Source organism: Ketobacter alkanivorans, assembly GCF_002863865.1.
GTDB lineage: Bacteria > Pseudomonadota > Gammaproteobacteria > Pseudomonadales > Ketobacteraceae > Ketobacter > Ketobacter alkanivorans.
On the sequence record NZ_CP022684.1, the window covers coordinates 1,921,200 to 1,978,870 of the forward strand.

The 57,671-nt window shown below is 51.8% G+C and carries 54 protein-coding genes (2 of these 54 cut by a window edge); 24 read left to right on the forward strand and 30 right to left on the reverse strand.

What is annotated here, in order from left to right; translation table 11 throughout:
• Positions 1 to 253, reverse strand: partial view of an OmpP1/FadL family transporter gene (locus Kalk_RS08265; protein ID WP_158643379.1) — the 5' end (the start) only. The gene continues 1,322 nt to the left of window position 1, outside the view; 253 of the gene's 1,575 nt are visible here — the first part of the coding sequence; its start codon is at positions 251 to 253; its stop codon lies off the left edge, out of view.
• Positions 254 to 871: 618 nt separating this feature from the next.
• Between Kalk_RS08265 and Kalk_RS08270 the strand changes: the two genes are divergently transcribed.
• Positions 872 to 1,546 (forward strand): class I SAM-dependent methyltransferase, encoded by a 675-nt coding sequence (locus Kalk_RS08270; RefSeq protein ID WP_101893777.1) that lies wholly within the window; start codon positions 872 to 874, stop codon positions 1,544 to 1,546.
• Positions 1,547 to 1,661: 115 nt separating this feature from the next.
• Here the strand turns inward: Kalk_RS08270 and typA are convergent, their stop codons facing one another.
• Positions 1,662 to 3,467: a translational GTPase TypA gene (gene typA, locus Kalk_RS08275; RefSeq protein WP_101893778.1), complete on the reverse strand. Its 1,806-nt coding sequence runs from the start codon at positions 3,465 to 3,467 to the stop codon at positions 1,662 to 1,664.
• Between the two features lie 220 nt (positions 3,468 to 3,687).
• Positions 3,688 to 5,223, reverse strand: coding sequence for a vWA domain-containing protein (locus tag Kalk_RS08280; RefSeq protein WP_101893779.1), 1,536 nt, complete (start codon positions 5,221 to 5,223; stop codon positions 3,688 to 3,690).
• A gap of 206 nt (positions 5,224 to 5,429) precedes the next feature.
• Between Kalk_RS08280 and Kalk_RS08285 the strand changes: the two genes are divergently transcribed.
• The 8 genes from Kalk_RS08285 to glnG all read left to right on the forward strand — a co-directional run bounded on the left by Kalk_RS08285 (position 5,430) and on the right by glnG (position 14,553).
• Positions 5,430 to 6,494 (forward strand): tRNA (5-methylaminomethyl-2-thiouridylate)-methyltransferase, encoded by a 1,065-nt coding sequence (locus Kalk_RS08285; protein WP_101893780.1) that lies wholly within the window; start codon positions 5,430 to 5,432, stop codon positions 6,492 to 6,494.
• A 172-nt stretch (positions 6,495 to 6,666) separates the two neighbouring features.
• Positions 6,667 to 7,431 carry a hypothetical protein gene (locus Kalk_RS08290; RefSeq protein WP_101893781.1) on the forward strand — a complete coding sequence of 255 codons (765 nt, stop codon included), beginning with the start codon at positions 6,667 to 6,669 and terminating at the stop codon, positions 7,429 to 7,431.
• Between the two features lie 92 nt (positions 7,432 to 7,523).
• Positions 7,524 to 8,909 (forward strand): zinc-dependent metalloprotease, encoded by a 1,386-nt coding sequence (locus tag Kalk_RS08295; protein WP_101893782.1) that lies wholly within the window; start codon positions 7,524 to 7,526, stop codon positions 8,907 to 8,909.
• Positions 8,910 to 9,034: 125 nt separating this feature from the next.
• Positions 9,035 to 9,265, forward strand: a complete 231-nt coding sequence (locus tag Kalk_RS08300) for a sulfurtransferase TusA family protein (protein ID WP_101893783.1) — start codon at positions 9,035 to 9,037, stop codon at positions 9,263 to 9,265.
• Between the two features lie 392 nt (positions 9,266 to 9,657).
• Positions 9,658 to 11,064, forward strand: a complete 1,407-nt coding sequence (gene glnA, locus Kalk_RS08305; RefSeq protein ID WP_101893784.1) for a glutamate--ammonia ligase — start codon at positions 9,658 to 9,660, stop codon at positions 11,062 to 11,064.
• 117 nt (positions 11,065 to 11,181) lie between these two features.
• On the forward strand, positions 11,182 to 11,712 hold the full coding sequence (locus tag Kalk_RS08310) for a DUF4124 domain-containing protein (protein WP_101893785.1): 531 nt from the start codon (positions 11,182 to 11,184) through the stop codon (positions 11,710 to 11,712).
• 270 nt (positions 11,713 to 11,982) lie between these two features.
• Complete coding sequence (gene glnL / locus Kalk_RS08315; protein WP_101893786.1) at positions 11,983 to 13,113, forward strand: nitrogen regulation protein NR(II); 1,131 nt, start codon at positions 11,983 to 11,985, stop codon at positions 13,111 to 13,113.
• A 3-nt stretch (positions 13,114 to 13,116) separates the two neighbouring features.
• A complete protein-coding gene (gene glnG / locus Kalk_RS08320) occupies positions 13,117 to 14,553 on the forward strand; it encodes a nitrogen regulation protein NR(I) (protein WP_101893787.1) in 1,437 nt (478 codons plus the stop codon).
• A 2-nt stretch (positions 14,554 to 14,555) separates the two neighbouring features.
• On the opposite strand, the gene Kalk_RS08325 is transcribed toward glnG, so the two are convergent.
• From Kalk_RS08325 to Kalk_RS08340, 4 genes are all read right to left on the reverse strand, one after another.
• Positions 14,556 to 15,785 carry a response regulator gene (locus Kalk_RS08325; RefSeq protein WP_101893788.1) on the reverse strand — a complete coding sequence of 410 codons (1,230 nt, stop codon included), beginning with the start codon at positions 15,783 to 15,785 and terminating at the stop codon, positions 14,556 to 14,558.
• Between the two features lie 129 nt (positions 15,786 to 15,914).
• A complete protein-coding gene (locus Kalk_RS08330) occupies positions 15,915 to 16,538 on the reverse strand; it encodes an NUDIX hydrolase (RefSeq protein ID WP_101893789.1) in 624 nt (207 codons plus the stop codon).
• On the reverse strand, positions 16,539 to 17,282 hold the full coding sequence (locus Kalk_RS08335; protein ID WP_101893790.1) for an SDR family NAD(P)-dependent oxidoreductase: 744 nt from the start codon (positions 17,280 to 17,282) through the stop codon (positions 16,539 to 16,541).
• A gap of 95 nt (positions 17,283 to 17,377) precedes the next feature.
• Positions 17,378 to 19,006: a Na/Pi cotransporter family protein gene (locus Kalk_RS08340; protein WP_101893791.1), complete on the reverse strand. Its 1,629-nt coding sequence runs from the start codon at positions 19,004 to 19,006 to the stop codon at positions 17,378 to 17,380.
• Between the two features lie 137 nt (positions 19,007 to 19,143).
• Here Kalk_RS08340 and Kalk_RS08345 point away from each other — a divergent pair, with 137 nt between their 5' ends.
• Positions 19,144 to 19,680 (forward strand): porin family protein, encoded by a 537-nt coding sequence (locus tag Kalk_RS08345; RefSeq protein WP_101893792.1) that lies wholly within the window; start codon positions 19,144 to 19,146, stop codon positions 19,678 to 19,680.
• Between the two features lie 40 nt (positions 19,681 to 19,720).
• On the opposite strand, the gene Kalk_RS08350 is transcribed toward Kalk_RS08345, so the two are convergent.
• From Kalk_RS08350 to Kalk_RS08415, 14 genes are all read right to left on the reverse strand, one after another.
• Entirely contained in the window at positions 19,721 to 23,944 is a 4,224-nt protein-coding gene (locus tag Kalk_RS08350; protein WP_158643380.1) for a DUF6701 domain-containing protein, read from the reverse strand.
• A gap of 1 nt (position 23,945) precedes the next feature.
• Positions 23,946 to 24,347 (reverse strand): hypothetical protein, encoded by a 402-nt coding sequence (locus tag Kalk_RS08355; protein WP_101893794.1) that lies wholly within the window; start codon positions 24,345 to 24,347, stop codon positions 23,946 to 23,948.
• Positions 24,344 to 25,213 carry a PulJ/GspJ family protein gene (locus tag Kalk_RS08360; RefSeq protein WP_158643381.1) on the reverse strand — a complete coding sequence of 290 codons (870 nt, stop codon included), beginning with the start codon at positions 25,211 to 25,213 and terminating at the stop codon, positions 24,344 to 24,346. The genes Kalk_RS08355 and Kalk_RS08360 overlap by 4 nt, the downstream gene beginning before the upstream one ends.
• Positions 25,188 to 25,694, reverse strand: coding sequence for a prepilin-type N-terminal cleavage/methylation domain-containing protein (locus tag Kalk_RS08365; protein WP_101893796.1), 507 nt, complete (start codon positions 25,692 to 25,694; stop codon positions 25,188 to 25,190). The genes Kalk_RS08360 and Kalk_RS08365 overlap by 26 nt, the downstream gene beginning before the upstream one ends.
• Entirely contained in the window at positions 25,684 to 26,172 is a 489-nt protein-coding gene (locus Kalk_RS08370; RefSeq protein ID WP_101893797.1) for a prepilin-type N-terminal cleavage/methylation domain-containing protein, read from the reverse strand. Before Kalk_RS08370 ends, Kalk_RS08365 begins: the two co-directional genes overlap by 11 nt.
• A 14-nt stretch (positions 26,173 to 26,186) precedes the next feature.
• Positions 26,187 to 26,651 carry a type II secretion system protein gene (locus Kalk_RS21670; RefSeq protein ID WP_101893798.1) on the reverse strand — a complete coding sequence of 155 codons (465 nt, stop codon included), beginning with the start codon at positions 26,649 to 26,651 and terminating at the stop codon, positions 26,187 to 26,189.
• 36 nt (positions 26,652 to 26,687) lie between these two features.
• A complete protein-coding gene (locus Kalk_RS08380; protein WP_199768033.1) occupies positions 26,688 to 27,236 on the reverse strand; it encodes a type II secretion system protein in 549 nt (182 codons plus the stop codon).
• Between the two features lie 99 nt (positions 27,237 to 27,335).
• Entirely contained in the window at positions 27,336 to 28,556 is a 1,221-nt protein-coding gene (locus Kalk_RS08385) for a type II secretion system F family protein (RefSeq protein WP_101893800.1), read from the reverse strand.
• A gap of 3 nt (positions 28,557 to 28,559) precedes the next feature.
• Complete coding sequence (locus Kalk_RS08390; protein WP_101893801.1) at positions 28,560 to 30,272, reverse strand: GspE/PulE family protein; 1,713 nt, start codon at positions 30,270 to 30,272, stop codon at positions 28,560 to 28,562.
• Positions 30,273 to 30,275: 3 nt separating this feature from the next.
• Entirely contained in the window at positions 30,276 to 32,006 is a 1,731-nt protein-coding gene (gene mshL, locus Kalk_RS08395; RefSeq protein ID WP_101893802.1) for a pilus (MSHA type) biogenesis protein MshL, read from the reverse strand.
• A complete protein-coding gene (locus Kalk_RS08400) occupies positions 31,996 to 32,325 on the reverse strand; it encodes a Type II secretory pathway component (RefSeq protein ID WP_158643382.1) in 330 nt (109 codons plus the stop codon). The genes mshL and Kalk_RS08400 overlap by 11 nt, the downstream gene beginning before the upstream one ends.
• Complete coding sequence (locus Kalk_RS08405; RefSeq protein WP_158643383.1) at positions 32,312 to 32,983, reverse strand: hypothetical protein; 672 nt, start codon at positions 32,981 to 32,983, stop codon at positions 32,312 to 32,314. The genes Kalk_RS08400 and Kalk_RS08405 overlap by 14 nt, the downstream gene beginning before the upstream one ends.
• Positions 32,961 to 33,581, reverse strand: a complete 621-nt coding sequence (locus Kalk_RS08410) for a hypothetical protein (protein WP_101893805.1) — start codon at positions 33,579 to 33,581, stop codon at positions 32,961 to 32,963. The genes Kalk_RS08405 and Kalk_RS08410 overlap by 23 nt, the downstream gene beginning before the upstream one ends.
• A complete protein-coding gene (locus tag Kalk_RS08415; RefSeq protein ID WP_101893806.1) occupies positions 33,568 to 34,527 on the reverse strand; it encodes a hypothetical protein in 960 nt (319 codons plus the stop codon). Before Kalk_RS08415 ends, Kalk_RS08410 begins: the two co-directional genes overlap by 14 nt.
• Positions 34,528 to 34,666: 139 nt before the next feature.
• Here Kalk_RS08415 and trmL point away from each other — a divergent pair, with 139 nt between their 5' ends.
• Together trmL and Kalk_RS08425 are read left to right on the forward strand one after the other, a co-directional pair.
• Positions 34,667 to 35,134: a tRNA (uridine(34)/cytosine(34)/5-carboxymethylaminomethyluridine(34)-2'-O)-methyltransferase TrmL gene (trmL, locus tag Kalk_RS08420; RefSeq protein ID WP_101893807.1), complete on the forward strand. Its 468-nt coding sequence runs from the start codon at positions 34,667 to 34,669 to the stop codon at positions 35,132 to 35,134.
• A 54-nt stretch (positions 35,135 to 35,188) separates the two neighbouring features.
• Positions 35,189 to 35,971: a ParA family protein gene (locus Kalk_RS08425; RefSeq protein ID WP_158643384.1), complete on the forward strand. Its 783-nt coding sequence runs from the start codon at positions 35,189 to 35,191 to the stop codon at positions 35,969 to 35,971.
• On the opposite strand, the gene Kalk_RS08430 is transcribed toward Kalk_RS08425, so the two are convergent.
• A complete protein-coding gene (locus Kalk_RS08430; protein WP_101893809.1) occupies positions 35,954 to 37,501 on the reverse strand; it encodes an autotransporter outer membrane beta-barrel domain-containing protein in 1,548 nt (515 codons plus the stop codon). The genes Kalk_RS08425 and Kalk_RS08430 overlap by 18 nt on opposite strands.
• A 120-nt stretch (positions 37,502 to 37,621) precedes the next feature.
• On the opposite strand from Kalk_RS08430, the gene Kalk_RS08435 reads away from it, so the two are divergent.
• Positions 37,622 to 38,833: a glycosyltransferase gene (locus Kalk_RS08435; protein WP_101893810.1), complete on the forward strand. Its 1,212-nt coding sequence runs from the start codon at positions 37,622 to 37,624 to the stop codon at positions 38,831 to 38,833.
• Between the two features lie 10 nt (positions 38,834 to 38,843).
• Here the strand turns inward: Kalk_RS08435 and secB are convergent, their stop codons facing one another.
• Genes secB through Kalk_RS08450 form a run of 3 tightly spaced genes read right to left on the reverse strand, consistent with a single transcriptional unit; the run spans position 38,844 to position 40,060 of the window.
• Positions 38,844 to 39,323 (reverse strand): protein-export chaperone SecB, encoded by a 480-nt coding sequence (secB, locus tag Kalk_RS08440; protein WP_101893811.1) that lies wholly within the window; start codon positions 39,321 to 39,323, stop codon positions 38,844 to 38,846.
• 38 nt (positions 39,324 to 39,361) lie between these two features.
• Positions 39,362 to 39,616 carry a glutaredoxin 3 gene (grxC, locus tag Kalk_RS08445; RefSeq protein WP_101893812.1) on the reverse strand — a complete coding sequence of 85 codons (255 nt, stop codon included), beginning with the start codon at positions 39,614 to 39,616 and terminating at the stop codon, positions 39,362 to 39,364.
• A gap of 24 nt (positions 39,617 to 39,640) precedes the next feature.
• On the reverse strand, positions 39,641 to 40,060 hold the full coding sequence (locus Kalk_RS08450; RefSeq protein ID WP_101893813.1) for a rhodanese-like domain-containing protein: 420 nt from the start codon (positions 40,058 to 40,060) through the stop codon (positions 39,641 to 39,643).
• 203 nt (positions 40,061 to 40,263) lie between these two features.
• Between Kalk_RS08450 and gpmI the strand changes: the two genes are divergently transcribed.
• The 11 genes from gpmI (at position 40,264) to Kalk_RS08505 (ending at position 54,504) form a co-directional block, all read left to right on the forward strand.
• Positions 40,264 to 41,805, forward strand: a complete 1,542-nt coding sequence (gene gpmI / locus Kalk_RS08455) for a 2,3-bisphosphoglycerate-independent phosphoglycerate mutase (protein ID WP_101893814.1) — start codon at positions 40,264 to 40,266, stop codon at positions 41,803 to 41,805.
• Positions 41,806 to 41,816: 11 nt separating this feature from the next.
• A complete protein-coding gene (locus Kalk_RS08460; protein ID WP_101893816.1) occupies positions 41,817 to 42,968 on the forward strand; it encodes a murein hydrolase activator EnvC family protein in 1,152 nt (383 codons plus the stop codon).
• A gap of 176 nt (positions 42,969 to 43,144) precedes the next feature.
• Positions 43,145 to 44,539, forward strand: coding sequence for a S41 family peptidase (locus Kalk_RS08465; RefSeq protein WP_101893817.1), 1,395 nt, complete (start codon positions 43,145 to 43,147; stop codon positions 44,537 to 44,539).
• 147 nt (positions 44,540 to 44,686) lie between these two features.
• Positions 44,687 to 46,828, forward strand: a complete 2,142-nt coding sequence (nosR, locus tag Kalk_RS08470; protein WP_101893818.1) for a transcriptional regulator NosR — start codon at positions 44,687 to 44,689, stop codon at positions 46,826 to 46,828.
• A 51-nt stretch (positions 46,829 to 46,879) separates the two neighbouring features.
• Positions 46,880 to 48,775, forward strand: coding sequence for a TAT-dependent nitrous-oxide reductase (nosZ, locus tag Kalk_RS08475; protein WP_101893819.1), 1,896 nt, complete (start codon positions 46,880 to 46,882; stop codon positions 48,773 to 48,775).
• 3 nt (positions 48,776 to 48,778) lie between these two features.
• Positions 48,779 to 50,104, forward strand: a complete 1,326-nt coding sequence (locus Kalk_RS08480) for a nitrous oxide reductase family maturation protein NosD (RefSeq protein WP_101893820.1) — start codon at positions 48,779 to 48,781, stop codon at positions 50,102 to 50,104.
• Positions 50,101 to 51,033, forward strand: a complete 933-nt coding sequence (locus Kalk_RS08485; RefSeq protein WP_101893821.1) for an ABC transporter ATP-binding protein — start codon at positions 50,101 to 50,103, stop codon at positions 51,031 to 51,033. Before Kalk_RS08480 ends, Kalk_RS08485 begins: the two co-directional genes overlap by 4 nt.
• Positions 51,030 to 51,854: an ABC transporter permease gene (locus Kalk_RS08490; protein WP_101893823.1), complete on the forward strand. Its 825-nt coding sequence runs from the start codon at positions 51,030 to 51,032 to the stop codon at positions 51,852 to 51,854. The genes Kalk_RS08485 and Kalk_RS08490 overlap by 4 nt, the downstream gene beginning before the upstream one ends.
• Before the next feature lie 23 nt (positions 51,855 to 51,877).
• Complete coding sequence (locus Kalk_RS08495) at positions 51,878 to 52,354, forward strand: nitrous oxide reductase accessory protein NosL (protein ID WP_101893824.1); 477 nt, start codon at positions 51,878 to 51,880, stop codon at positions 52,352 to 52,354.
• 147 nt (positions 52,355 to 52,501) lie between these two features.
• A complete protein-coding gene (locus tag Kalk_RS08500; protein WP_101893825.1) occupies positions 52,502 to 53,377 on the forward strand; it encodes a divergent polysaccharide deacetylase family protein in 876 nt (291 codons plus the stop codon).
• A gap of 98 nt (positions 53,378 to 53,475) precedes the next feature.
• A complete protein-coding gene (locus Kalk_RS08505; RefSeq protein WP_101893826.1) occupies positions 53,476 to 54,504 on the forward strand; it encodes a hypothetical protein in 1,029 nt (342 codons plus the stop codon).
• Between the two features lies 1 nt (position 54,505).
• Here the strand turns inward: Kalk_RS08505 and Kalk_RS08510 are convergent, their stop codons facing one another.
• The 5 genes from Kalk_RS08510 to hisH all read right to left on the reverse strand — a co-directional run.
• The gene (locus tag Kalk_RS08510; RefSeq protein ID WP_101893827.1) at positions 54,506 to 54,862 is read right to left on the reverse strand and encodes a hypothetical protein; all 357 of its coding nucleotides are present in this window, start codon (positions 54,860 to 54,862) and stop codon (positions 54,506 to 54,508) included.
• 175 nt (positions 54,863 to 55,037) lie between these two features.
• A complete protein-coding gene (locus Kalk_RS08515; protein ID WP_158643385.1) occupies positions 55,038 to 55,475 on the reverse strand; it encodes a GNAT family N-acetyltransferase in 438 nt (145 codons plus the stop codon).
• A gap of 7 nt (positions 55,476 to 55,482) precedes the next feature.
• Positions 55,483 to 56,259 (reverse strand): imidazole glycerol phosphate synthase subunit HisF, encoded by a 777-nt coding sequence (hisF, locus tag Kalk_RS08520; RefSeq protein WP_101893829.1) that lies wholly within the window; start codon positions 56,257 to 56,259, stop codon positions 55,483 to 55,485.
• 2 nt (positions 56,260 to 56,261) lie between these two features.
• Positions 56,262 to 56,993 (reverse strand): 1-(5-phosphoribosyl)-5-[(5-phosphoribosylamino)methylideneamino]imidazole-4-carboxamide isomerase, encoded by a 732-nt coding sequence (gene hisA / locus Kalk_RS08525; RefSeq protein WP_101893830.1) that lies wholly within the window; start codon positions 56,991 to 56,993, stop codon positions 56,262 to 56,264.
• Positions 56,994 to 57,074: 81 nt separating this feature from the next.
• Positions 57,075 to 57,671, reverse strand: the 3' portion of a protein-coding gene (hisH, locus tag Kalk_RS08530; RefSeq protein WP_101893831.1) for an imidazole glycerol phosphate synthase subunit HisH. The gene runs 54 nt beyond the window's last position; the window shows 597 of its 651 coding nt (coding positions 55–651); its start codon lies beyond the right edge, outside the window; its stop codon occupies positions 57,075 to 57,077.

The following is a 57,671-nucleotide window of genomic DNA, read 5'->3' on the forward strand; positions in this document are numbered from 1 at the left end:
CGGCAAAGGAGCCTCCCAACTTTACAGCCAGCAACGTAAAAGCACTCTGATTTTGCGATGCCTCGGCTTCGACCAGATTGGCCGGGTTATGCAGCACAGCGGCCGGACTGTTGAGGTGCGCCACACCGGCCCCGCCCATACCCATGTTGCGCGCATCATACATTCCCGGCGCTTCCGGGTTCGCGTATCCCAGCATTGGAGATAACACACCGAAAGCAACCAGCCATAACTGCACATGCCATCGAGGCTTCATGACCGCCCCCAATGACAACACCATGCCAACATCAAGTGATTCACGTGATACATCAGCTCTCCTTGGCGGCATACAACCCAATCACCAGAAGGCCTAACGCGAAACCCGTGGAGCGATAGATCATGGAGCAGAAAATGAGGCGCCTTGAACGCGCATCGACCGAATGGTCACTTTCATGCTAAACCTCCCCCGGCAGCGACATCTGGGCGCCATAGGAGATCTCCCCTGTTCCTCTCATTCCAGCCAGTCCCGGTAGTGTTTCTTGTGTTAGTTGTTCTACCAGCTTTGCGCTTCTTATTTTTGTTCAGTAAGAGCACTGCTCTTACTGGTGTTCACTCTGTAACTGTAAACATAGTGTCCAATAGTAAATATATTTGCAATACGTATTGCAAATATATTTACTATTATCTTCATTTAATAGGTTGACCTGATTCTAAACCCTATCATTACAGTACGAATGTACCAGAATACAGCTCAATGTAGATCATGAAATAAACAAAACCCGATAAATGGTGAAATGCCTTGATCTTATCGGTAAACCCTATAGCCTGAGCTGAATTTTGTTTTGTCACTTATCTCAGATAGCTGGCCGAGCCTCACTAGACTAACTGGATAAGCATGACTTCACCTGTTCGAGTTCGTTACCAAACCATCGAGTTTGGCGGCATTGACATCCATATCTGCACCCTGCGTGATAATCAACAATTCCACGATCCCGACGGTATCGCTGAAAGCCTTGGCATATCATCCGCTGCCTGGCCCATATTTGGGGTGATCTGGCCATCCAGCCTGGTACTGGCCAATTACGTTGCTGATTACAAAACGGAAGGCCTGAGAATTTTAGAAATCGGCTGCGGTATGGCGTTATCCAGCCTGTTGTTGAACAAGCAAAATGCCGATATTACGGCCACCGACAATCACCCGGAAGCAGAGAGTTTTTTAGAAAGAAACACCCTGCTGAACGCAGGAAAACCCATCGAATACGAGCGCGTTGATTGGGCTGATTCGGCAGACACGCTGGGCCGCTTTGATCTGATTATTGGCAGCGACCTGTTATATGAAGATGACCACGTCAATTTGATATCTGATTTTATTGAAAATCACGCCAACCCAGCCTGTGAAATCATCTTGGTCGATCCCGGACGGGGACGCAAAAGCAAACTGAGCAAAAAAATGGCTGAGTACGGCTTCAGCAGTTTATATCTGAAGCCAGCCCACACCGAGTATCTCGAATCTGAATTCAAAGGCCACATTTTGCGCTTCAGTCGAGAGCCGCAAAACCAAAGCTCCTAAAATACTCGATTGGAAAATAATACATTCTAGGCAGGAAATTATGTCCGCAGGGGACTAATGCGGGCAAAAAAAAGCGGCTGGGGTTTTCACCGCAGCCGCTTTTCTTAGGCAAGGCTTACTTTGAGGTACGCTTGCGCTCGTTCTCTTTAAGTAACTTCTTACGAATGCGGATGGACACAGGTGTCACTTCCACCAGTTCGTCTTTATCGATAAAGTCCAGCGCCTGCTCCAACGAATATCGAATCGGCGGTGTCAGCACGATGTTCTCATCGGTACCTGCTGCACGAATGTTGGTCAGCTGCTTAGCCTTAGTGGGGTTTACCACCAAATCGTTGCCGCGGGAATGAATCCCAATCACCTGCCCTTCATACACTTCAACGGCAGGATCGATCATCAAGCGGCCGCGCTCCTGCAGGTTGAACAGTGCGTAACCCAGGGTTTTTCCGGTAATCATGGAGATCAGCACGCCGTTCTGACGCTTGCTTACTTCACCCTCTTTCATCTCTCCGTAGTGAGAGAAAGTGGAGTTCATGATGCCAGTACCGGAGGTGAGCGTAAGAAACTCTGAGCGGAAACCAATCAAGCCACGGGAAGGCGCAATGAAATCCATCCGCACACGGCCTTTACCATCGGGCACCATGTCGTTCATTTCTGCTTTGCGTAACCCCAACTGCTCCATGATCGAGCCCTGATGCTGCTCTTCAATGTCAATCATCAACTGCTCGAAGGGCTCCTGCTTTTCACCATCGATTTCTTTGATGATTACTTCAGGGCTGCCCACAGCCATCTCAAAACCTTCGCGACGCATATTTTCGATCAGTACGGACAGGTGCAGCTCACCCCGACCAGACACACGGAAACGGTCAGGACTGTCGGTGTCTTCAACGCGCAATGCAACGTTATGAATCAATTCTTTCTCTAAACGCTCACGGATATTGCGCGAGGTAACAAACTTACCTTCTTTTCCGGCAAACGGTGATGTGTTTACCTGGAAGATCATGCTGACGGTCGGTTCGTCGACGGTCAGCGGTGGCAACGCTTCTGGTTTTTCCGGCGCACACAGGGTATCGGAGATGAACAGCTCATCAATACCGGTAATGCAAACGATGTCGCCCGCTTCAGCTTCAGGCACGTCAACACGATCTAAGCCCATGTGTCCCATAATTTTCAGTATCTTACCGTTACGGACTTTGCCTTCGCGATCCACAACCTTTACTGGGGAGCCGGCTTTGATTTTACCGCGCTTGATGCGACCGATACCGATTACACCCAGAAAGCTGGAGTAATCCAAGGAGCTGATCTGCATCTGGAAGGGGCCGTCCAAATCCACCTCAGGGGGAGACACCTTATCCACCACGGCCTCAAACAATGGGCTCATATCTTCAGCCATGTTATCGGCATCGGTTCCGGCAATGCCATTCAAGGCAGAGGCGTAGATAACCGGAAAGTCCAACTGCTTATCGGTTGCACCCAAACGATCAAACAGATCAAATACCTGATCCATAACCCAGTCAGGACGAGCACCAGGGCGATCAATTTTGTTAATAACAACAATAGGGTTGAGGCCTTGAGCAAACGCTTTCTGGGTTACAAAGCGGGTCTGCGGCATGGGGCCGTCCACTGCGTCAACCAACAGCAGCACGGAGTCTACCATAGACATAACACGCTCTACTTCTCCACCGAAGTCGGCGTGCCCTGGGGTATCCACAATATTAATGTGGTAGTCATTCCAGCGAATGGCAGTGTTTTTGGCCAGGATGGTGATCCCGCGCTCTTTTTCCAAATCATTGGAATCCATCACACGCTCACCTTCGTCTTTACGACCCAAGGTGCCAGATTGTTGTAACAGCTTGTCAACCAAAGTAGTTTTACCGTGGTCAACGTGCGCGATGATGGCGATATTACGGATTTTCTCGATCACAAACTTACAGCCTCAGCCCAATACAGTACTTTAAGGCGGCGGAGTATACAGGAATTGAGTGTCAGCTGGGCAGCTAGTTCTTACAAATAGGCAACAAATTTACCCATTAGCGGGAGAGGAGCAGGAATTAGGGTGGAAGAAGCATGGCAAGGCTTGCCTAATCGGCTTCTTAGGCGGTTTCCTGACGTAAAAACATCAGGCAACCGCCGTTTTCAGACGATTAATTATTAATAGTCAGCGTAGTGGTGTAACCGCCTATGGTGTCATTGGTCAATCGCAATACTGCTGTACCGGTCACAGACGTAACGGTGTAGGAACCATCCGCATTGGTGGTGCCGGTTCCATTGGTCAGGCTCCACGTATAGTCTGAAGGGCCATAGGAGCCAACCACCCACCTGGTAGCCGGGCGAAAGGTTTGAGCTTCACTGAAGCTGATTGTGGCGTTAGCGATGTACTCACCGTTCGGACCCGCAATTTCAATCAGTTCATTCGTGAGTTCTTCACCAGGAGTTCCTCGATTAGGGTCAAGAAAATCCCCATCCAATTGTCCCGTCAATGAGTATGAATTCTGGGTTGAGCTGGATGTAAATATCGTTGTGTGATCACCAATCCTGGGAATAAAGGCAAAACGATAAATATACTGGTTATCGATATCAACTCTGCGCTCAATAGCTGCAATCTGATTCTGCACCAGTCCATTGGCAAAATTGTACTCACCTCCCACCAGCGTAATGTTGATGGTTTGTTCTGCCAGATTGCTAAGATTTCTGTAGGTCTCCCCTATTGAGGTGTCTCCTACAACATAATAAAACACCGGCTTATACAAAAACTCGGTACTGCTAGTTGAGGCCCCAGTGTACTTCACAAAAGCCTGAGACTGGATTGCCTTGGTTAGAGCCTCAACATCAAACTCCAATACAGTTTCCGACCCTGATGAGAAAATAGCCAACTGCCCCAAAAGAACGCCTTCTTTTCTAGCAATATCCAGCAGATCGTTATCACCATCAGACGCAAAATCATAATCTGCATTGACGAGGCTCCCGATTGACTGAACGACCGCTCCGTGGATACTAGTGCCATATCCGTGCGCTACCGAGTTATACTGCGTCAGAACCTCATCCAACGCTGCATCAAGCGTTGCTATATCAGCAGTAAAACCGGCAGTCAACTCCTCAGGCTCATCCGCGAATACCCAAACCGTATACTGCTGACTGGCGATCACAGGATCTGCACTGGCCTGGGCAAGCGTAATGTAGTCTTTTGCCTCATTCACCAGCTGCTGAACACTCGCGTCCTCCATACTGCCACTGATGTCAAACACCAAAGCAGTACGCAGATACGCGGGCACCCCAATTACTTTCTGCAAGATCGGGAAACTTTCTGATGGAGAAATCTCAATGTCATCTACAGTGACTTTGTAATCAGAAGTTTGGGCAGTCGCTATTGATTGTAAGTTGGCCGAATTAATTGGATTAATTAAATAGGTTTTTATGTACACATCATCGAAGTCCGAACGAAACAAACCATCCGCACTCAGCCCGGAATACTCTTGGTAGGTCTCGTACACCATAAGGGGCAAATAACTGACACCATTGGCGCCACTTGTAGTCGGTGTAGTGGGTGTAGTAGTGGAACCGCCCCCGGTAGTATCCGACTCCGAATCAAAGCCCTCATCTACACTGCGGCCGCCCCCACAACCGACCAACACAATTAAAGGAAGCAAAAGTGAGGGAAGCAATTTTTGATACGCTCTCATATGGACAACCTTATCTCATCTTTTTATAGACAAATAAACACAGTCGCTGCAAGCCAGCAGTCAACTTATATAAAGTGTAGCTACTATAACCGTAATGACTAGCATGGCAAAAGTATTCCTCACATTTACCCTGAACTGTGAACAGCTCTAAATTCCTCCATATTTCCGCTATAATTCGCGCCCCATAAATTTATCTGTGAGTGGTCATGGCGATTCAACGAAAAGCAATAGCACTGATATCCGGCGGTCTGGATTCTATGCTGGCAGTAAAAGCCGTTCAAAAACAAGGCATTATTGTCGAGGGTGTTAATTTTTACACAGGCTTCTGCGTTGAAGGGCATACCCACGCCATTCGCAAAAAGGATAAAGAGAAGGAAAAACGCAACAATTCTTTGTGGGTAGCCGAGCAACTGGGCATACGCATGAATATTGTGGATATTTCAGAGGAATACAAAAAGATCGTTCTGAATCCACAGCACGGCTACGGTGCCAACCTGAACCCCTGCCTGGACTGCAAAATATTCATGGTGGAAAAGGCCAACACCATGCTGAATAAAGCCCGAGAAATGGCCGAAGAGAAAGGCTTTGATTTCATTATCACCGGGGAAGTGATCGGCCAGCGGCCCAAGTCTCAGCGCAAGGAGACCATGCCGATTATTGCCCGCGAGTCCGGTGCTGATGATCGCCTGTTACGCCCACTGTGCGCTAAATTGCTCCCCCCCACGCTGCCCGAACGCGAAGGCTGGGTTGATCGTGAGCAGCTCTATGGTTTCAACGGCCGCAGCCGTAAGCCACAAATTGCATTGGCACAGGAGTTTGGGTTAGAGGATTTCGCCCAACCCAGCGGTGGCTGCTGTTTCCTGACCGACGAAAGCTATTCCCGCAAACTGGCCGACCTTTGGACCGCTCGCGGCCGCAAGGATTACGAGCTGGATGACATTATGCTGCTAAAAGTCGGACGTCACATACGCCCCGCCCAGCACTACAAGGTGATCATCAGCCGGGAAGAAGGCGAGAACAATTTTTTGATGGGCTACCGCAAGCAATTCCATTCTATAAAATGCATCAGCCACGGCGGGCCACTGAGCCTGGTGGACGGCGACCCATCAGAAGAGGACTTGCTGACTGCAGCGCGTATTGCATGCCGCTTTAGTCAGGGCAGAGACTGCGACCAGGTCACCGTTGAAATTCAGGACAAACATGGTGTAGCTCGGCAGGTGGATGTTTCGCCCATGGCAAACGATGACATTCTGCAGAGTTGGTACGTCTGATTTAGCGAACCACACCTAACCACACTAGCTTCGGCTGGTTATGCAAATCGGTTTTTAGACCGGCCGCTTTCAGATTTTCTTGAGTGTCATGTTGCCAAAATGTGGCAGCCTTCACAGTGCCGGTCTATTTTTATACTCCATATCAGTCTGCTTTTTGTTGTGCGAGTATTCGATGCCTGGAAGTCACAAATTCATTACTGCAGGGTATTTCCTTGTTGCTGGCGCTGGGGCCTACCTTGCTTACCAGCAGTCCAACTTCACGTTACCGCCAAGCGCGGCAACCGCTGAGGTTACCTCAAGCATTCGCGCTCAACACGCCGAAGCAGCGCATGACACAATGGCCAATGACCTTCCTCCTGCTTTACGCTTAAACCAGACGTTACTGGCTGCGCAAAACGCGCTGGCAAACAGCGATGCCCTGCTTGACGACATGGAGCTATCGACGCTGGACACACTGGATCATAACGAAGCTGCGCATACCACCAGCTGGCACACCGAAAAGAACCAGAGCCGAACCCCCACATTCATGCTACATGATGATGTTCGCGAGTATGAAGTGGTGTCCATGGACAGCACTCCAAGCCTGCCTGGCGAAGGCGAACAGGTGGTTGTGCCCTTACTTAACGGCACGAGCGTTGTGGTCAACGTAATTTCCAGTAAAGTCACCCGCAATGGCGACTACTCATGGAGCGGACATGTAGCGGGCTATGGCAACGATTACCCAGTGATCATGACCTACGGCAGCAAATCTGCCTTCGCCATGATCACAACACCGCAAGGCAGCTATTCCATGGAGTCAATAGACGGCGTGGGCTGGCTCTATAAAAACCCGGCCGAGCATGAATTGACCGCACCGGGCCACGAAGATTTCCTGGAGATCCCAGAGCAACATCAAACACACTCTGATGCAGCGGGGGGCAACACGATGGATAGCTGACTGCGATAGAAAAACAATTCGACTTTAATGGATGCGCGCAATTACTTGTTAATCATGGAGGATTTTAAGTAAAGTCAAACGAGGTATGTCTAATGAAATCTGTAGTATGTAAATCTTATATCAAAACGCTGGCCGCAATGGCTTTGCTGATCCCTTTCTCCACTCAAGCCCAGGCGCAAGCCACCATCGACCTTTTGATTGTATACACCAGTGGCACCAATGATCTCTACGCTGGCGACCCCATGACGCGCTTCAACCATTTGGTGCAAACAACCAATCAGATTTACGCAGACAGCGGAGTGGATCTGGAACTCAACATCAAGCACACGGTGCAGGTAAATTACACCGACACTAACAACGCAGAAAATGCTCTCAACGACATCACCAACGGCAGCGGCGCATTCAGCAGCATAGCGGGCTTGCGCGAAGTACACGAAGCCGACATGGTCGTACTGTTTCGCCCCTACCATGCGAATCACGGCAGCTGCGGGCTGGCCTGGATCGGCGGCATGGGCACCAACGGAGACTTCTCCGCACCCTATATTAAAGGATACCAATACAGCCACGTGGCTGTGAATTCCTGTGGCGACTACGTTACCGCTCACGAACTGGGCCACAACATGGGCCTGCGACACTCACGCAAACAGGATGGCTCCGGCGGCACCACCTCCTATGCCTTGGGCCACGGCGTTAACAACCAATTCACCACCATTATGGCCTATCAATCCGAGTTCAACGTGGATTACTGGACCGGTAAAGTCTACAAGTTCTCCAACCCTGATGTGACTTGCATGGGCCTTCCCTGCGGCGTGGATCGAAATCAATCCCAAGGCGCGGACGCCCGCTTTGCAATCAACCTTACTGGGCCGCAAATAGCCAACTTCTATGGTGATCCCAACGCTACGGTGACATCTGAACTGCAGATTGTGTACGGCCAGATGAATGACGCAGAAACAGAGTACAACACCGCAGTACAAGCAAAACTGGACAGCGACGCAGCCTACATAGAGAAAAAAGACGCAGAAAAAGCCGCCAAAGGCGCGATCAAAGATCTGAAGAAAGCCGCCAGCACCGTCACCAAGGCCTACGCCAAGACCCTGAAAGACAGTGAGAAAGCCGCGAAAAAAGCCGCCAGCTATTTACAGAAAGCCGAGGCTCAACAGGCAAAAGCCAACGCCACATCCAACGCCAGAACCCAGGCCTCAGCTGAAGCCAAATACGATGATTACATGGTTTTATACAATGACTACACCGCCCAGGCAGCTGCATTGCTTGCCTCAGCCCAAAGCCAGGAGCCTGACGTAACCACTGCAACAGACGCACTTAACGCCGCCATCACAGACTATGAAACCAAAAAACTGGCCACCAAAGCCGAAAAGGATCAGAACAAGCTACTGAAAACAGACGAGAAAAACAAAAAGAAGATCTGGCTGACCCTGACCAAGCAATACAACAACCTTCTGAAAAACTGGTCCTGATGTAATCGACCAGTCACAGACCCAAAAAAGGCTCCCCCTCTGGAGCCTTTTTTATTGGTCCTGCCGCTGCTTAACCGCTTCCAATCTAATGCTCGACCGTTATTATATGCGCCGGAGGATTCATCATGACCCAACACGAACTCGATGCCCGCGGGCTGCTCTGCCCTATGCCCGTTATAAAAACCCAAAATGTTATACAGCAGCTTGCTCAGGGTGACCGCTTGCGGGTGCTGGCCACCGATCCCGGCGTGCTTCACGACATTCCTGCCTGGTGCAGGGTGAATGGTCACAAATTGATCTCCAGCAAAGAGCAAGAGCAAGAGATTGAGGTCATTATTGAAGTTTGCGACATCTAACGCCCCAAACGAGGGCGCAACGCACCAACAAATAGCACGCCACAGAACGATCGCACCAAAACGACGCACAAAAGACAAAGCCCAACGCAGGCTGCTCTAGATATCGCTCTTCCGCTCCTCAAAAAATGCCTCCCTGAAGCCCCTATCACTACTGGATTTGGGCTTGTATGAAAAAAAACTGCCCTTTCCTGCCCCCAACCCCTTTCAACTCAAAATCCAATGGCATATATTTTGCCTTCTTGTGAGGCAAGACCAAAACACCCGCATTGTGGATCAACTAGCTCTTCGCAACTGTCGGTTGGGGCTGTCGAAACCCAAAGGGGGAGCGGCAGTGACTACTTCACTTGGTCATCACCCCCTAATCTCTAAATCCAATTGGAGGACACACCAGAATGTCTGGAAAGACTACTTCTCTTATCAAAGAAAACAACGTTCGTTGGGTTGACCTGCGTTTCACCGATTCACGCGGCAAAGAACAGCACGTATCCCTGCCAGTTAGCGAAATCAAAGATGACTTCTTCTCTGAAGGCAAGATGTTTGACGGCTCTTCTATTGCTGGCTGGAAAGGCATCAACGAATCCGACATGATTCTTATGCCCGACGACAGCACTGCTGTTATCGATCCATTCACTGACGAAACCACACTGAACCTGCGTTGCGACATCGTTGAACCTGCCACCATGCAAGGTTACGAGCGTGATCCACGTTCTGTAGGCCGTCGCGCTGAAGAATACCTGAAGTCCACCGGCATTGCCGATGGCGCACTGTTTGGCCCAGAACCCGAATTCTTCGTATTCGATTCTGTGACCTGGAAATCCGACATGAGCGGCTCCATGTACGCCATCCACTCCGAAGAAGCGGCTTGGGTTTCTCACGAAGACTTCGATCGCTCCAACATCGGTCACCGTCCTGGCGTGAAAGGCGGTTACTTCCCCGTTCCTCCCGTCGACTCCCTGCACGATCTGCGTGCTGCCATGTGTGCCGCTATGGAGCAAATGGGCCTGGTTATCGAAGTACACCACCACGAAGTGGGTACTGCCGGCCAGTGTGAAATCGGTGTAGGCCCCAACAGCCTGGTTGCCAAAGCTGACGAAGTACAGATCCTGAAGTACTGCGTACACAACGTTGCTCACGCTTACGGCAAAACCGCTACTTTCATGCCCAAGCCTCTGGTAGGTGACAACGGCTCCGGTATGCACGTGCACCAGTCTCTGTCCAAAGACGGCAAAAACCTGTTTGCTGGCGACGAATATGCAGGCCTGTCCAAAGAAGCCCTGTACTACATCGGCGGTATCATCAAGCATGCTCGTGCCATCAACGCCTTCACCAACGCTTCTACCAACTCTTACAAGCGTCTGGTTCCTGGCTTCGAAGCACCCGTTATGCTGGCTTACTCTGCCCGTAACCGTTCTGCGTCTATTCGTATTCCATGGGTATCCAGCGCTAAAGCCCGTCGTATCGAAGTTCGCTTCCCTGATCCTTCCGCCAACCCATACCTGGCATTCTCTGCCATGCTGATGGCTGGTCTGGACGGCATCAAGAACAAGATCCACCCTGGCGATGCTGCCGACAAAGATCTGTATGACCTGCCACCGGAAGAAGGCAAGCTGATCCCGACTGTGTCTTCTTACCTGACCCAGTCTCTGGATGCTCTGGAAGCCGACAAAGACTTCCTGACTGAAGGCGGCGTATTCACCGAAGATATGATCGGCGGCTACATTGACCTGAAGCGTGGCGAAGTTGAGCGTTTGAACATGACAACTCACCCTGTTGAGTTCGAAATGTACTACTCTTGCTAATCGCTCCGCGATTCGGTTAGAACGGAAAAAGCTCCCAATTTTGGGAGCTTTTTTTGTATGTAAGGCGCGAAATGGTTTTTAATTAGAAAGTAGAACAACAACCAAAGGGAAAACACCATGACTCGCATGTTCGCCATATTCTCGATTTTGGCCCTGTTCAGCCTGCAGGCAACGGCCGCTACGGTATACAAATACACCGATGAAAGCGGAAACCTCGTATTTACAGACGAGCCCACCGAAGGTGCCGAAAAGATGGACGTGAAGCCGGTTGCCACCATTCCCGCCATACCTGTACCGGCAGCGGACACCTCAGACACCACAACGCCCACTGAGTTTAAATACGATAAAGTCACCATCATCACACCCAGCAACGATGAGCACTTCATCAATAACGGCGGCCAGGTCAGCGTACAGGTGGCCCTTTCACCGGCTTTGCGCAAAAACGATAAGCTCCAGTTGAAATTTAATGGCACCAACCACGGTAAACTCCAGCGCTCACCCAGCTTTAAGCTGGATAACCTGGATCGAGGCGAATACGCCACTCAGGTTGTTGTCGTGGACAACAAAGGTAAAGAGATTGGCTCGAGCGAAACGGTTACATTTTACGTAAAGCGCTCCGCAGCAGGCCCCAAAAAGTCGCCCAAGTAACATGCCTGCACCAAAATAGTTCACTGCAATTTCAAATTCATCTAATATCCTGTCTCAGCCTCACTCGTCAGCCCATAAATGGGCATCTAAAGTGAGGCTGGGCTACCTGATGGCAAATTCATTGCCATACCCAGCGCCAAAAAGGGGATTCCCCTTCACTAAAACGGCGGTTTTCAGGCCCTAACGACAACTTCACGCACCAAAGTCAAGCCAGTGATTCACACATGGTTTGCTTTTTGCATTGGCTTAGTACAAACCGTTCGAGGCACCATGACAGCAGTGAATACATCAAGGGTATCAAGTAATTACGAACTCTCCCGTCGCCTGATGGATCATCTCAGCACCGCTGTGGTGTTGCTGAACGAACACCTGCACGTAGAATTCGTAAACCCCGCTGCCGAACAACTTATGGCAGCCAGCGCCTCCCAGCTGGCCGGTATGCCGATCAGCACCCTGATTCATGACAAAGACCAGTCCACCCAGGACGATCTGGAACATGCCCTGCGTGACTTGCATCCCTATACCAAGCGGGAAGCGCATGTCTACATATACAACAGCACCCAGATCGCCACCGTTGACTACACGATTACACCGATTACCAGCGCCGACATGAGCGTCAGCCTACTGTTAGAGCTGCGTCCTCTTGATCGTTTAATGCGCATAAGCCGTGAAGATGGCCTTATCAACGCCCATCAAGCCACACGAGCCCTGGTTCGCGGCGTGGCTCACGAAGTAAAGAATCCTCTTGGGGGGATCCGTGGTGCAGCACAGCTTCTGGCAAGGGAACTGCCAGATGACTCCCTTAACGAATACACCGACATCATCATTGCCGAAGTGGATCGCCTGCGGAACCTGGTGGATCAAATGCTGGGGCCGCGCAAGCTGCCAAAATGGTCACAGATCAATATCCACGAAATACTGGAACGGGTACGTTCAATACTGACCGCCGAAACCGGTGAAGTGGTAGAAATAGACCGCGACTATGACCCCAGCCTACCGGAAATGTGCGCCGACAAAGATCAACTGATTCAGGCCATCCTCAACATCGTCCGCAACGCCAAGCAAGCGCTGACCGAATGCCAGGATCAAAAAAATCCCACCATCATTCTGCGTACACGGGCGATGCGCCAGTTCACCATAGGCCATACCCGGCATCGCCTGATACTGCTGGTGGAAGTAGAAGACAATGGCCCCGGTGTCAGCAAAGAGATGCAGGAAACCATGTTTTACCCCATGGTCAGTGGCCGCGCCAGCGGAACTGGTCTTGGGCTTTCAATCTCGCAATCCATTATTAATCAACATCACGGGCTGGTGGAATGTGACAGCAGCCCAGGAAAAACCATCTTTAGACTGTTGCTGCCTCTGGAACAACCAGAAGAGCAAACCAACGTTGGAGCGTAAATCATGCTGGGTGAAGAAAACGTCTGGATTATCGATGATGATAAATCCATTCGCTGGGTTCTAGAAAAAGCCTTGTCCCAAGAGGGCATCAACACATCTACTTTTGAATCCGGAGACTCTGCGCTGAGCAAACTGCGCAATACCCAACCGGATGTCATCATTACCGATGTGCGCATGCCAGGCACCGACGGGCTGGGGCTGCTTGCCCACATTCAGGACAACTTCCCAAACCTGCCTGTTATCATCATGACCGCCCATTCGGATCTGGATAGCGCAGTTCAGTCATACCAGGGTGGCGCGTTTGAATACCTGCCGAAACCCTTTGATCTTGATGATGCAGTATCCCTGGTAAAAAGAGCTGTGACTCACAGCCAGGAACAACAAGCCAGCAGCGGCGAACCCGTCGTCAACAACAACACCGATATCATTGGCGAAGCGCCTGCCATGCAGGAAGTGTTTCGAGCCATCGGCCGTTTGTCGCACTCCAATATCACAGTGCTGATCAACGGCGAATCAGGCACCGGTAAAGAGCTGGTAGCAGGGGCCTTACACCGACACAGTCCTCGCTCCGACAAACCTTTTATCGCCCTCAACATGGCCGCGATCCCGAAAGACCTGATCGAATCCGAACTGTTCGGGCATGAGAAAGGCGCTTTCACCGGAGCCGCCGCGCAACGGCAGGGCCGCTTTGAACAGGCCAACGGTGGCACCCTCTTTCTTGATGAAATCGGCGACATGCCGCTGGATGCCCAGACGCGCTTGTTGCGCGTACTGGCCGATGGCACCTTCTATCGCGTCGGAGGCCACACCTCCGTCAAGGTCGACGTACGCATCATTGCCGCCACCCATCAAAACCTCGAAAACCTGGTAAAGGATGGCAAGTTCCGGGAAGACTTATTCCACCGACTCAACGTCATCCGTGTTCACCTACCAAAACTGAATGAGCGTCGGGAAGACATCCCGCAACTGGCTGGACATTTTCTGCAGAAAGCGGCCAAAGAGCTGAATGTCGAAACCAAGATTCTGCTGCCGGAAACAGAAGAGTACATGATGACTCTGGACTGGAAAGGCAACGTAAGACAACTGGAAAACACCTGCCGTTGGTTGACCGTCATGGCATCCGGCCGTGAAGTACTGGTGGGTGATTTACCTCCCGAACTACAGGAATCCCATGGTTCACAGGATGCATCCTCCAATTGGGAGCAGGGCCTGCGCACCTGGGCTGATCAGGCTCTGGCGCGAGGTCAACGCGGATTACTGGATAAAGCGGTACCTGCCTTCGAACGCATCATGATTGAAACTGCGCTGAAACACACCGCAGGCCGTCGCCGGGACGCTGCCGAACTGCTGGGCTGGGGACGCAACACCCTGACCCGCAAAATCAAGGAACTGGGTATGAATGGAAACGGTTCCGATGAAGATGATGACAGCGACGATTGAGTCTAAAACAACTCCACATCGCCGGTGATTTCCGTTCCTGTAGTTGCCCCACCATGGTGGGGCAACTTGCCTTCCTGATCCATCACCTGATCCAGCAGGCTCTGCTGCCGATCCGACAAATGCTCTAACAGGCGACATACCGTCTGAAACGCAGCACGGGCGCTCTGTCCACTCTCGATGATGCCATGGGTGGATTGCAAAGCCCCATCCAGAGTACTGATCAAATATTTTTCCTGATCATCCTCCAAACCCAACTTAGGAATTCTGGAATCCAATTCTTCGATAGTGCTGCGCAACAACGTCATGACCTCACCCTGAGTGCTTTGCAGATTTTCACCCACCTGAACCAGAGTATCCCGCACCACACTGAAAGAGTGTGTCAGGTTTCGAGTTTGCTCAACCAGGGCCATTTCCGTATCCAGCGCCTTGATTTTGGCATCCGTAGAGCCCAGCATTGTCGGCAAAAAATCCTTGTATCTGCCATAGGCCTCTTGATTATCCAGTGGCATATTCTTAACTAAAAGCGCCACTCTGGAGTAATTGATTTGTGTACGACAACCAAAATCATTAAACCGATTGCCTGAGTCATACAGAGTCTCAATCACTTCTTTCTCCAAAGGAGAAACACTTCCCTTCACATTAAAAAAATTCTTCCCGCCCCGAGTACAAAACATAAGCGTACAGTTCAAACCAATTCGGGTAGTAACCTCAAAGAAACGCTGAGCAATAGACTCAAAGTCATCTGCATCGTACGTAGCCTCAATAAACTGGATGGCCAAACCCAACTCACTGGAACCGCGCATGGCCATAAACGCAGTTTCTGAAGCGCTCTGGGCACGCTTATTGAGCTCTTCTCTATCCAGCTTAAACTGGCCCAGCAGCTTAAGCTTGGCCATAAGCTCTTCTGTTTCAAAGGGTTTGACAATGTAATCTGCGGCCCCCATCTCATAACCCTGCATACGTTCCCGCAAGCCGCCATGACTGGAAAGAAACAAAATGGGGGTATCATAAGTCAGTGGATTTTGCTTAAGCTTGTCACAGACTTCGTATCCATTCATGCCGGGCATTTCCACATCCAGCAATACGAAATCCGGTTTTTCCGATTCGACTTTCTCCAAACCAGCCAAACCGTTCTCGGCGATCACTACCTCATATTGATCCGACAAAGCACGGCACACAATATTGCGTACCATTTTATCATCATCAACTACCAATACTTTCGCTGCACTCACACACAATCCCCGTGCGGAAATTACACAATATCCTGACTATAAGTGTAGATAACTGTCTGGCAGCAACAACGTGAGGGGCGCAATATAATGGCTTAGTCTTAAAAAAGAGGGTTATATGCTCTAAGTAAGTTAGTCGAAGTACGTACGCAATTCGCCTCGCTCAACAAAATCGAACGCGGCTTGCACATCTTCGGGCAACACTTTCCCCAAAGAAAGGGGTGGCAAACTGTGTAAAGGGAAAAACTCTGCAGCATGGGTTTCCAGACCAGGGCTAGGCACTTCCGTATCCTGGCACTGACAAATAAAGTGCAGCTTGTAAAAGTCACGGGGATCGGGTGGGTAATCCCCTCTGGCTTTATGCCGCAGCGCGTAAAGATGGCATGCCTTTACCTTCATGCCTGCCTCCTCCCACACCTCTTTCTCTACGTTCTCTGCAGGAGAAAGCCCGACATCGGCATACCCACCTGGCATAGCCCAAAGGCCATCTTCTTTTTCTTGTACAAGCAGGATGCGATCACCCCTTAATATAGCGCCACGCACTTCAACCTTGGGTGTCACATAACCCGTTTCACCACTGGCGAACAATGTTTCCACCACCGCAATCGGCGCATTCCCCAACAACGCCAACATCTGATTCGACAAAGATTCGATTTCACTATAACGCTCAAGCTCATACTGGTCGCGGGTAAACTGCTGCCCCGTAACCGCCAGTGCCTGCAAGCGCTTGGCTATCGCCAACCAAGGGCTTTCCAACTAGAACGCCTTCGCTATAACACTATCAGGCAACATCGGCATAACCCGCCCCAGTACCGCCCAGGGCAGCGCCGGTACGATAATGTTGGATGTGCCCTTTACAATACCGCTGACGATATCACGAGCGGCTTTTTCTGCAGTAATCACAAACGGATATTTGTCCATGTTAGGGGCAATATCCGTTTTTACAAATCCAGGATGTACAGCAATCACGTCAATTTTATGCTTTCTCAATTCAATGCGCGTGGCATCCAAATAATTACTGAACCCAGCTTTCGATGCTGAATACGCAGCGCTGCCAGGAATCCCTTTAAAGGCAGACACCGATGAAATGCCCACCACCTTGCCCCGCCCTTGCTCTCGAAAAATACGTGCGGCGCCATCCACCGTTGCCATTCCGCCAATAAGGTTTACCTGAATGACCCGCTGATCTTTGCTAAAGTCACCCGCACCGGTTTTATTCACGCCGGTGATACCGGCATTGGCAATCACGCAATCCAACGAGCCCAGCAATGCCTTGGCTTGTTCCAACGCAGGGAGAATGGATTCAGTCTGCGCCACATCCAACTCGATGCAATAAGACTTAACCTTGGGGTAACGGGTTTTAATATCAGCAGCTAATTCCTCCAATACATCCATGCGCCGGGCCATCAACGCCAGATCGGCACCACGGCTGGCAAATTCATAAGCGAGTGCTTTTCCTATTCCCGAAGAAGCTCCGGTTATGGCTACAGTCTGGATCATTGGGTTCTCCATTGTCTATTCAGTGTGAGAATTATGCACGATATAACGTCAAAAGCCGATGGCTGCTAAGACCGGCTTGGCATACATGGGCGCAACTATTCGGAAAACGAATCTGCGCCATGGTCTGATTGCTGTAGATGAGGCTCATGCATCAAATCATCAATCTGATCGACTCTTTGCAATACCTTCATCATTTGTTGGGCTATTCTGCGATGCCAGGCCACCCACTGATTTACCAAACTGACATCATGGCTGAACACTTCATGCTCTCGCAACCTTGTAAACACTTCCCGATTAACCCGATCTACTTCCACCAGCAACCCATCCAGCTTGACCTGAACCTGTTCCCTGGGTTCCTCCCCTGCAATGCTTTGTATAAAACTGCTGAAGCTGGCCTCAAACGGAGCCAGGATCTCATAAAACGCTGAATCCACGGGGCGCACTCCAGGCTTCAGGGTAAGCTGATACCACTGCAACGCATTACTCAGGCTCTGGCTGCATTTAATGATTCTACTGAAGGCATCCGCGTTGATTTGAGCCATAGGCTGACGCAAGGCCTGCACTAAATAAGCATCGAACTTCTCCAACAATTCATATAAGCGATCAATCTGTTCCTGAGTATCAGAATCCCGCTCCTCTCGCACTATAATGGAAGCAACCAGTTGCGCCAGGTTATCAAGCTCTTTGCTGATGGACTGCAAAGCCAGCGGCGGCATGGTAATCGTGTTTTTATCAAGAAAGCGCAACCGGAAATGATTGCTCTCTGGTTTTTTGAAGCGTCGAGACAGAAATCGAGTCACCGACGGTTCCAGGGGAATCATAATGAGCACCCCGATCAGATTGAACAACGAATGATAAATAGCCAGCCAGAATGCTGCGTTCCCACCCATCAGTTGGCGACTGTAGGCCTCAGCAAACACACCGGAGACAAGCGGCAGCAGTAAAAGGGCAACCAGACCTGCCACCAAATTAAAACTGACATGAGACCAGGCCACCCTTTTTGCATTAGCTGTAGCGCCGATCGTAGTCAGCAACGCCGTCGAGGTCGTACCCACATTGGCACCAATTACCGCAGCCGCACCCAACTCAAGCGGAACCACCTGTGCATTCACCAAAGTGAGGATCATGGCCATGGATGCACTGGACGACTGCATGATCACTGTGAGCAAAAAGCCCATGCCCAACAGGATCATCACATGAGTAACATCAAAGCTACTCGGCCCCAGAATCATAAAGCTGTTCTTGTAGGCATCCAGGCTGCCCTGCAACAGATCCAGACCCACAAACAACAGACCGAACCCCAGCAGCGCCCCTCCAAACGCCCGCAATTGAACCCCACGGGCCAGCACATGCAAAAATGCCCCAACGCCCACCATCGGCAAGGCGAACAGCTCAACCTTAACCTGAAAACCAATAAGGGCAACGATCCAGGCGGTCATAGTCGTGCCAACATTGCTGCCAAACACTACCCAAACTGCCTGCCCCATACTCAGCAAGCGCGCATTGACAAAGCCAATAGTGGCAACCGTTATCACGCTGGAGCTTTGCACCAGCGCGGTCAGCATAAACCCAGAGATGAAACCTCGCCTTTTGGTATTCGTACCGCGATTTAGATACAGCTCCAGCTTCTCGCCTGCGGACTGCTTCAAGCCATCGGTAAGATGCATCATTCCGATAAGAAACATTCCGATTCCACCCAGCAAGGCACCCAATGCCAGTAACATGACTTCCCCTTTTATTCACCAACAATAAGCCTTTACATACAAGCTGATTCAGCTCACATTCAGGATCCCTTACCTATGGTATACATGATCCAACGGGCTGCCAATGCTCGCCATAACAACTATTCGGAGTGACCAATATGAAATCTATTCTTACACCATCCACACTGTTACTGGCCATGCTGGCCAGCAGCACGGTTCTAGCGGCTGACCCTTATGTAGGCGGCGGCGTGCTGTTTGTGGAAGTTTCCAACTCGGATATCAACGACGACGCATCCCTTATGGGCATCACCGGGCGCTTGGGTTCTGCCGTAAACGAGAACATCGCCGGCGAAGTGCGTGTTACCTTGGGTATAGGCGACGATAGCATCGGTTCCGGCATCTTCGAAACAGACGTTGAACTGAACAGTATGATTGGTGCCTATTTAAAAGCCGGTGTGCCCATGGGGCCCTCCTTTTACCCCTACGCCGTGCTGGGTTTCACTCGTACCGAGCGCGAGTACTCCAACCCCGTTTTCGGCAACGATTCAGATAGCGACACTGACGTATCCTACGGGCTGGGCGTTGATTTAAGCCTGGATCGCAAGATGAGCCTAAATGTGGAATACATGAACTACTATGATAAAGACGGGACTGAGATAAGCGGCTTTTCTATCGGGATAGCATCAAAGATCTGATCAGGAAGCCCCACAGGCGGGGTTAATACACCCCGCCTTGTTAACGATAGGATTCCCGTAAGAACAAGACTGGCTTGTTATCGGAAAGATCACCAAAGATAGCCTGTCCATATGGGTTCTGACGCAAGCCATCCCCATTGTAGTCGTAGCATAGCCAATGCTCACCGCACTCTTCACCGGGCGTGTTATCCGTAGTGTCTGTATCCAGTATCCACGTTAGAGTGGCGCTGCCGGAATTGGGGTTAGCCGAACCGTCATACCCCGGCGCAGCCAAGCTCACCAGGGAATAGCCTGCTGCCGAACTGACTCCCGCAATCGACGTTTCACCCGCGTCCAGATTGCCACTGAAGGCCGACAATCCAAAATCAGTATCCGCTACCACAGTGCCCAGGCAGACACCATTATCGGCTGAGTTATTCACAAAATTGCCGGTGCTATCCCAGTATTGCAATCGCAACATCATGATCAGGGGTGTCTGAACCGAACCATGGGTGTTATCAATCCATCCACGCCCGTAACGAAGATTGGTACCTTGAATATCGTCAATCAAATACGCAGCGCAGCCGCCGGACTGATAACAAACATCATCCGTCACGCCTGCACCCAGGGTTTCGGTTACTGTCAGGTCGGCACTCGATATTGAGTAATCCAACAAGGGATCCCATGGCACATCTCCACTGTCGGGCTGATCATTTAGTTTGTTAATTACAAACTGATGGGCCGTTGTGCTGAACACGGCGGCACCATCATAAATATCCGCGCCAGTCCACGAGCGAGTAACGCTGCTGCTGTTCTCAGTGAAACATCCAGCCGCTATCCCACCAACACCATCCAGACAAGCGGACCCTGTTGCAGGGCTGGCCGAATCCAACTCGATAGTGTGCTGTGGTAAAGGCAGGCTCCAGAATGCGCCGCCGTAATTATTGGCAGTGGCGCCCAAAACATTGACTGCGGTTACGGTGATACTGGGTTCGCTCACAAAGCCAAACCCCTGCCCCTGGTAAGTAAAATCGCAGGTCCAGGGGCTGACATCATCATTACCATCCCGTAACTGTGGCCCATCATCTGATATCAGGAACTGATCAGGATAGAAGCGACCCACATAATCAATAGCACCGGTTACGTTGCTGCTGCCCAGATAGCTGCCACTCTGCAACTGTGCATCAAGCTGAATAATACCCACCTCATCAAAGCGCACCGAAGCCGTACCCGCGCCAGAGCTAAATGCACTGATGGTAGTTGCCCCCGCCAAACCAGGATCAACGACTCCGGCCAACGATGGGCTCGGCAGCAGCAAAGTCGAGCTTAGACTAACGGATTCCCCTTCGTTACCGAACGCCGGTGTGGCGGCGTTATCGGACAAGTCGGCACCTGCATCCGCGACACCATCATCATCGCTGTCATCCACTCCTTGGTGAACCACTGCACGCGCCATTAAGTCAAAGGTTTCGCCTGCTTTAATAAAGGCTGAACCGGCAGCGGAGGTAGCCGCCGGGTTATTGGTAGGTGTGGCCCGTTGTGTTGTGGCCAGCAGATAAAAAGCAAAAGGCCTTACGGTGTAGTCGGCACTGCTGGCGTTGATCGTAATGGGCTGGTTATTGATATCCAACACCAAGCCGGAGCTGTCATCTGTCAGATTAAGAGCATACTGACCCACATCGCTGGTTAGCAATTGAGTGCTAGCAAGCCCCTGCACGAAATTGAGCGTTAAATTATCGGCACCCGGTGTGGCCGAAGGCAAACTCACACCCGTCACCTCTGGTGCCACGCCTCCGGCATCGTTGGCGCTACGAGTAATCCACGCCTTCAGGTCAATATCACCCTGGTATTCTTCAAATCGCCCACAACTACCCGAAACCGGATCCAATCTTAACATCTCAACTTCAAGGGCATGATTTCTGCCCGCAATAAAATCGTTTCCGAGAGTATCGGTTACGTTAATTTGCAGAGCATTCTCATTAAAGGCAATCACAGAGGAAACACCTGTCGCTGTGCCACCGCTCTCAGTTGCCGTAACCGTCAGCTCATCGGCATGAGTGTTGCTGAGATTCAGCACTACCTGACCATTGTCACCTGCTGCAAAGCTGTATTGCACGGCGCCATCATCATTACTGTCTGTAGAGGGAATCAGTGTGCCAAAACCACTACTGGACCAATTGCCATGATTGCTGCTGGTGCTAATATCTACCGGGCCGGTGAAACCAGTATAAGTGGTGCCATCTGCCGCCAATGCACGAATGGTGACTTCTGTGGGCGCACACACACTGGCTGTGGCTGCCGCCGTAACTTCAAACCCGTCCAATATGGAGGCGCAGGGATTGGTGGCATTCATATCCGCCAATACCTCGGCGCCGCTCAGTGAGCGGTCATACAGTTTCACCTCATCAATTAAACCGCGCCAGCGTCTTCCGGTGATTCCCTGATCCGCCCCGATTTCCATAGGGTCACTATTGGTAACCAGGGTCTCACCACTGTAGGTTCGAAACGCCACCTCAGCACCATCCAAGTAGATGCTCTGTCGAGTTTGAGAATACACAATTGCTACGTGATGCCAATTGCCTAACGTTATGCGGGATGCGCCTGAATCGAATGACCTGGTTGTGGTACCGCTGCGAGTGCTTTGCCACCACCAGAATATTTGTCCACTGTTATTAATGTGAAATTCGTAGTTCTCATCTTTGGAGAAAATCGACTTGAGATTATCAGGCCCGTAGGCGTCCAAACGAATCCAAGCCGTAATAGCCAGCTCATTGGTTAGATCCAGCAACGGATTGTCGTTGACTCGAATTAAGTTACTGCCATCAAGCTGCGCGCCATTACACACTTGAGCAGGCACCGATTGTGGATTATTGACGCCAGTACCATGCAACCGGTTGTAGGAGGAATCCAAGACCTCCCCCACCGTTCCATTCCAGGTTGGGCCTTCAAGCTTGTAGTAAGCAACCAGCCCCGTACTGCTGGCAAATGAATCCACACAGGTATAGAGATTGGCATTGGGAACATCGACGAAAGATCCTCCACTTGGGCCTTGCCACTGCAAGTGCATGGTTTTACTTGAAAACGCCACACCCTCTTTATAGAACTCGACTTTCAAGGGATACCGCTGGCCTGCGACCAGAGCAATAGTACTGCTGTTGGCTGTGGCTCGACCTGCCGACCATCGGTTGATGATCTGAGTGTTTGCCAGATCCCCCAACCACACCCTTGAGCCATCTTCAGAGGTGCTGCGAAAAACATAGTTGCCACTTACGTCTGGTTCAATGTACCCCTCCCAACGAATCGAAAAGCCGCTAAAAAACGATCCTGCAGGCCACGTAAATATCCCCCAATCGAAAGCGATATTGCTATCTACCCGCTGGAACTGATACCCACCTGAAAGCGTTTCGTTACCCCAGTAGCTGGCAGCCATACCGTTTTGTTGCGTTGTGTAGTAAAAAGTATCATTTGAAACACCAATAACCTCCCCCGTTGCATCCTGCACGTTCGAGACGGTCACCGTGTAGTTAGTGTTGTTGCTCATATTCGAGCCCAACGTAAGCTGAACCTGATAACCCTCATCTGAACGCACAGCGCTTTGTACCGTAACGCTGCCACCACTTTGATTGACCACCGAGTAATTAGCAGTGTTTTCGGAGGTGACAAGATCCAGAAACTGCTGCCCATTTGCAGAATCGAAATCCACGATGATCCGATTGGATGATCCACAGACAGGGCTAACCAATAATAAACGGGGTGGCGCTATGGAGCACAAACTACCGTAGTCTGCATCATCAACAGCACTCGAGTCGTAGTTAACAGAAGCCCCGCCGCCGACACTGATAGACCCTGCAGCCGTCAGCGCACCATTTATTTGCACGCTGCTTGATCCGTTAACCGTGGCATTGCCTGTGACATAAATCAGCGCATTCACCCTAGCTTGCCCCGACATCTGAAAATTGCCATTTACAATAACGATCAGGTCTTCAGGGTTTCCACTGGCATTCAAACTACTTGTACCTGATAGCTGCAGGCCGCCATTAAAATACAAACGCGTAGTAGTACCACCTGTAGTTAGAGTTCCACCTGACAAATTAGTCGTTGAATAGTGATAATCGCCCGGCCCTAGCGTGTTATTCAACGTTAACGGTGCAGCCCCGGTAAAGGTAGGCAACACCGGTGCATTGGAGCTGCCGGGGGTGGTGGCGGCTGGCCAGATACTGCCGCAATCTGCAGCCCAAGCAGCACTATTTGTGAGCATGCAGACAATCAAAGCTATCAGGCGCACACTAGCTCTCCACATTCAGCACCACCGTCAATTGTCGTGAGACATAATCAAGATTCACCGGCGAGCCGGCGCTCTGAGCTTGTATATCCAGTTCGTACACTCTGACCGTGCTACCTGCTTCGTTATAATCTGCGCTGCTGCACGTGACTGTCACTTGAAACCCGTTGATGCTTAGCGTGCCTGTCGCTGCTGCACACGTGTTAGAGCTATTGATCTGATAAGCAGCCCATTCAGCACCTGCTTTAGCCGCCCAGAAAGCGCGGCTCGATTGCGTGCGGATATCAACGATTCCACTGGACACATTAAGAATCTGCGCCATAGCCCCTACCAATAGAGCAACAACCACAATCATAAATATAATGGCTGGTAATGCGATTCCCTTCTGATCTCGTCGCCGACTCATGATCGGTTCTCGATTGTGATAGAGCGGGTTAGCGTTACGCTTTCTCCAGAATCTGTCACCTGAACGGTAATAGTCAACATTCCAAAGGTTGCGTCAATCGCGGTATAGCCAAACTGGCAACTGGCAACACCATCCAGAAGCAACGCGGATGACGATCCCGATGGCGCCGATGTTGGTTGGGCCGACTGAATGGTATAACCATCGTAACGGGTAATACTGCCACCACTGCACAGGTAACTGGCCGCATTATTTACCAGGTAGAAACGCCCGGCGGCAGAACCAAGCGCAAATTGAAACGCAGGCGTCAGCGTAATTTGATTACTGCTCACCGCAGGGCTGACACTGGTTGGCGTAATGACATGACTGCCTGCCGGTACCAGCGCTCCTGTACCAAGCCCGCCATACAGATTAATACCCGCTGCCGCCATGGAAGCCGTATTTCCCATAACGATTCTTGCCCCCGCTGGCATCGTAGGCATGATACCTGGGTGCAACACATCAAACACAGAATCAAGTGAAGAAAAGTCCACAGTAGCCGAAGCTGCCGCTACGGGGTCAGCTGCAGTCGAGTCGGCTCGCTTTCGGTAACGCCCCCAATCCAGTACCGGCACCCACTCAATCGCGGTGCCACCACTTACCCTAACACTGTATGGAACAGCTGCGCGCAGATCCCGCGCCATCATCTGAATGGCCATATCGGTTCGGGCCACCAGGTCTGCGCGACGAGCAGTGGCGACATACCCCAGCATCTGATTACCAAGCATGGTAGACACCAGCACAGCCACCACCCCCATCAGCGAGATGGAGATAACCAGCTCCACCAAGGTGAAGCCACGAATGCTAGATACAGGCCGGTGTGCTTTCATAATCAGTTCGATAGCCAGTGACGCTGGTGGTCTCATTTAAAGGGCTGGTGATGTTAACAACCACACTCAGGGCGCAGTTGGTTGGCACAGTACCAAGATCACCGGCATCTATACTCTGAACAGAGATCGAAACACTGTAACCGGACAACCCGCTGACACTTGCCCCGTTGGGTAGCGTTATACTGCTACTTGAATAATTATGGTAATCACACACGTTGTTGAAGTTCTCCCGATTACCACTGGGAGCAGCAGGGCAAACGGTGCCCGATGGATCAAGATACGGTTTCAGCAATGCTTCTTCCAAATATGATTCTGCCAGTGAAATAGCCTGTGTGCGCACCATGGGATCGGAGCTGCGTCCGACAATAGAAGAATAAGCCGTCATCAACCCCACCACGAGCACACCGGCGATGGCGATGGCCATCACTAATTCAACCAAGGTTGTACCCTGCTGGCGTGGAATGAAAGGTCTACTGCACATAGCCTGTCGCACCCTCCACCGTAATCACGTATGCCCCCACAGTAATTTGTGCTGCACTCCCCAGCACCGCCAGACTACTGTTCATGGCTCGGCCACGTCCGTCAAATAGTAATGGATCTACCGTCGCAGAATAAGTCGTACCGGTCGGCAATGCATCAAGTTCAGTAAATCCTGATTCAAAATCACCAGGGTTAACAATATCTGCCGCCACAAAGCCATTCGTGCTATCGCAGTCACTATCAACGGACACACGAAATCCGCTGGCAGTAAAATCGATCTGCGTTATACAACCACTACCTGCAGCCTTGGCCTGAGCGTAACGAGTGGCCTTCAGAACATCGTCGTAGAAGGTTCTGATTTCATACACATCACTGGAAGCAAAACGGGGTCCGACTACAACAGCCAGGACCCCGATAATGGTGATTACAGTGATGAGCTCGATTAGGGTGAAGCCATTTTTCGATCCAGCACTAGTCATCGTCTCACACGGTGTTAACAGCCCGCAACGGCACTAAACGCAGGAGCACCACCATTAGGCGCTGCTGTATAAGTAAACGAACAAGCTCCATTGGTTACACTTATCACGCCCGCACTGTCCTGAGCACATGTGAAATCTGTGGCGAGCTGTGCAGCGGTGCATATATCACCCGCTAAAGTGTTGGTTCTATCTGCATCCAAGGTTCCTGTTGGGTAGCCATATACCATGGCGATAGCTTCCCCTTCCAGTGTGACGGTAGCTGTAGCTGCACTCGCATCACAGGCAGCGGAAGCCAAACAAGCAGCATGAGAAATCGCAGATGCTGACTTAGCCGAACCCAACGCACCTTCCGTTGCAGCCCGCTCAGCATCGCCGCTCAAATCAGCAAACCGAGGCAGCGCGAACGCAGAAAGAATGCCCAAGATCACGATGACCATGATGAGTTCGATTAACGTAAAACCCGATTGTTGCTTTTTCATTGTTCTACCTCTTGAGATAAGACTAAATTCGAATCATTAATTGATGGTGGTAATTACTTCGCCCGTCCTGGCGTTGTAAACGATGTTGTCACCCTTATCGGTACGCCGATAAAGAAAACGACAATTGCCGTTTACGGTATCCACTAAATAATCAGAGTTGGCCGCCACACTGGCAGAAACCGAAGGTGCATTCGCAACCAACACCCCTCTCCAAATTCGTACACAACGTTCGGAACTATCCATTACGTCACTGTTGTTAGAGCCCGCACCCTGACCAACATCGGTAGGCCAGCCTTCGGAGCTGGTGGCCACATCATCATTGCCAAAGCCATCCACACCATCCACGGCCAAGGAATCTCCATTGGCAACCCACTGACTTCGCACCAGCACCACAGCCGACGCCATCGCGCCACCGGCACCGAACACCGCAGCCTCATGAGCATTGTCATAAGTGTCCAGCATTCGTGGCAAAGCTACTGCAGCCAGAATCGAAATTAGCGCGATCACCACCACCATTTCAATGAGGGTGAAGCCTTGGTTGCTAATAGTGCCCTTAAGGTTGTCCGTTAAAGTCTTTGTTTTCACAACGTTTCTTGAATTCAGGGTTTGTTTCATAACTATAGTCCAGAATTTCTATGGCACATGCCGTTTAACGATTCTTTACAACCTTCCATCACGATTTGATTAACGCTTCATCGCAGATCCCAGCTCCCACATCGGTAAGAACACGCCCAACGCCAACACCAACACAAGAATTCCCAGAAAAACCAAAACGATAGGCTCAATGGCGTCAGCTAATCCTTTAAGGTCGTAATCTACCTCTTCATCGTAGAAATCCGCCACATCGTGTAACAACTTGTCCAAAGAGCCGGTCTCTTCACCAATTGCAATCATCTGAAGCACCAGATCGGAGAAAATACCCGCCGCAGATGAGGTACGCGCCAATGAATCGCCACGCTCAACCCCCCGCCGAATGGAATCAATGTTCGTTGCAATGTATTCGTTTCCGACCGTAGGGCCGACTATGGTCAGCGCTTGCAAAACCGGCACGCCGGATTCGAAGGTCATGGCAAAACTGCGCGCAAAACGGGACAGGGCTATCTTCTCAAAAATTCCGCCAATAACAGGTAACTTGAGTTTCGCCTGATCCCACCACAGGCGCCCCTTGGGCGTGTTGATGTAATGCAGAAACCCAAATATGGTGCCGCCAATAACCCCAAACACCAGCCACCAGTACTCCACTGTGAAATTGGAAACCGCCACCAGTATTTGCGTAGGCATAGGCAGTTCAGCCCCCACCTTGGAGAATACTTTTGCGAACTGGGGGATAACGAACATATTTACAATCATCATGGCAACAAACATGGCTCCCATTACAAACATGGGGTAGCGCATTGCCTGAGTCATTCGATTACGGGTGTCTCGCTCCATTTCAATGTGAGATATCAGCTTGGAAAATGCATCCTCCAAGCGCCCCGTGTTTTCTCCCACGTGAATCATGCTGATGAACATTGAATTAAAAATCTTGCTGTGAGCACTCATGGCATTCGCCAGGCTCGAGCCAGTGGCCAGACGCACATTCACATCCGACAATGCCTCTTTAATCTGTTCGGACTTGCTGATTTCGGTCAGCCCCGCAATCGCCTGTATTATCGGTATACCCGCGCGCGTCAAGGCTCGCATTTGCCGACACAACATAATCAGGTCATCGTATGTAACCTTTTTCTGAAATGAGATCTTCAGCGCCGCAGCAGCTTTGCTTTTTACTTCCGCCTCGGTAATCGCAACCGGGATAATAGACTGATTCTGCAACTGGATAGCCGCAGCCTGGGCATTGGTAGCTTCCAGCTTGCCGGAAACTTCCCCCCCCTGAGCATTGCGACCACGATAGTTGAACGTCTGCATGGGTTAACGATCTTCCAGCGATGCGGTTATCTTGAAGACTTCCTGAACCGAGGTAACACCCATCCGTGCGTAATCCAAAGCACACTGACTCAAGCTGCGAAAATGTGGATTGTCAGCAGCGGCACGAGCAAATTCAGCGGCATCTCCCTTGCGCAAGGCGTACAACAGATTTTCATCCATCTCCAGTAATTCATAGACACCTATGCGGCCTGAGTAGCCCGTATTGTTGCAGTGGTGACAACCGGTTCCTTTATGGAACTTGGCATCCAGTGCCGTACTGTCAATATGGCCCAACCAGGTCAGTTCCTGGGAGCTTAATTCATAAGGCTGCTTACAATGCTCACATATCTTTCGCACCAAACGCTGAGCGATTACGGCTCGCAACGACGATGCCACCAAAAATGCATCACACCCCATATCAATAAGGCGCATTGCCGTAGAAACGGAATCATTGGTGTGTAATGTGGACAACACCATGTGCCCCGTCATCGCTGCACGCAAGCCAATTTCCGCGGTTTCGTGATCCCGCATCTCCCCCACCAAGATCACATCGGGATCCTGGCGCAGCGCGGTTCGCAAAACCGATGAAAAGGTTAACCCAATTTTGGAACTGATCTGAACCTGATTAATACGCGGCAATCTATATTCAATCGGATCCTCTGCGGTAATCACTTTTCGCTCAGGAATATTTAATTTGCTCAACGCCGCATACAACGTTGTGGTTTTACCGCTGCCTGTAGGCCCGGTAACCAACACCATGCCATAAGGGCGCTCAATCAGATTTTCGAATCGATGAAGAATAGTTTCAGGCATGCCCAGTTTATCCATGGAAAGCATACCCGCTGATTGATCCAGCAAACGCATAACCACACATTCGCCGTAAGGAACCGGCAAGGTGGACAAGCGCACATCGATGCTTTTTCCCAGCACACGCACATTGAAGCGGCCATCCTGTGGCAGGCGCTTCTCAGATATATCCAAGCCCGACATGATTTTTAAGCGAGATACAAGGGCAGGCGCAATACGACGCTCCTTCATCACTTGCTCTTGCAGCTCGCCATCAATACGCAAACGCACACGCAACACTTGCTCATCAGGTTCGATGTGAATATCCGAGGCGCGCACCTGTACGGCATCTTCAAAAATACTCTGCAGCAGACGCACCACCGGTGCCTCTGCGGTATCCGTGGTTGTGGCCAGGCTTTCCAGATCGAAGTCCGTACTTTCCAGTTCAGAATCCAGCTCCACTGCAATGGAGGCGATCTGTTCTGAACGTCGATAGGAGCGATCCATCGCGCTTAGCAATTCCTGCTCTTTGACAAAAGCAGGATGCACGGGGCGCTTCAGAATTCGTTGCAGTTCATCGATGGCTATCAGATCAAGAGGATCAGCCATGCCAACCAGGATGCCGTCTGGCTGCTCTGCTAAAAGTATCGCACGGAAACGCCGGGAGTAAGTTTCCGGCATCATCCTGATCAGCTCACTGTTTAGGCGAAACCGAGCCAAATCAACAAAGGGATAGCCAAAATGATTGGCCATGGTCTGCAGCATTTGGCCTTCGGTGACAAAGCCAAGATCCACCACCACCTTGCCGATTTTCTTACCGGTTCGCTTCTGTTCATCCAGTGCTTTTTTTAGCTGTTCATCAACTATCAAGCCTTTGGATACAAGCAAATCACCAATGCGGACTTTCGGTGGTGCCTTTGAGGGTTCCATCGCTTACTGAGCCTCCGCCGAGCTATCTTCTGCTGATCCCTCACCTTCATTATCCTCTTCGTCTTGCTGAATAGGGGATTGATTCAGATTGGGAAAATAAGGTTGGAAGCGCTCTTCTATTGCATCAACCTCCTGCGCATAACCGCTATCATCGACAACGTAGGGCTTAAGCAGAATAACCAGTTCGCTTTTGGTTTTACGCTGCAGCTTCTGACTGAAGAGCAAATCACCAATCAGGGGTATATCCCCCAGAAAAGGTATTTGTGAGGTCTCCTCTTTGAAACTGTCCTGCATCAAACCACCGATCACCACTACCTGACCACTGAGAGCACGGACAATGCTGTCAGTTTCACGAATGGTGCTAAAGGCCAGCGGCAACGACAAAGCATCATCTCCCAGGCCTATATCCTTGCGCTTTTCAACGACTTCAGAAATAGAGGGGTGTACATGAAGGATAACCTCACCGGTATCCGAAATTTGCGGCGTCACATCCAATGCGATACCCGAAAAGAAAGGGGTTAAAGTAATATCTGGCGTATCACTAACAGTTGATGACGTAGTAGTGGTTGTGCTGGATATGTCGGTTACGAAGAACTCATCCGAGCCAACTTTAATAACGGCTTTTTGATTGTTAAGAGTGGAAATACGCGGACTGGACAACACCTTCACATTGCCCTGCAATTCAAGCAGATTCAACACCGCAGTGAAATCCGTAAAGTTCGCACCTAACGTGAAGACGCCACCAATCAGGGACACATTCTCACTTACCAGGGAACTAAAATCTGCCTGATCCAGGCCAGCTGCCACTCTGTTGTCGCTGGTCTCCAGGCTACCATTATAACCCTCACCAAAAGTGTCCCAGCGAATGCCTGTGGCATAGCCCTGCGATAACTCCACCTCTAGTATTTTCGCTTCAATCAAAACCTGCTGTTTCAGGCTAAGCTGTGCACTGTCCAGAAAGTTCTGGGCCTCACGCAACTCTGATGGCAGCGCTCTCACTACCGCGATCCCCGACACCGGATCTACCACCACACTGCGGCCATCACCGCCGCCTACAATCATGCTGAGTACGTTCTGCAATTGCTGCCAGAATGCACTATTGCTTTCTGTCTTAATATTACTGCTCTGTTGCACTTCAGTTTCGCGGGAGCTGCTGGTGCTGCTGCCATTACTATCATCCTGCCCGGTAGTACTGACCTGACCACTGCTAACAGAGGTAGTGGATACACCCAAACGATTTATATTCAAGTAGTTAATTCTAAACACCCGGCTCTGCATGGTTTTTGGCAGGATCTGGTAGCCATAAGGTTTGCGTACAAAATCGAAACCATAGGCATCGCGTACCGCTTTCAGAGTTTCTTCCAAGTTCACGTTGCGTAAGCGAATCGATATATTGCCGGTAACATCAGGATGCACAATCATGTTAACGGAGGTTCCATGCACCAAGCTCATAAAAAACTGACGTGCTGGAGTATCCGCAGCCGTCACATCAAAGCGAGGCATCTTCACCTCTTGCCTGCGGGCTGCCCTGGCAGCGGGCTTTGCCTGTGTGTTTGGCTGTTGCTGTGCAGCAGGCGCTGCAGCCTGAGGATTTGCTTCTGGTGCAGGCTTAGTGGCCGCAGGTTTGGCCTGGGCAGGCTGTGACTCTGACGTTGGCTTATACCAGGAGGCACAACTGGCAAGCATCACAATGCTCACCAGCGCGACAAAGGCCCGTTTTATTTCATTCATCATGACTACTGTCCTTTCGCACTTCAGCCAGCGGCATCCGCAATGTTATTCTTTGTCCATCTCGGCTCAGCACTACGTGATCATCTTTTATCGCTGTGACTTTCGCGCCTGCCACCACATCTGAAACCCCGACAACCGACTCGTTTATAATCGCTCGCATATTATTATTGTCCTTTAGAATCATCGACAGTTTAATAGGTTGATGAACAGGCTTGGCTTTGGTGCCACCGAAGATTGGCGGGCGGGTTGGATCGCTTGCGGCAAGCGCAGGCACACCTGATGCCAACAACGATGCGAGCATGATCAATCTAATAAGAAACACGTAGCAGTTCCTCCTTAGAGCTCAATGTGTGCACCTGTAATATCAGGCTGCCTTTGGGATATTCTTCTACTACATATTCAAGATTGTCCCACAGCAGTTTGGAGGGCAGCGCTTCTACTGCTGCCAGATAATCACGCATTTGAAAAAACGTCCCACTCATTTTTATTTCCAGATCATGACGGTAGATAGCCGCTGCATTCACTTTATGCTCATCTGCCACCATCAGGCGCTGCGCCGCCCGTGATTTAACGCTTTGCACCTTCAACCCATGGCGCTCACTTAGCATTTCCCCCAACACGAACGGCATATCCTGAGGCGAAATCATGCCATCGGTTATTTTCCCGATTTGCTCATCCAGTTCGCTGTGCATGTCATTCAAGTTGCTGATTGATTTCTTCAATACAATATTGGGGTTATCGTTAATGGCTGCCTGCAATACATCAATGCGTCGATTGGACGCTTCCATGGAATTCAATAACGCAGTCTTATCCTTATCGATTTGTTCACGTTCATGTAGCCAGGGCCGCAACAGGATTTGATCGAACACGCCTAGCAACAACACTGCTATTGCCCCCAACAGGATCGCGCGCTCACGCACACTCAGCTTGTGGGCTTTTTCTTCCAGCTCCTGATATTTAATTCGCAGGTTGTTCATCATGCTGCGTACTCACACTAAATGTCAGAAAACGGTCATTTTTTTCCATGCGTTCCAAGTTAAAAACCTTAAAGCCAAAGCCCTGAAAATTGGATTCCTGTTTTAGATCTGCCACATATTCCGGAATGGCTTTCGGTTTATCCGTCACGCCATAAAGACTTAAGTCAGGCCCCGGCGATCGCATCACAATGCGGGTTAGCCATATAGAGGGGTCATCCATGTTTGCCAATGCCTGCAGATACCCTGAAAAGTGCACTTCGTGAGTATCACCTTGATGCTGCAGCTGATATAGAAACTGGCGCTTGCTTTGCAGCCCCTGCTTTAGCTGCTGCTCTTCCTGTTCCAGCCGCTTATCCAACACAATGCTGTCCACTTGCTTCTGCAGCTTTTCAATGGATGCCTCCAGCTTCAGGCGCGAGGCCTCCATATTGGATAGGGTATCTCTGGCCTGCACGGTACGGGACCAATCCAGTGCAGTGATCGCCAGCATCAAGCCCAACATGGCAGCCGCACCCAACAACACTTGCTTTAGAGGCAATACGATAACGGGCTTGCGAAAACTGTCCTGATAGAAGTTGATGCGTTGCTTAAATTCGCTCACGCCAACCTCCTAAGGCTGCACCTAACGCAGGCGCTAACAGGCCCCCATCCATGGCTGCTTGTGATTCAGCATGGATAAGGTTGTCGGCCAGTGCAAACCGCTGGGCAGCGATAGGCAGGCGCTCACTAAGCCCCTCACACCAACTATTCTGCTGTTGCGAATCGGACACCAAATAGAGCGCGGTAATACCAGACTTTCCGATCTGGCTTTCGTAATAATCCAATGAACGCTGCACATCCAGCGCAAGGTTATCTACCGGGTCCTGCTGGAATTCAATGTTTCCGGAAAACACGCCACCGCCGCTACCCAGCTCAATGGTACGGGTCAGGTAAAGGGCACCGTTCTCGACCAAATTTATGGTGCCGCCTTCGCCATTAAGATACAGAAAAGCAGCACCGCGTTCAGACAAGGCATCCATATGGCGGGCCACAGCAGCCATGGACAACTCATTAATGGTGATTCCACACAGATCCAGATCGCTGCTGTCACACAAGCCTACGATGTCTTGAATCATCGCGCGCTCAACCACCGCAACGTACAACATATTCATACGGCCCCGATATGCATCGGTGGGCAGTCTGAAGGCGTCCATTACCATTTGCTCAAGCGGCTGGGCAATCAGGTCTTTTACTTTCCAACGTACCGCTTCTCGCAGCTCTTGATCGGGAACGTCTGGTGCATCCACTAACAGCAGGTTGTAATATTGATGGCTAAGACAGATGTAGCAGGGCGCAGCCGGCGGTGGAGACGAGGCCAATAATGCCGCTAATGCCTCTTGTGGGCTGGCAAAAGATTGCTCCAACCCATGACTTTGGGTAACCTGCGGGCCAGTATCGGTCTGGCGCAGCAGGCACCAAACTGCGTGCCCTGGAGTCAAACTGATCCCCAGCACTGCGTCTGCACCTGACTTTTCTTTTTGAAACAATCGTTTAAGCCAACTACTCATTACCCTATCCCGATTTGGGAAATACTCCCATCTTAAGAAAGAGTAGACGACAATTTCTAAATGGTGATAGAAATCACGCGGTTAGGCGCAATATTTAATCAATTTATTAGCCCCTTAATTATCACGGTAGCCTCTTGTCATGCTTCATATAGTGCTGTTTCAGCCGGAAATCCCCCCCAATACCGGCAATATCATTCGTTTATGTGCCAATACAGGCATGAGCCTGCACTTGATCAAGCCGTTGGGGTTTGAGCTGGAGGATAAGAAAATGCGACGGGCAGGGTTGGACTATCACGAGTGGGCTGATCTTCAGCTTCACGACAGTTTTGATGATTTTTTGATCGCCGCACAGCCTAACCACTGTTATGCGCTGTCCACCAAAGGCAGTGGCCCCTATCACCAAGTGCACTATGAGAAAGGCGATGCGATTGTGTTCGGGCCAGAAACACGAGGCCTGCCACTGCAGATTCGCGAACATCCAGCGGTGACTGGCTGCATCCGCATCCCCATGCAGGAGAACAGTCGCAGCCTGAATCTATCCAATGCTACGGCTATCGTTTTGTATGAGGCTTGGCGCCAGCTGGGTTTTGAGGGCGCTAATCTCTGAAGCGGCTAATTAAAGGTACCAACTGACTGTTGCCAGGCCCGCATGGCACAATACATGAGCACAACAGAAGCAGGCCATTCTATTGGGGATTCCATGAAAAAAGTTGCTTTCTTTAACGTGAAAGGCGGTGTCGGTAAAACCACATCGGCGGTTAATATTGCCTGGCTGGCGGCACAGGCCGGTATGCCCACGCTGCTATGGGATCTTGACCCCCAGAGCTGTGCTTCGTGGTATTTGGGAGTCGATGATAACGATGACCACAAATCCCTGAATATTTTTAAAGGCAAAACACCCGTTGGAAAATTGCGCCTTCACACCACGCATCCCAAGCTGTCTGTAATCCCTGCTGACTTGAGCCTGCGCAAGCTGGAAATGCTGCTGGCAAACGAAGCGAAATCAGACCAGCTGCTTGAAAAGCTCACCGAACACCTGAGCGAGAAGAACAAGCTCCTGCTATTCGACTGCGCACCGGCCTACTCGAAGGTATCTGAAAATCTGTTTTACGGATGTGATGTGCTGGCGGTTCCTTTACTGCCCTCACCGTTGTCGCTGCGCTCATTCACTCAGCTGCGCACGTATCTGCAAAAAAAGAAGCGCTGGCAGAAGCTGAGGTTACTGCCATTTTTCACCATGGTGGATCGACGCCGCAAGATTCACAATGATGTCATCGACGATGCCAAAAGTATCATCGATGACGAAGATCCGATTGTGATCCCTTACGCCAGTGAATATGAAAAAATGGGCATTCACCGAGCCCCCATTCACGCCTTTGCCCCCAACAGTCAGGCAGCAAAGGCCTATGAATCCTTATGGGCTCGCTTACAGTTCGTAATTTAACCCGCACTGAATCTGGTATGAGCTGAGATCGTCATAACCGGCGATGAATTGCGCCGACAGGAAGGTTGAAAATCCATTCTTCAGCACGAACACCGAGTTAAGATCAAACTGATAGAACAAGCTATCCTGGGAGTCTGGCGTTAATTCGAAGGCGCTGGCGCTGCTGGTATCATTCACCAAGCGGAAGGCTACCGGCGAATAATCCTTGGTTTCCTCACTGATCACGCTGACTACCAGGCCTGGCACCATCACCCCCCAGTCGAAGCTCAATGCATAGGTTGTGTCCACACCGACGCTGAGGTTGAATTGATCCAGCTCTTGCTTACCGACACTCATTAACCAGGGGTTAACACCGGTTTCGCTGTAACCATCCACCGCTGCGGAAATATAATCAATACGGCCGTAAGGACGACTGGTTAATGCGCCGCTGTTGAAGGTGTATTGCACCTGGGCGCTGATGTAATAGAGTTCGCTGTCGGTATCACCGCTGACCGAATCCAGGGTCAAGGTTGATGTGTTGAAGATGGTGCGCTTGGTGGAGATGTCGCCGCTGGAGTAACCTGCCATCAGATCCACTCCGATCAGGTCACGCACCCAGGATGCATAGCCTGACAGGGTATAGACTTCGGAGTTAAGCTCACCGGCGTCCAGATCATACTCTACATCGTATTGCACCACATCGAACGCACCGCCGACATCCAGATCAGAACGCAAGCGATAGTTCAGGCCCACCATCATCCCGGTCATATCGGCATCATAGGCAGCTTCACGGCTGGTTTGATCGTGCTCGGTTTCACCGAATTTCACCGAGCCAAACACGGCCCAGCGCTGCTCCTCTGCTCCGGCTGCCGACCCCACATAGGAGTTAAGCAACAGTGTGTTGGCTCCGATTCTGCCGACACCGGCACCGTTACGCAGCAGCTGCTGGCTGGAATAGAGCCGACCCGCCTGGCTGCGCACGGTTTCCGACATCATGCGGCGCTGCATTAGAATTTCTTCGGGGGTTATTTGGCTAACAAGGTCGTTGAGCGCTTCAGGATCACTTTGCAGTAAGCCTTCCAACTCAGTACAGGCGGTGCGCAGCTCCTCAGACGGGGCCGAGCAATAAGAATCGAGCATGGCTGCAGTGGCCTTGTTGGATTCGCCCACTACAGTCGATTCAATTGGGCCTTCTTCACCACTGCTGGCTTCCAGTACTTCGATAAATACGGTGGCACTGCTACCATAGGACAAACCATCATCGTCCACCGCGGTATAGTCAAAGCTATCGGGCCCGGTATAGCCCGGATCCGGTGTATAGGTGAAGGTGTTGTCGTTATTCAGCACAAGGCTGCCGTAGAAGGGCGATCCAAATTCAGGATAAACCGACAAGGCACCGTTAGTCGCTTCATCATTTGCCAGCACGTTAATCACTACGCTGCGGCCTTGCACCACTGAGGCGCTGTCATCAGCTGCCGTGGTAGCACCATAAGTCGCCTCAGACACGGCCGCCGCCAGTACCAGCAACGGTATTCCATGGTAATTTTTCATATCTATCCCCACATTACAGTTTCATCTGCTCAACATTAACTACCTACATGGGCGTATTGTACGTACAAATCCCCTACAATGAACGCACAATCCCTATTCTCGAATGTGCAATAGTACTTTATGCTGAATTCACACCCACCCAAGATTCTGTGTACCTGGGAAATGGGCGGCCATTTGGGTCACATCACCCGCCTTGCTGACATCACTGAATGTCTCAATCGCAACGGTTATACCACGCAGGTTGCACTTAAAGATTTATCCAAAGCCCACAACTTGTTTAAACACTCGCCAACAGAGCTGCTGCAAGCCCCCCTGTGGCTGCCGAAGATTACGATGCAACGCCCTATTGTGTGCTTGGCGGATGTGCTGCTGTTGACGGGCTACCTAAGTGCAGACGAGTTGATGGGGCCGGTGCGGGCTTGGAAAACCCTGCTCAATCGAATCCAACCCGATCTAATACTGTTCGATTATTCACCAACTGCAATGCTGGCGGCAGCCCATCTCGACATTCCCAAAATCATGATTGGTACTGGGTTTTCAGAACCGGTGGCAGGTCTCCCCATGGCGGACTGGCGACCCTTCCCCACACAGGATGATCTGGTTGCCAAACAAGAGGCCAGGGTGCTGGAGGTGGTCAATGAAGTGCTGGTAAATACTCACAGCACACCACTTGAACATCTGACAGATCTGTTTGCCGCTGATCGAATGATTCTAACGGTGACCCCGGACTTCGACGTATACAACGAAGCGCGCACCAATGTGCGCTGCCATGTGTTAAAAAGCCAACCCGCCCTAAGCAAACCTGCCCATTTCGGCCCCGCCCCAGGCCCCAAAATTCTGGCGTATCTGAAACAAAACCACCCTGGTCAGGATGCGATCATCAAAGCACTGGCCAATCACCCGGCAAACGTATTTGTCGCCTCCCCCAACGGTAATGCTGCCCAATTTAAGCCCTATGAGTCTGATTCGTTCCGTTTCAGTACTGACGTGGTGGCACTGGAGCCCTCCATGGCTGAAGCCGATCTGTTTATTGGGCACGGCAACTCGGCGTCCACCATGGAAAGCCTGCTAAACGGCCTGCCGTGTGTGGTGCTGCCGATTCAGTTAGAGCAACTGTTGATTGGTCTTAAAGTAGAGGAGTTGGGTGTGGGTGTACTGATTAAAAAAGTGGAGAGCGAACAGCAATTAAAAATGCAATTGGATCAAGCCATCGAATCGACGGTTCTGCGCGAGAAAGCCAAAGAGTATGCCAACAGACACCGCTCCCTCAGCGAAGGCACACTGGGTGACCTGCTGGTGAGGGAGTGCGGCGAACTGTTAAACCGATCTTAGCTAACCCACCTTAGTGAGTAGGCTGAGCATCCTGCTTGGCTTGCTCTTGTTGCTTGCGCAGGTTTTCGGCAAAGGCTGCCTCGAAATTGATAGGCTGCAGCAGGAACTGTGGGAAAGTGCCACGGGCAACGACATCTGAAACCGCTTCGCGGGCATATGGGAACAAAATGTTAGCGCACACGCCTTTCAGGATGGCCTCTTTCTGAATGCCTTCAACGCCTTCCAGCAAGAACAAGCCAGCTTGCGCCACTTCTACGATGAACGCTGTGTTGTCGCCGTTTTTCACGGTCACGGTCACTTTCAGCACCACTTCATAAATGTTGCCTTCGATAACATTGGCAGTGTTGTTCACTTCCAGGTTCACTTCCGGCTTCCACTGTTCTTTAAACAGCTGTGGTGTTTTAGGCGCTTCGTATGAAAGATCTTTCAAATAAATGCGCTGCAGTTGAAATTGTTGCTGGGGCTGCTGCCCGGCGGCTTGTTCAGTCATTATGGTCACCTAATGTGTTGTATTTCTTAGTTTCGAGCCTACGAAGCAAGCAGGCCATCGAGCTTACCGGCACGTTCCAGTGCGTACAGTTCGTCGCACCCCCCAACGTGGGTTTCTCCGATCCAGATCTGTGGCACCGTATGGGCACCACTGCGAATTTCCATTTGCTGACGCAGGTCGGGCTGGCCGTTAACATTAATTTCATCAAAGCTTGCGCCCTTCGACTTCAGCAAATGCTTGGCCCGCACGCAATAAGGGCACCATGGAGTGGTATAAATCAGTACATCAGCCATACATACAACCTGCTAGCAGTGTGTTTACTTGCCTTTCACCAAAGGCAATCCGTCTGATTTCCAAGTGGTGATACCACCGGACAACCGCTGCACACTGGCAAAGCCTTCCGCGTGCAGTATCTTGCCGGCGGCTCCGGCGTGTTGACCCATTTTACAAACGATCACCACTGGCTTGTCTTTAAACTGGGTGATATCACCCACGCTTTCTTTCAGTTTGCTGAAGGGAATATTGCGCGAACCGGTGATGTGACCTTCTCGATAGTCCTTACTGTCACGCACATCCAGCACCAGGGCGTCTTCCTTGTTCATTAAATGAGTGAGCCGCTGGGAAGTGACCGTTTTGCCGCCTCGACGGGATTCCAGCACAAAAAACAGTACCACCAAGACCACAAAGGTACCCACCAGCTCGGGGTGGTTCATCGAAAACTCAAGCAGACGATCCATTTATTATTCCCAGAAATTCAATAAGTTACCTGCATACAGGCAGAACAGGACACGAAATAGCAGCAGAGTATACCTGAAACCGGTAAAGGCCGACCACCGCCACAGACGCACAGCTCATGCTTCGCAGGGTTTTTTCAGGTAAAATCTCCCCTCACGTAAACTCGACACTCCACTAACCGAGATGTAGCCGACAAGTTGGAATCATGAGCCAGTCACGCAAACCCCACGTTTTAATCATTCTGGATGGCTTCGGCCACCGCACTGAAACCGAATTCAACGCCATTGCTCACGCCCGGAAACCGACCTGGGACAAGCTCTGGAGTGAGCGCCCACACACGCTGATATCCGGATCGGGCATGGATGTTGGCCTGCCCAACGGACAGATGGGCAACTCCGAAGTAGGGCATATGAATCTGGGCGCCGGCCGCATTGTGTATCAGGATTTCACCCGCATCACCAAAGATATTGAAGATGGCGGGTTCTTCGAGAATCCTGCATTGGTGACCGCGGTTGAGCACAGCGTGGCGAACAACAGCGCCGTTCATCTTATGGGCCTGCTTTCCCCCGGTGGCGTGCACAGCCATGAAGATCACTTTCTGGCCATGATAGAACTGGCTGCCCAAAAAGGCGCCAACCAGGTTTACGTTCATGCATTTCTGGATGGCCGTGATATGCCACCCAAATCCGCCCGAGCCAGCCTGGAGAAAGTTCAAGCTAAGCTGGATGCCACCGGCGTTGGCCGTATCGCCAGCCTTATCGGCCGCTACTATGCCATGGATCGGGACAACAGATGGGATCGCGTAGAGGCCGCATACAACCTGCTGACATTGGGAGAGTGTGAATTCACCAGCGCCAATCCAGTGGATGGCCTGCTGGCCGCCTACGAGCGCGACGAAACCGATGAATTCGTTAAACCCACGGTGATTGCCGCCGCAGGCCAAACCGCCGCCACCTTAAACGATGGTGATAGCGTAATCTTTATGAACTTCCGCGCTGACCGGGCCCGCGAAATCACCCGCGCCATCATCCAGCCTGGATTCTCTGACTTTGAGCGCAGGAAAGTCCCGGCACTGGCAGATTATGTGATGCTGACCCAATACGCAGCTGACATCAGAGCCAGCTGTGCCTATCCACCCACTGACCTGGTGAATGTACTGGGAGACTATCTGGCTCAGAATAACAAAACCCAACTGCGCATTGCCGAAACCGAGAAATACGCCCACGTCACCTTCTTTTTCAGCGGTGGCCGCGAAGAGCCTTTCCCCGGCGAAGAACGCATTCTGATCAAGTCTCCCAATGTTGCCACCTACGACCTGCAACCGGAAATGAGTGCTCCTGAAGTGACCGACAAACTGGTGGAGGCCATCACCAGCGGCAAGTTCGATGTGCTGATCTGCAACTACGCCAACGGCGACATGGTAGGGCACACTGGCAAATTCGACGCTGCCGTAAAAGCGGTGGAAGCGCTAGACAGTTGCCTGAACCGGCTGGTAGAGGCCATTGAACAAACCGGAGGTGACATGCTGATCACCGCCGACCATGGCAACTGCGAGCAGATGGAAGACCCGAACAGTGGCCAGCCTCACACCGCGCACACCACCGAACTGGTGCCTTTGGTGTATGTGGGTGCCCGCGACGTTACCCTGCAAGCGGCGGGCGGCAAGCTGTCTGACATCGCCCCCACGCTCCTCAAGCTGATGGATCTGCCCCAGCCAGCGGAAATGAGCGGCAAGCCGCTACTCTGAACCGCTGCCTGATGCCCTTCATCCGCTTACTGGCAATCCTGTTGATTGGCCTGGCTTTGAGCCGGGCCTTTCCCGTTTGGGCTAATGTTGACCCCGTTGCGACCAAAAAAGAGCTGCAAAAGATCCAAAGCCGTATCCAGGATCTGCAAAAAGAAATCAAACGCACCCAATCCCGCCGCAGCGATACCGAGCGTGCCCTGCAAAAAGCCGAGCAAGCCATCAGCAACACTCGCCGCAAGCTCAGTGAAGTGAACACCTCCATGGCGCGCTCTGAAGCCAAATTAAAGGAGCTGCGCAAAGCCCAGCACGAACTGAACAAAGCCAAAGAGGCCCAGCGCTCAGCCCTCAAGCAGGACATCAATGCCGCCTACCGCACCGGCCGCCAGGAGTACGTGAAGCTGCTGTTGAATCAGGAGCAGCCCGACAAAATGGCCCGCCTTATGAAGTATTACGACTACTTTCATCAGGCGCGCATGGAGCGTATTACCGCCTTCAACCAGACCCTCAACGACATCAAATCCAACGAAGTCAGCATCAATGAGGAAGTCACCCAACTGGTCACGCTGAAAGCAGATCTCAACCAGGAACAACAACGCCTGCAAGATGCAAAAGAACAGCGCAAACTGGCCCTGGCCAAGCTGGACAGCAGCCTGCAGAGCGATGCATCCAAGGTCACCAGCCTCAAAACCAGTCAGAACGAGCTGGAAGAAATTCTGCATCAAGTGCAAACCACCCTCAGCGATCTGCCCAGCAACATCGGCAAGCAGCCCTTCTCCAAACTGAAAGGCAAGCTCAGCTGGCCCAGCCAGGGGCGGGTTGTGAAACGCTTCGGCAACCGCAGAGAAAGCGGCTCCCTGCGCTGGAATGGAGTGGTCATCAGCACCCAGGAAGGCAGCCAGGTCAAAGCCGTACACTATGGCCGGGTGGTCTTCTCAGACTGGATGCGCGGCTTTGGCATGCTCACTATAGTGGATCATGGTGATGGCTACCTGAGCTTGTATGGACACAACGAAACCTTGCTAAAAAGCCCCGGCGACTGGGTTGATTCAGGTGAGGCCATCGCCTACAGCGGCCGCAGCGGTGGCCAGGATCAAGCATCGCTGTATTTTGAGATTCGCAAAAATGGCAAACCGGTGAACCCATCCCACTGGTGTCGCGGCTAACCGCTGCCACGAATTTACACGCAGCGTCGCCGCAGATAGTGCCACAGGCTCCATTTCGCGCTACTCTAAACAAGCTAACTAAATGATTTTGATGTGAAACCAGACTCAGGGTTGAGTGTCTTATTCACATCTCACCGGTTTCTCCGGTATCGACTACAGCCAAACAGGAGTAGAACATGGGTTTTCGACCTTCGTCCCACTGGCGGCCATTGTGGCAGCGCAGCCTGCTGATCTCACTACTGGCGTTGAGCCCATTCGCGTATTCACAAGAACCCGCAAGCAAAGAGGAAGCGGCCCAGTCGGAAGCCGATAGCAGCGCTGTCGAACCCCAGCCCAAGAACCAAGGCCTGCTGCCGATTAACGAACTGCGCACCTTTGCTGATGTGTTTGATCGTATCAAACAGGCCTATGTAGAAGAAGTAGACGATAAAACCCTGCTGGAAAACGCCATTCAGGGCATGCTGACCGAGCTGGACCCTCACTCTGCCTACCTTAAGCCGGAGGCCTACCAGGATCTGCAAATCAACACTACCGGTGAGTTCGGTGGGCTGGGTATTGAAGTGGGCATGGAAGATGGTTTCGTAAAAGTCATCACCCCCATCGACGACACCCCAGCAAAAAAAGCAGGCGTGGAAGCCGGTGACCTGATCATCAAACTCGACAGCACCCCGGTCAAAGGCCTGACACTGGGCGATGCGGTAAAACTGATGCGAGGCAAACCCGGCTCCGACATCATCCTCACCATCATTCGCGCAGGGGTGGATAAACCTCTGGAAATCACCGTTACCCGCGCAGTCATTACCGTACAAAGCGTTAAAGGCCGCCTGCTGGATCCTGGTTACGGCTACGTGCGCTTGTCCCAGTTTCAGATCAACACCGGCGGCGACATGATCAAACTGCTGGCAAAGTTAAAGAAAGAGAACAAATCCGAGCTGAAAGGCTTAGTGCTGGATCTGCGCAACAACCCCGGCGGCGTATTGCAAGCAGCGGTGGATGTGACCGACGCCTTTATAGATGATGGATTGGTGGTTTACACCAAAGGCCGACTGCCGGATTCCGATATGAAATTCCGCGCCTCCCCTGGCGACCTGCTTAACGGCGTTCCCATCGTGGTATTGGTAAACGGCGGGTCCGCCTCAGCGTCCGAAATCGTAGCGGGCGCACTGCAGGATCACAGCCGCGCAGTAATCATGGGCACCACCTCCTTTGGCAAAGGGTCTGTGCAAACCGTATTGCCTCTGCATAACAACCGCGCCCTCAAGCTCACCACCGCCCGCTACTACACCCCCAGCGGCCGCTCCATCCAGGCCCAAGGTATTGAGCCCGACATCAAAGTGGAAAACGCCCACCTCACCAAAGTCGAGGAAATGTCACGGGTAAAAGAGCGCGATCTGAGCGGGCACTTGGAAAACCCGGAAGGCGAGGGTGAAAAAGACGCGAAAGCACCGAAGAAGCAGGACTTGGTGGATACCGACTATCAATTGTACGAAGCCTTGAATCTACTCAAAGCCCTCAACGTACTGAAACGCCCCGCTGCCACCGCCAGCGAAAGCACCATACCCAAAACGTAGTACCTCCTACCTCTCAAGTACAACCCGCCTCTACCCGTTGATACAAATCAACGGAAAGAGGCGGGTTGCTTTCTATACTGCCCTCCAACGATGCCTGCGACAATTTGTCGCACCCTCATTCTCAGGCATGGTTGCGAGGGACAGTAGATGCTTTATGACCGCTTGCGCAAAGCCCGCCTGAACATCTTGGGGCTTATCGCCGTGGCCCATGTCTTGATCATAGGGCCGGTGCTGGCGCAATCCGAAAGCAGTGCTGACCAGCGCCAAAAATTACTCACCCCCTTCGGCAACAGCGCCACCCTGGGCCCGAGGGATGATACGCAGAAGCTCTGGCCCATCCTCAACAATGGCGATGTTGTGGGGTACGGTTTTGAAACCAACGATCAAGTTAAAATCCCCGCCTATTCCGGAAAACCCATCAATATTCTGATGGCGCTCGATCTGGCCGGCACCATCAAAACTGCGTGGGTATTATCTCATCATGAACCGATTCTACTGGTGGGCATTCCGGAGCAAAAACTATGGAATTTCGCGCGCCAGTACGAAGGCATGGCAATCACAGACAGCATTCGCGTAGGGCATTCATCCGATACCAACACCAAAACGGTCGATGCGGTGACCGGGGCCACAGTGACCATTATGGTGGTACACGAAGCCATGCTGCGCTCAGCAAAAAAAGTAGCGAAAGCCACCGGCATGCTGGGCGCTAATGTGCCTGAAGGCGCCAAACCCATCGTAATACAGGATCACGACGAGGCCGCCGACTGGAACCGCCTCACCGGTAATGGTGCCCTGAGACGGCTGCATCTAACCCGCGCCGAGGTGGACACCGCCTTCATCGGCACCGAGGCAGAAGGCATAGACATCGCCCCTGAAGATCAGCAGTCAGATACCTTCATCGACCTGTACTACGGCTACCTGAACATCCCGACCATCGGCCGCAATCTGTTGGGGGACGCTGAGTACACATGGTTAATGGGCGAAATGAATGCAGGGGATCATGCCATCGCCGTCATGGCCAACGGTGACTATTCCTTCAAGGGCTCCGGTTATGTGCGCGGCGGCATATTCGATCGCCTTCAACTGGTTCAGGGTGGCACCCAAATCAGTTTTCGTGACGTAGATTACTATCGGCTTAATGATCTTTACCTGGAGCAGATACCCGAATTCGGCGAGATGGCAATCTTCATCATACGTGCCGACTACGACTTTGATCCCGCCGCACAATGGGATGTTGAACTGCTGGTACGGCGTCAGACCGGCCCCATAGAAAGCACTTTTGTAGGCTTTACCGGCAGCTATCAGTTACCACAAACCATGCTCAACCAACCAGCCCCGTCCACCGCCATCTCACTGGATGACACCAACGATGCGCCCCTATGGATCAGCATATGGCAACAGCGAACCTTCCAACTGGTGGTGCTCTGTATCAGCCTCATACTGCTCACCGGCATCATCTTTTTTCAAGACTGGCTGGTGCGCTATCCCCGCCTACTCCACAACCTGCGTCGCGGCTTTCTGATCTATACCGTGTTATTTCTGGGCTGGTATTCGCTGGGCCAACTGTCCATTGTCAACGTGCTGACATTCTCCCACGCCTTAATGGGCGACTTCCGTTGGGAACTGTTTCTGATGGATCCGGTGATCTTTATTCTATGGGGTTTCACTGCCGCCACCATCGTGCTGTGGGGACGCGGAATTTTCTGTGGTTGGCTGTGCCCGTTCGGTGCCTTGCAGGAACTCATCAACGAAGCGGCCCGCAAACTCAAAGTCAAACAAATTGAATTACCCTTTGCGGTACACGAGCGCCTGTGGGCACTGAAATACATCATCTTGCTGGCGTTATTTGGTTTGTCGCTGGAATCCATGTCGAGCGCCGAACGCTACGCCGAGGTAGAACCCTTTAAAACTACGTTCCTGCTGGTATTCAACCGCGAATGGTGGTTTGCAGGCTGGGCATTGATGCTGCTGTTTGTCTCGATTTTCACCCGCAAAGTTTATTGTCGCTACCTGTGTCCGCTGGGCGCGGCGCTGGCCATTCCCACCAAGCTGCGCCTGTTCGACTGGCTTAAACGACGCAAAGAATGTGGCGACCCCTGCCAGCTCTGCGCAGTTGAATGTGAAATACAGGCTATCCATCCCGACGGCACCATCAACGCAAACGAATGCCATCACTGCCTGGATTGCCAGATCACCTATCACAACAGCAACAAATGTCCGCCCCTCATCAACAAAGGCAAAAAACGCAAAAAGGCCAACCCCAAGCTCATTGACGTAATCACAACCTGAAGACGAACTTACCCAGCTTCAAATATTACTCAGCAACCGGAGACACACAAAATGGAAGACAAAAAGCCTGATACTGAACAACCCCACACCGTCAGTCGGCGTGGATTCCTCGGTGCATCCACCATCGCAGGTGCTGCCGGTGTAGTTGGCGCAACAGGACTGGGCAGCGCCATCATGACTCGCGAAGCATTCGCAAAAGCGGCCAAGGATGCCATGGCCAATGCCACCGTTCACCCCGGCGAACTGGATGAATATTACGGTTTCTGGAGTGGTGGCCATTCCGGTGAAGTACGCATTCTGGGTATACCCTCCATGCGTGAGCTGATGCGAATCCCGGTGTTTAACACCGAATCCGCCACCGGCTGGGGGTTAACCGATGAAAGCAAACGGGTGAAAGGCGATTCGGCCCACATTCATTGCGGTGATGCCCATCACCCGCACATGTCCATGACCGATGGCCACTACGATGGCAAGTATGTATTCATCAACGACAAGCTCAACACCCGCGTTGCCCGCATTCGCTGCGACATCATGAAATGCGACAAGATACTCTCCATCCCCAATGTTCAGGCCATCCATGGACTGCGCGTTCAAAAGGTGCCGCACACCAAATACGTATTCTGTAATGGTGAGTTCCGTATTCCGCAACCAAACGATGGTCGCGACCTGAACGATCCCAGCAAATATTTCACCATGTACAACGCCGTTGATGCCGAGACCATGGAAATGGCATTTCAGGTAATCGTGGATGGCAACCTGGACAATACCGACGCCGACTACACCGGCCGTTTCACCGCTGCCACCTGCTACAACTCTGAAGAAGGTGTGACCCTGGGCGAAACCATGCGCAATGAACGCGACTGGGCCGTGGTGTTCGACATCCACGCCATCGAGAAAGCCGTGAAAGCAGGAAAATACACCACCATCGGCAACTCTAAAGTACCGGTAGTAGACGGGCGCGCCAAAGCCAATAGTCCGTTCACCCGCTACATCCCCGTGCCGAAATCACCCCACGGTTTAAACACCTCACCAGATGGAAAATATTTCGTCGCCAACGGCAAGCTATCCCCCACTGTAACCATCATCGCCATTGATAAACTACCGGATCTATTCGCAGGTAAAATCAAAGAGCGGGACGCAGTAGTGGCAGAGCCTGAGCTGGGCCTGGGGCCACTGCATACTGCATTTGATGGACGCGGCAACGCCTATACAACACTGTTCATTGACAGTCAGATCTGCAAATGGAGCCCGGCTGATGCCATTCGCGCTTACAACGGAGAGAAAGTTAATTACATCAAACAGAAACTGGATGTGCACTACCAACCAGGGCACAACCACACCACCATGGGCGAAACCCGTGATGCCGACGGCAAATATCTGATCTCACTGTGTAAGTTTTCAAAAGATAGATTCCTGCCTGTTGGGCCTCTGCACCCCGAGAACGATCAGCTGATCGATATTTCCGGCGATGAAATGAAACTGGTACACGATGGCCCTACCTTCGCCGAACCACACGATTGCATGATTGTACATCGCAGCAAAGTGAAGCCCGCCAAACTGTGGACCCGAAACGACCCGTTCTTTGCCGCTACCGTTGCCGCTGCAAAAAAAGATGGCGTCAACCTGGAGCAGGACAACAAAATCATCCGTGATGGCAAAAAGGTTCGGATATACATGACCTCCATGGCACCCACCTTCGGGCTCAACGAGTTTACCGTTAAAACCGGAGACGAAGTCACCGTTGTGATTACCAACCTGGACAAAATCGAGGACGTCACCCATGGCTTCGCGGTCTGTCAGCACGGTGTCAGCATGGAGGTGGGGCCACAGCAAACCAGCTCTATCACCTTCACGGCAGGCAGCCCTGGCTTGTACTGGTATTACTGCCACTGGTTCTGTCACGCGCTGCACATGGAAATGCGCGGCCGCATGATGGTTGAGGCGTAAACGATGCACAGGGTTGCACTGGCATCACTGTTACTCTTGCTTTGCAGCTACGCTGTACAGGGCAAAACCGTAACCGACAGTGCAACCCTGCAGCGGGCGCTGGAACAATCCACAAGCCACATTGAACTCAGCCCCGGCACCTACCGGGGCAACTTCACAATTCAATCTGCAACCAGCCTGCACTGCCAGTCTGGCGCCATTCTGGACGGTGCCGGGCAGGCTGACACGCTTCGCATTAAAGCAGAAGGCGTCACTGTATCGGGTTGCCGCATCGTTGGCTGGGGCGATAATCTTACCGCTATGAATGCCGGTATCTTTGTAGAAAAGCAGGCCCACAAGGTCCGCCTGGAGCATAATCAACTTGAGGGCGACACGTTTGGCATCTGGGTGGATGGCAGCCGTGACGCGCACATTTATCACAACCGCATACAAGGCAATGAACGCATCCGCTCCCAGGATCGCGGTAACGGCATCCATCTATTTTCAACCACTGGTGCCGATGTTGCTCACAATGAAGTGTGGCATACCCGTGATGGAATCTATATCGACACCAGCAATCACAACCGATTGCACAACAACTACTTGCATCACCTGCGTTACGGCATTCATTACATGTACTCCTACCATAATGAAGTATCCAATAACCGAACCCATTCTACCCGTACCGGTTATGCACTTATGCAATCCAAGCACTTGCATGTCTTCGGCAACCGATCCGAGCAGGATGAAAATTATGGCATATTGATGAACTTCATTACCGACTCTAACTTGCACAACAACATCATTATTAATGTGCAAACCGGCAGTAATCCAACCGGCAGCGCTCACATTCAAGGGGCCGAGGGCAAGGCATTATTTATCTATAACTCGGTATTCAACACCATTGCCTTCAATCGCCTGCAAGGCTCCGATTTAGGCATACATCTCACCGCCGGATCTGAAGACAATCAAATTCATAACAACGCCTTTATACACAACAAGCAGCAGGTTAAATACGTATCCAACCGGATGCAGGAGTGGTCCTACCAGGAACGCGGCAATTATTGGAGCGACTATTTAGGTTGGGATCGTAACCGGGATGGAGTTGGCGACACCCACTACGAACCCAACGATGCCATGGACAAAGTACTTTGGACCTATCCCACAGCCCGACTTTTAATAAACAGCCCGGCAGTGGAAACGTTACGCTGGATACAAAAAGCGTTTCCGGTGTTAAAGCCTGCAGGCGTGCAGGACAGCTACCCACTTATGCAGCCCCCCGCAGACCTGCAGACAATAAATGCGCCGCCTGCGGTGACACTCAGCCCGCACTACGGAGACCATCCATGACGCTGGTGCAACTGGATCAAGTACACAAATCCTTTGGTAATGTACAGGCATTGCAAGGCATTTCATTGCGCCTCGGCCCCGGTGAAGTCCTGGGGCTGTTCGGCCACAATGGCGCAGGCAAAACCACCACTATGAAGTTGATCCTGGGGCTGGAGCAACCTTCTCAAGGTGATGTCAGCGTCTTCGGTCTGCAACCCTCACAGCCCCACTTCAGCCAGCAACGTTTCAGCATCGGCTTTCTACCTGAGAACGTTGCGTTCTATCCGCAGCTTACCGGGCGTGAGGTTTTGCGCTATTTCGGCCGACTAAAACGGGTCAGCCCCCAGCGCTGCTCGGCGTTGCTGGATCGCATTGGTTTGGCACACGCCGCCGATCGCAAGGTAAAAACCTACTCCAAAGGTATGCGGCAACGACTGGGGCTGGCACAAGCCCTGCTCAGCGAGCCCAAACTGTTACTACTGGACGAGCCTACGGTAGGGCTCGACCCCATCGCTACCCAGGATTTCTATAGCATGGTGGATGAATTGAGAGGTCAGGGCTGTGGGGTCATACTGTGCTCACATGTACTCCCCGGTGTGGAACAACACATTGATCGCGCCGCCATTCTGGGTAACGGACAAGTTCGAGCCTTGGGGTCGCTGTCGCAACTGCGCCAGCAGGCCAATTTACCCATGTCCATTCGAGTCAAAAGCACCCTGGCACGCAACCAGCTTCAACAGGAACTGGACAGCCTGACCACACTGGCCAAAGGGATGCGTCCGATCAACGGCAGCACCCTGGAATGGGAATCCGATCCCAGCAATAAGATGCAGCTGCTGCGAGCACTCACGCAAAACCCACACATCGACGACATCGAGTTTCAGCAACCCTCGCTGGAAAAACTCTATCGCTATTTTGTGGAAGATCATGACGAGGTGACGCCACAATGAACGCAGTACTCACCATTGCACACAAAGAACTTAAAGACGGCGTCCGCAATCGCTGGATTGTGGCCATTACACTAGTGTTCGCCCTGCTCTCTGTGGGTATCAGCTGGTTTGGTGCGGCCGGAGCGGGTGTTGTCGGCTTCACCTCTCTACCCAACACCATTGTCAGCCTGGCATCTCTCGCGGTTTTTCTGATTCCCCTGATCGCCCTGTTGATGGCCTACGATGCCATCGTAGGTGAAGATGAGGACGGAACATTGCTGTTACTGCTGACCTATCCTCTCAGCAAAGGGCAATTACTGCTGGGCAAATTGCTGGGTCATGGCACCATCATGGGCCTTTCTACGCTTTTGGGTTTTGGGGCCAGCGCCATCACTATCATTCTGTTTGCCGACAACGTCGATACCAACGCCGTGGTGCAAGCCTTCTCGAGCTTCGTTGCGTCTGCCACCATACTGGGCTGCGTATTTCTCGCCTTTGCGTACTGCATCAGCGCCTGGGTTTCCGAAAAGTCCAGAGCAGCAGGTGGGGCACTGCTGTTCTGGTTCCTGTTTGTACTGATCTTTGATCTCGCATTGCTGGGTATTCTGGTTGCTACAGAGGGTCAGTTTCATCCTGACCTCTTTCCCTTTTTACTGTTGCTGAACCCCACTGACGTGTTCCGACTGATCAACCTGATCGGTTTCGAAGGTGAAGGCCAAGGCATACTGATCGTTGCGCGGGATCTGTCCTATGGCAGCGGTGTGCTGTACTGCGCCTTAATAGCATGGCTATTGCTGCCACTGGGCACAGCCTACTTGTTATTCAGCCGTCGCCCACTTTAACCACCATCAATAAGGCACCCAAGATGACTAAATTACTTTATCTGTGCGTTGCAGTACTTGGGATCATGGGCTGTCAGCCACAGGAAGAGACAGCCCCCATGCACCCCCAGCCCTTCGTGAGCGGAGATGAATGCCACCTGTGCGGCATGGCAATAACCGGTTTTCCCGGCCCCAAAGGGCAGGCATTCACAGGACGCCCCCTGTCGGTGGTGAAATTCTGCTCCACCCGCGATCTGATCAGCTGGTACCTGCAACCGGAAAACCATCCCAATACCAAAGCCCTGTTTGTGCACGATATGGCCCGCAGCGACTGGCAACACCCCGACGACCGCCACCTGATTGATGCTCGCAGCGCCTGGTACGTGGTTGGCTCTAACCAAACTGGGGCTATGGGGCCGACACTGGCCTCGTTCGCTCAACAAAAAGATGCAGAAACCTTTGCAAATCAGCAAGATGGCGAGGTAATCTCCTTCTATGAGCTGAGGCTGGATCGACTCTGAGCCTCAAGCTTGGCGAGCACCCCCGACTCAGGGATACCACACCAGGAGAACTGGCTCACAAAACTGCCACCCCAACCCGACCACCCGCAGCCATCGCTATAGCAAATACACTACACTGTTAACAAACCGCTTTCGTTGTATTGATACATGATATTTAGACCGATTATTGTTTTGCTGTTGTGGCTGAGCCTTGGCAATCTGAGCCAGGCCGCACAGACTGCCGCCACGCCCCAGCAGCAAACAGAAAGCCTGCCTAAAATTGCCATCATCCTGGATGATCTGGGCTACAACCGTCCTTCGGGCGAACGGGCGCTGCAACTGCCCGGCAATATCACTTACGCCATTATTCCCTTCACTCCCTACAGCGAAACCCTTGCGCAGGCAGCTTATGATCGTAACCGGGAAGTTATTCTGCACATGCCCATGGAAAGCAGCGATCCCAACCGACGCCTGGACGAAGGCGGCATCAGCCAGGATCTCAATGAAGATGAGATCAGACAGCGAGTTCGCAAAGCACTGGATTCTGTACCCCACATCGTGGGCCTCAACAACCACATGGGCAGCAACGTGACTGCTGATGTTCAAATCATGCATTGGTTAATGCAAGAGGTGCAGGATCGCCCGCTTTACTTCATCGACAGTATGACCAACCCCAACTCAGTAGCGAACCGCTCCGCCCGTCATTACCAGATCCCTTCACTGAAGCGCGACATCTTTCTGGACAACATACAGACCGAAGCCGCGGTGGAACGTATGTTCCAATCGCTGGTGAGCGTTGCCCAAAAACGGGGCCATGCCATCGCCATTGGCCACCCCTACCCCACTACCCTGGCGTTTCTGGAAAAAGCCCTGCCACGCCTTGAGGACATGGGTGTGCAGTTAGTGGACGCCTCGGAGCTGGTCATGTTCTATGGCCGGCCGGTAGACCAGCCAGTGGATTTGAAAGAAATCATGGAGTGGATCGTTGCCATGCCGGTTCCGGAAAGCCAGCGGCTTAATTTTTCCAACGAACAACTCTACTAGATTCGACTCACCCGCCACAAAGCCCGCTCGTACTGCGCTACTGGTTGCGGTAACATCCTGTATTCCACTCTTCATGCCATTCTGCTACAGGTTTAACCATGTCTGATCACGCGCAATTGCTTGCCCAACAACTATTGGATGCCCAGGTTCAGTTCTGGCTGCAAGACCTGACGCCTGAAAAACTGGAGCCTCTGCTGCAGGAGGATCTCAAGTTCCTCTATGAAAAACTCGGTGCAATCCCCCTGCGGGAGGCAGTGCCGGAAGCAAAAGTGAAAGCCACCGCCTTGCGTTATGCCGTAGAGATGGAAATCGAGGGCGGCATCCCTGAGCTGTTTGGTGAAGTGGCCAACATCATTTATGAGCATCCCAATAATGAAATCACCAACCTGGGGGATCTGATCACTGACGACATAGCGATCGATTTTCTGGAAAAAGTATTTGAACCCAACAGCCTGCTGGATCAGGCCGTCAATAATATTCGTAGCAGCGCGCCGTTTCGTGAGTTTCTCTCCGACGTAGTGTTCACCGTAGTGAAAGGTTACGCCCTGGAACAAAATCAGATCGTTAAACTGGCCCCGGTTGCCAACGGCATGCAGAAACTGCGGGAATGGTTTAATGATCGTGCGCCGGGGTTGAGCGAGAACGTGAATAACCTGGGGAAGCAGCTATCTCAGGCCAGTGTGGATCAGTCCATTCGACTGGTGGATGACATGCTCGACAACGACCTGTATCGGGACAGCGCATTCAACAGTGTGCAAAATCTGTGGGACGACATCAAAAACTGGAAGATCGCCAACTTTCAACGCTACTTCAGTGAAATGGATCTACAGGAGCTAATGGTACTGGGCTATGAGTTCTGGTTGGAGTTCCGCCACACCGATTACCTGCAATCCTGCATCGACGCCGGGGTGAAATTTTTCTTCGACAAATACGGAGATGACAGCCTGCACACCATGCTCTCGGACCTGGGCGTTACCGAAGATATGATCGTTTCAGAAATCGTCAACTACGCGCCGGACTTGGCAAACATGCTGTTAAAACACAACATTGCAGAAGCGCTGGTTCGCCGCCATCTGCAACGTTTTTATTTTTCTGACGAAACCCTGGCACTGCTGGCTAAAAGCTGAATTATTCTCGACCCAGCCTTACCATGCCCAACAGTAGAAACACCAAGGCGATAGACGCCACCAAAGATTCAACCGCAAACAACCCGCTGCTGATCAGAAGATGCAGCACAATACCGGCGCAGATCAAAACGCCCAGCAAGGCAAACCCTTTGGGGTTTGCCTTCAGCCCCACCAGCGACGCCAACGCGCCAACAAACAAACCGATAAACACCAGGCTGGCCGGTGCTGTTATGTCAGCCCCTGCACCAGTTGCCATTCTCGAAATCTGAAACCCCATCAACAACACTAACGCCGCCAGCATCACCATTGATGTGGTTAGCATGCCGTTCCAATGGCTTTTAAAACGCAGCTCTCCCATGATCTATCCCCCGATTTTATTATTGAATATTATTAGCCGCATACCATAGCGCATGGCACCGGCAAAACTCAATGCGTGGAGTGGCCAATAGTCGGTTGCAAGAGGAAATTATCAAGCCATTTTATTAGCTTATTATATAGATCAATAGAAAACAGCAGGGGGGGTAGGACTGGGATCAGTAATTTTTCATAGCACGATGCAGAATGCCCGCATCAAGATATTCATCACCATAAGCCTCGAAGCCAAAGTTCTCGTAAAATTCGATCCGATCTATTTGCGCTTCCAACATCACGCGCTCAACCCCTTTGCGGTCGATGAAACTGAGCGCCGTATGAAACAGGCGTGAGCCGATGCCTTCATTGCGCAAATCCTTTCGCACAGCAAAGCGACCAATTTTTGCGTGTTCAGGTAACCACAAAACTCGCAACACTCCCACCACTTCGTCATTCTGAACAGTGACAATGTGGGTGGCATCAGGATCTTTACCATCAAACTCGTCCGCCAGGGAAACGCCTTGCTCTTCCATAAACACGACTCGACGCAAATCACAGCCCTGGCGATACCAGTCGCTGTCGTAGGGGGCGATGATCTGCTGTTCCAGTAAGTCAGCCATCGCTTTATCAGTCGAGCCGCATCTCGATGCCCTGTGCCGCCATAAACTGCTTGGCTTCCTGAATGCTGTATTCACCAAAATGGAAAATACTGGCCGCCAACACCGCATCGGCCTTGCCCTTGGTAACACCATCCGCCAGATGCTGCAGATTACCGACACCACCGGAGGCGATCACCGGTACGTGTACCGCATCGCTGATGGCACGGGTCACATCCAAATCAAAGCCATTCTTGGTGCCGTCTCGATCCATACTGGTCAGCAGGATCTCGCCGGCGCCCAGATCCACCATCTTGCGCGCCCATTCAATGGCATCCAGGCCGGTCGGCTTGCGGCCACCGTGGGTGAAAATTTCCCAGCGGTTGGTTTCTCCCGGCAGGCTTACTTTTTTAGCATCAATGGCAACAACGATGCACTGCGAGCCAAACTTGGCCGCCGCCTCCCCAACAAATTCAGGATTGAACACAGCAGCCGTATTGATGCTGACTTTATCGGCACCGGCATTGAGCATGGTGCGAATGTCTTCCAGTTTGCGGATGCCACCACCCACAGTAAGAGGAATGAATACCTGGCTGGCCATTTTTTCCACGGTGTGCACCATGGTGTCGCGATCTTCATGACTGGCGGTGATGTCCAGAAAGGTGATCTCATCGGCACCCTGTTCGTCATAACGGCGCGCCACTTCCACAGGATCACCGGCATCGCGGATATCCACAAACTGCACACCTTTAACGACGCGACCGTTATCCACGTCAAGACAGGGAATGATGCGTTTGGCCAGGCCCATGCTTACTCTCCGTCTGCCAGTGCTTGCGCTGCTTTTAAATCCAGTGTGCCTTCGTAAATCGCACGGCCGGTGATGGCACCAGACACGCCCGACTGCTCTACTTTCAGCAGCTGTTTTACGTCATCGATGTTGGTAACGCCACCGGAGGCGATCACGGGGATATTAATGGCTTCCGCCAGCGCCACCGTGGCCTCGATGTTCACACCCTGCATCATGCCATCGCGGCTGATGTCGGTGTAGACGATGGCCGACACACCATCGTTCTCGAATTGTTTGGCACAGTCCACCGCCTGCATTTCAGAAACCTCGGCCCAACCGTCGGTAGCCACCAGGCCGTTCTTGGCGTCAATGCCCACAATGATGTGGCCGGGGAATTTTTCGCAGGCAGCTTTGACAAAGGCCGGTTCTTTCACTGCTTTGGTGCCGATGATCACGTAGTCGACGCCGCAATCCAGATAAGTCTGAATGGTTTCAAGGCTGCGAATGCCGCCGCCGATCTGGATGGGCAGATCCGGGTATTTCTTGGCGATGGCCTGCACCACAGCACCGTTTACCGGCTCTCCATCAAAGGCTCCGTTCAGATCCACCAGATGCAGGCGACGCGCACCCTGGGCTACCCATTGGTCGGCCATGGCTACAGGATCATCGGAAAACACGGTGGCGTCGTCCATCAGGCCCTGACGCAGGCGTACACACTTTCCGTCTTTGAGGTCGATGGCAGGAATAATCAGCATATTGGTTCTCGTATCATCACAACATAAAAAAGGGGGTTTGAGTGGCGCGACAGTGTCAGCACAAGCCTGGAACAATCAGCCTTAAGCAGTGCCATCCCACTCCATAAAATTCTTCAATAACTGCAGCCCGGACTTCTGGCTTTTCTCTGGGTGAAATTGGGCGGCAAACACATTGTCCTGTCCCAGGGTTGCCACAAACGGCACGCCGTAATCACCACGACCGGTGATCAACGCTTCATCTGCCACCGTCACGTAGTAACTGTGCACAAAGTAAAAACGGGCGTTATCAGGAATGTCTTTCCATAGCGGATGCGGCTGTACCTGCTGCACCTGGTTCCAACCCATATGGGGAACCTTGAGCTTTTCACCGTTAATATCTTTCAGGTTATCGCCAAAAAACTTCACTTCGCCGGGAAACAGGTTTAAGCAGTCTACGCCGCCGTTCTCCTGGCTATGGGTCATCATGCTTTGCATACCCACGCAAATGCCCAGTAATGGCTTGGTTTTGGCGGCCTCTCGCACCACCTGATCCAACCCCAGACGCAGGATCTCCCCCACGCAGTCACGAATGGCACCCACACCGGGGAACACAACTCGATCAGCGCAAAGGATTTTTTCTGCTTCGTGGGTCACCACTACCTTGGCATCGGGTGCCACGTGCTCCAGCGCCTTGGCGGC

What these genes read in the sequence shown, in the direction of transcription:
- Kalk_RS08360 (WP_158643381.1), bottom strand. Translation starts at nt 25,213, where the DNA reads ATGAAAGCACACCGGCCTGTATCTAGCATTCGTGGCTTCACCTTGGTG.
- gpmI (WP_101893814.1), top strand. Translation starts at nt 40,264, where the DNA reads ATGAGCCAGTCACGCAAACCCCACGTTTTAATCATTCTGGATGGCTTC.
- glnL (WP_101893786.1), top strand. Translation starts at nt 11,983, where the DNA reads ATGACAGCAGTGAATACATCAAGGGTATCAAGTAATTACGAACTCTCC.
- Kalk_RS08335 (WP_101893790.1), bottom strand. Translation starts at nt 17,282, where the DNA reads ATGATCCAGACTGTAGCCATAACCGGAGCTTCTTCGGGAATAGGAAAA.
- glnG (WP_101893787.1), top strand. Translation starts at nt 13,117, where the DNA reads ATGCTGGGTGAAGAAAACGTCTGGATTATCGATGATGATAAATCCATT.
- Kalk_RS21670 (WP_101893798.1), bottom strand. Translation starts at nt 26,651, where the DNA reads ATGAAAAAGCAACAATCGGGTTTTACGTTAATCGAACTCATCATGGTC.
- Kalk_RS08430 (WP_101893809.1), bottom strand. Translation starts at nt 37,501, where the DNA reads ATGAAAAATTACCATGGAATACCGTTGCTGGTACTGGCGGCGGCCGTG.
- Kalk_RS08295 (WP_101893782.1), top strand. Translation starts at nt 7,524, where the DNA reads ATGAAATCTGTAGTATGTAAATCTTATATCAAAACGCTGGCCGCAATG.
- Kalk_RS08480 (WP_101893820.1), top strand. Translation starts at nt 48,779, where the DNA reads ATGCACAGGGTTGCACTGGCATCACTGTTACTCTTGCTTTGCAGCTAC.
- Kalk_RS08510 (WP_101893827.1), bottom strand. Translation starts at nt 54,862, where the DNA reads ATGGGAGAGCTGCGTTTTAAAAGCCATTGGAACGGCATGCTAACCACA.
- Kalk_RS08495 (WP_101893824.1), top strand. Translation starts at nt 51,878, where the DNA reads ATGACTAAATTACTTTATCTGTGCGTTGCAGTACTTGGGATCATGGGC.
- Kalk_RS08285 (WP_101893780.1), top strand. Translation starts at nt 5,430, where the DNA reads ATGGCGATTCAACGAAAAGCAATAGCACTGATATCCGGCGGTCTGGAT.
- Kalk_RS08425 (WP_158643384.1), top strand. Translation starts at nt 35,189, where the DNA reads ATGAGCACAACAGAAGCAGGCCATTCTATTGGGGATTCCATGAAAAAA.
- Kalk_RS08435 (WP_101893810.1), top strand. Translation starts at nt 37,622, where the DNA reads ATGCTGAATTCACACCCACCCAAGATTCTGTGTACCTGGGAAATGGGC.
- Kalk_RS08415 (WP_101893806.1), bottom strand. Translation starts at nt 34,527, where the DNA reads ATGAGTAGTTGGCTTAAACGATTGTTTCAAAAAGAAAAGTCAGGTGCA.
- Kalk_RS08355 (WP_101893794.1), bottom strand. Translation starts at nt 24,347, where the DNA reads ATGAGTCGGCGACGAGATCAGAAGGGAATCGCATTACCAGCCATTATA.
- Kalk_RS08340 (WP_101893791.1), bottom strand. Translation starts at nt 19,006, where the DNA reads ATGTTACTGGCATTGGGTGCCTTGCTGGGTGGAATCGGAATGTTTCTT.
- Kalk_RS08490 (WP_101893823.1), top strand. Translation starts at nt 51,030, where the DNA reads ATGAACGCAGTACTCACCATTGCACACAAAGAACTTAAAGACGGCGTC.
- Kalk_RS08485 (WP_101893821.1), top strand. Translation starts at nt 50,101, where the DNA reads ATGACGCTGGTGCAACTGGATCAAGTACACAAATCCTTTGGTAATGTA.
- Kalk_RS08450 (WP_101893813.1), bottom strand. Translation starts at nt 40,060, where the DNA reads ATGGATCGTCTGCTTGAGTTTTCGATGAACCACCCCGAGCTGGTGGGT.
- Kalk_RS08515 (WP_158643385.1), bottom strand. Translation starts at nt 55,475, where the DNA reads ATGGCTGACTTACTGGAACAGCAGATCATCGCCCCCTACGACAGCGAC.
- hisF (WP_101893829.1), bottom strand. Translation starts at nt 56,259, where the DNA reads ATGGGCCTGGCCAAACGCATCATTCCCTGTCTTGACGTGGATAACGGT.
- Kalk_RS08270 (WP_101893777.1), top strand. Translation starts at nt 872, where the DNA reads ATGACTTCACCTGTTCGAGTTCGTTACCAAACCATCGAGTTTGGCGGC.
- Kalk_RS08310 (WP_101893785.1), top strand. Translation starts at nt 11,182, where the DNA reads ATGACTCGCATGTTCGCCATATTCTCGATTTTGGCCCTGTTCAGCCTG.
- Kalk_RS08345 (WP_101893792.1), top strand. Translation starts at nt 19,144, where the DNA reads ATGAAATCTATTCTTACACCATCCACACTGTTACTGGCCATGCTGGCC.
- Kalk_RS08390 (WP_101893801.1), bottom strand. Translation starts at nt 30,272, where the DNA reads ATGGAACCCTCAAAGGCACCACCGAAAGTCCGCATTGGTGATTTGCTT.
- nosR (WP_101893818.1), top strand. Translation starts at nt 44,687, where the DNA reads ATGCTTTATGACCGCTTGCGCAAAGCCCGCCTGAACATCTTGGGGCTT.
- Kalk_RS08290 (WP_101893781.1), top strand. Translation starts at nt 6,667, where the DNA reads ATGCCTGGAAGTCACAAATTCATTACTGCAGGGTATTTCCTTGTTGCT.
- Kalk_RS08405 (WP_158643383.1), bottom strand. Translation starts at nt 32,983, where the DNA reads ATGATGAACAACCTGCGAATTAAATATCAGGAGCTGGAAGAAAAAGCC.
- Kalk_RS08300 (WP_101893783.1), top strand. Translation starts at nt 9,035, where the DNA reads ATGACCCAACACGAACTCGATGCCCGCGGGCTGCTCTGCCCTATGCCC.
- hisA (WP_101893830.1), bottom strand. Translation starts at nt 56,993, where the DNA reads ATGCTGATTATTCCTGCCATCGACCTCAAAGACGGAAAGTGTGTACGC.
- mshL (WP_101893802.1), bottom strand. Translation starts at nt 32,006, where the DNA reads ATGATGAATGAAATAAAACGGGCCTTTGTCGCGCTGGTGAGCATTGTG.
- Kalk_RS08465 (WP_101893817.1), top strand. Translation starts at nt 43,145, where the DNA reads ATGGGTTTTCGACCTTCGTCCCACTGGCGGCCATTGTGGCAGCGCAGC.
- Kalk_RS08500 (WP_101893825.1), top strand. Translation starts at nt 52,502, where the DNA reads ATGATATTTAGACCGATTATTGTTTTGCTGTTGTGGCTGAGCCTTGGC.
- grxC (WP_101893812.1), bottom strand. Translation starts at nt 39,616, where the DNA reads ATGGCTGATGTACTGATTTATACCACTCCATGGTGCCCTTATTGCGTG.
- Kalk_RS08370 (WP_101893797.1), bottom strand. Translation starts at nt 26,172, where the DNA reads ATGACTAGTGCTGGATCGAAAAATGGCTTCACCCTAATCGAGCTCATC.
- Kalk_RS08365 (WP_101893796.1), bottom strand. Translation starts at nt 25,694, where the DNA reads ATGTGCAGTAGACCTTTCATTCCACGCCAGCAGGGTACAACCTTGGTT.
- Kalk_RS08505 (WP_101893826.1), top strand. Translation starts at nt 53,476, where the DNA reads ATGTCTGATCACGCGCAATTGCTTGCCCAACAACTATTGGATGCCCAG.
- secB (WP_101893811.1), bottom strand. Translation starts at nt 39,323, where the DNA reads ATGACTGAACAAGCCGCCGGGCAGCAGCCCCAGCAACAATTTCAACTG.
- trmL (WP_101893807.1), top strand. Translation starts at nt 34,667, where the DNA reads ATGCTTCATATAGTGCTGTTTCAGCCGGAAATCCCCCCCAATACCGGC.
- Kalk_RS08385 (WP_101893800.1), bottom strand. Translation starts at nt 28,556, where the DNA reads ATGCAGACGTTCAACTATCGTGGTCGCAATGCTCAGGGGGGGGAAGTT.
- glnA (WP_101893784.1), top strand. Translation starts at nt 9,658, where the DNA reads ATGTCTGGAAAGACTACTTCTCTTATCAAAGAAAACAACGTTCGTTGG.
- Kalk_RS08460 (WP_101893816.1), top strand. Translation starts at nt 41,817, where the DNA reads ATGCCCTTCATCCGCTTACTGGCAATCCTGTTGATTGGCCTGGCTTTG.
- nosZ (WP_101893819.1), top strand. Translation starts at nt 46,880, where the DNA reads ATGGAAGACAAAAAGCCTGATACTGAACAACCCCACACCGTCAGTCGG.
- Kalk_RS08280 (WP_101893779.1), bottom strand. Translation starts at nt 5,223, where the DNA reads ATGAGAGCGTATCAAAAATTGCTTCCCTCACTTTTGCTTCCTTTAATT.